General features: G+C 44.5%; 41 protein-coding genes and 1 pseudogene. 18 read left to right on the forward strand and 24 right to left on the reverse strand.

Annotated elements, in window-relative coordinates; translation table 11 throughout:
- The 3 genes from ACE1CD_RS03065 to hflX all read left to right on the forward strand — a co-directional run.
- The coding region (locus ACE1CD_RS03065) for a tetratricopeptide repeat protein (protein ID WP_374790495.1) at positions 1–331 on the forward strand (331 nt) is incomplete at its 5' end.
- Between the two features lie 468 nt (positions 332–799).
- Positions 800–1,252 (forward strand): tetratricopeptide repeat protein, encoded by a 453-nt coding sequence (locus tag ACE1CD_RS03070; protein WP_374821516.1) that lies wholly within the window; start codon positions 800–802, stop codon positions 1,250–1,252.
- A gap of 125 nt (positions 1,253–1,377) precedes the next feature.
- Positions 1,378–3,045 carry a GTPase HflX gene (hflX, locus tag ACE1CD_RS03075; protein WP_374821519.1) on the forward strand — a complete coding sequence of 556 codons (1,668 nt, stop codon included), beginning with the start codon at positions 1,378–1,380 and terminating at the stop codon, positions 3,043–3,045.
- Positions 3,046–3,165: 120 nt separating this feature from the next.
- On the opposite strand, the gene ACE1CD_RS03080 is transcribed toward hflX, so the two are convergent.
- Positions 3,166–7,338, reverse strand: coding sequence for a multicopper oxidase domain-containing protein (locus ACE1CD_RS03080; protein WP_374821522.1), 4,173 nt, complete (start codon positions 7,336–7,338; stop codon positions 3,166–3,168).
- A gap of 2,024 nt (positions 7,339–9,362) precedes the next feature.
- Between ACE1CD_RS03080 and ACE1CD_RS03085 the strand changes: the two genes are divergently transcribed.
- Positions 9,363–10,154, forward strand: coding sequence for a cistern family PEP-CTERM protein (locus tag ACE1CD_RS03085; RefSeq protein WP_374790503.1), 792 nt, complete (start codon positions 9,363–9,365; stop codon positions 10,152–10,154).
- A gap of 284 nt (positions 10,155–10,438) precedes the next feature.
- Here ACE1CD_RS03085 and ACE1CD_RS03090 read toward each other — a convergent pair whose 3' ends face one another.
- The gene (locus ACE1CD_RS03090; protein ID WP_374821525.1) at positions 10,439–10,573 is read right to left on the reverse strand and encodes a hypothetical protein; all 135 of its coding nucleotides are present in this window, start codon (positions 10,571–10,573) and stop codon (positions 10,439–10,441) included.
- A gap of 559 nt (positions 10,574–11,132) precedes the next feature.
- Between ACE1CD_RS03090 and ACE1CD_RS03095 the strand changes: the two genes are divergently transcribed.
- Both ACE1CD_RS03095 and grxC read left to right on the forward strand, forming a co-directional pair.
- Positions 11,133–11,954 carry an XDD4 family exosortase-dependent surface protein gene (locus tag ACE1CD_RS03095; RefSeq protein ID WP_374790507.1) on the forward strand — a complete coding sequence of 274 codons (822 nt, stop codon included), beginning with the start codon at positions 11,133–11,135 and terminating at the stop codon, positions 11,952–11,954.
- Positions 11,955–12,153: 199 nt separating this feature from the next.
- On the forward strand, positions 12,154–12,411 hold the full coding sequence (grxC, locus tag ACE1CD_RS03100) for a glutaredoxin 3 (protein ID WP_374790509.1): 258 nt from the start codon (positions 12,154–12,156) through the stop codon (positions 12,409–12,411).
- A 10-nt stretch (positions 12,412–12,421) separates the two neighbouring features.
- Here grxC and ACE1CD_RS03105 read toward each other — a convergent pair whose 3' ends face one another.
- A complete protein-coding gene (locus ACE1CD_RS03105) occupies positions 12,422–12,556 on the reverse strand; it encodes a hypothetical protein (RefSeq protein WP_374821527.1) in 135 nt (44 codons plus the stop codon).
- On the opposite strand from ACE1CD_RS03105, the gene gshB reads away from it, so the two are divergent.
- From gshB to ACE1CD_RS03130, 5 genes and pseudogenes are all read left to right on the forward strand, one after another.
- Complete coding sequence (gene gshB, locus ACE1CD_RS03110; RefSeq protein WP_374790511.1) at positions 12,537–13,526, forward strand: glutathione synthase; 990 nt, start codon at positions 12,537–12,539, stop codon at positions 13,524–13,526. The two genes, ACE1CD_RS03105 and gshB, sit on opposite strands and share 20 nt — an antisense overlap.
- A gap of 79 nt (positions 13,527–13,605) precedes the next feature.
- Positions 13,606–13,698, forward strand: a pseudogene (locus ACE1CD_RS03115) (DUF4870 domain-containing protein); the annotation flags it as partial.
- 22 nt (positions 13,699–13,720) lie between these two features.
- Positions 13,721–14,023: a DUF4870 domain-containing protein gene (locus ACE1CD_RS03120; RefSeq protein ID WP_374821832.1), complete on the forward strand. Its 303-nt coding sequence runs from the start codon at positions 13,721–13,723 to the stop codon at positions 14,021–14,023.
- A 55-nt stretch (positions 14,024–14,078) separates the two neighbouring features.
- The gene (locus ACE1CD_RS03125; RefSeq protein WP_374821530.1) at positions 14,079–15,206 is read left to right on the forward strand and encodes a Gfo/Idh/MocA family protein; all 1,128 of its coding nucleotides are present in this window, start codon (positions 14,079–14,081) and stop codon (positions 15,204–15,206) included.
- 460 nt (positions 15,207–15,666) lie between these two features.
- Positions 15,667–17,652 (forward strand): methyl-accepting chemotaxis protein, encoded by a 1,986-nt coding sequence (locus ACE1CD_RS03130; protein WP_374821533.1) that lies wholly within the window; start codon positions 15,667–15,669, stop codon positions 17,650–17,652.
- 196 nt (positions 17,653–17,848) lie between these two features.
- On the opposite strand, the gene ACE1CD_RS03135 is transcribed toward ACE1CD_RS03130, so the two are convergent.
- Complete coding sequence (locus tag ACE1CD_RS03135; RefSeq protein ID WP_374790519.1) at positions 17,849–19,267, reverse strand: hypothetical protein; 1,419 nt, start codon at positions 19,265–19,267, stop codon at positions 17,849–17,851.
- A gap of 456 nt (positions 19,268–19,723) precedes the next feature.
- Between ACE1CD_RS03135 and ACE1CD_RS03140 the strand changes: the two genes are divergently transcribed.
- Positions 19,724–20,986 carry an OFA family MFS transporter gene (locus ACE1CD_RS03140; protein ID WP_374790521.1) on the forward strand — a complete coding sequence of 421 codons (1,263 nt, stop codon included), beginning with the start codon at positions 19,724–19,726 and terminating at the stop codon, positions 20,984–20,986.
- 306 nt (positions 20,987–21,292) lie between these two features.
- Here the strand turns inward: ACE1CD_RS03140 and ACE1CD_RS03145 are convergent, their stop codons facing one another.
- From ACE1CD_RS03145 to ACE1CD_RS03170, 6 genes are all read right to left on the reverse strand, one after another.
- Entirely contained in the window at positions 21,293–21,637 is a 345-nt protein-coding gene (locus tag ACE1CD_RS03145) for a hypothetical protein (protein WP_374821536.1), read from the reverse strand.
- A 40-nt stretch (positions 21,638–21,677) separates the two neighbouring features.
- On the reverse strand, positions 21,678–22,259 hold the full coding sequence (locus ACE1CD_RS03150) for a DUF6272 family protein (RefSeq protein ID WP_374821539.1): 582 nt from the start codon (positions 22,257–22,259) through the stop codon (positions 21,678–21,680).
- Positions 22,260–22,345: 86 nt separating this feature from the next.
- Entirely contained in the window at positions 22,346–27,745 is a 5,400-nt protein-coding gene (locus ACE1CD_RS03155) for an AAA family ATPase (RefSeq protein ID WP_374821542.1), read from the reverse strand.
- 132 nt (positions 27,746–27,877) lie between these two features.
- Positions 27,878–29,917, reverse strand: coding sequence for an adenylate/guanylate cyclase domain-containing protein (locus ACE1CD_RS03160; RefSeq protein WP_374790529.1), 2,040 nt, complete (start codon positions 29,915–29,917; stop codon positions 27,878–27,880).
- Between the two features lie 34 nt (positions 29,918–29,951).
- Positions 29,952–31,094: a DNA-processing protein DprA gene (gene dprA, locus ACE1CD_RS03165; protein ID WP_374821545.1), complete on the reverse strand. Its 1,143-nt coding sequence runs from the start codon at positions 31,092–31,094 to the stop codon at positions 29,952–29,954.
- A gap of 82 nt (positions 31,095–31,176) precedes the next feature.
- On the reverse strand, positions 31,177–31,836 hold the full coding sequence (locus ACE1CD_RS03170; RefSeq protein ID WP_374821835.1) for a DUF2301 domain-containing membrane protein: 660 nt from the start codon (positions 31,834–31,836) through the stop codon (positions 31,177–31,179).
- A gap of 246 nt (positions 31,837–32,082) precedes the next feature.
- Between ACE1CD_RS03170 and ACE1CD_RS03175 the strand changes: the two genes are divergently transcribed.
- Positions 32,083–33,453 carry a sensor histidine kinase gene (locus ACE1CD_RS03175; RefSeq protein WP_374790533.1) on the forward strand — a complete coding sequence of 457 codons (1,371 nt, stop codon included), beginning with the start codon at positions 32,083–32,085 and terminating at the stop codon, positions 33,451–33,453.
- Positions 33,454–33,760: 307 nt separating this feature from the next.
- Positions 33,761–34,615: a DUF2267 domain-containing protein gene (locus ACE1CD_RS03180; protein ID WP_374821548.1), complete on the forward strand. Its 855-nt coding sequence runs from the start codon at positions 33,761–33,763 to the stop codon at positions 34,613–34,615.
- Here the strand turns inward: ACE1CD_RS03180 and ACE1CD_RS03185 are convergent.
- On the reverse strand, positions 34,612–34,746 hold the full coding sequence (locus tag ACE1CD_RS03185; RefSeq protein ID WP_374821551.1) for a hypothetical protein: 135 nt from the start codon (positions 34,744–34,746) through the stop codon (positions 34,612–34,614). The two genes, ACE1CD_RS03180 and ACE1CD_RS03185, sit on opposite strands and share 4 nt — an antisense overlap.
- A gap of 33 nt (positions 34,747–34,779) precedes the next feature.
- On the opposite strand from ACE1CD_RS03185, the gene ACE1CD_RS03190 reads away from it, so the two are divergent.
- On the forward strand, positions 34,780–35,772 hold the full coding sequence (locus tag ACE1CD_RS03190; RefSeq protein ID WP_374821554.1) for a hypothetical protein: 993 nt from the start codon (positions 34,780–34,782) through the stop codon (positions 35,770–35,772).
- Positions 35,773–35,998: 226 nt separating this feature from the next.
- Here the strand turns inward: ACE1CD_RS03190 and ACE1CD_RS03195 are convergent, their stop codons facing one another.
- Both ACE1CD_RS03195 and ACE1CD_RS03200 read right to left on the reverse strand, forming a co-directional pair.
- Positions 35,999–37,039, reverse strand: coding sequence for a tetratricopeptide repeat protein (locus tag ACE1CD_RS03195; protein ID WP_374790546.1), 1,041 nt, complete (start codon positions 37,037–37,039; stop codon positions 35,999–36,001).
- Between the two features lie 103 nt (positions 37,040–37,142).
- Entirely contained in the window at positions 37,143–37,808 is a 666-nt protein-coding gene (locus tag ACE1CD_RS03200) for an RNA polymerase sigma factor (RefSeq protein ID WP_374790548.1), read from the reverse strand.
- A 203-nt stretch (positions 37,809–38,011) separates the two neighbouring features.
- On the opposite strand from ACE1CD_RS03200, the gene ACE1CD_RS03205 reads away from it, so the two are divergent.
- The gene (locus tag ACE1CD_RS03205; RefSeq protein ID WP_374790550.1) at positions 38,012–38,608 is read left to right on the forward strand and encodes a glyoxalase-like domain protein; all 597 of its coding nucleotides are present in this window, start codon (positions 38,012–38,014) and stop codon (positions 38,606–38,608) included.
- 137 nt (positions 38,609–38,745) lie between these two features.
- On the opposite strand, the gene lysS is transcribed toward ACE1CD_RS03205, so the two are convergent.
- The 10 genes from lysS to ACE1CD_RS03255 form a co-directional block, all read right to left on the reverse strand.
- The gene (gene lysS / locus ACE1CD_RS03210; protein ID WP_374821557.1) at positions 38,746–40,248 is read right to left on the reverse strand and encodes a lysine--tRNA ligase; all 1,503 of its coding nucleotides are present in this window, start codon (positions 40,246–40,248) and stop codon (positions 38,746–38,748) included.
- A gap of 199 nt (positions 40,249–40,447) precedes the next feature.
- The gene (locus ACE1CD_RS03215) at positions 40,448–41,752 is read right to left on the reverse strand and encodes a glycoside hydrolase family 3 N-terminal domain-containing protein (RefSeq protein WP_374821560.1); all 1,305 of its coding nucleotides are present in this window, start codon (positions 41,750–41,752) and stop codon (positions 40,448–40,450) included.
- A gap of 108 nt (positions 41,753–41,860) precedes the next feature.
- Positions 41,861–43,450 carry a mucoidy inhibitor MuiA family protein gene (locus ACE1CD_RS03220; protein WP_374821563.1) on the reverse strand — a complete coding sequence of 530 codons (1,590 nt, stop codon included), beginning with the start codon at positions 43,448–43,450 and terminating at the stop codon, positions 41,861–41,863.
- 90 nt (positions 43,451–43,540) lie between these two features.
- Complete coding sequence (locus ACE1CD_RS03225; RefSeq protein WP_374821565.1) at positions 43,541–44,509, reverse strand: M48 family metallopeptidase; 969 nt, start codon at positions 44,507–44,509, stop codon at positions 43,541–43,543.
- A 134-nt stretch (positions 44,510–44,643) separates the two neighbouring features.
- Positions 44,644–45,585: a hypothetical protein gene (locus ACE1CD_RS03230; protein WP_374821567.1), complete on the reverse strand. Its 942-nt coding sequence runs from the start codon at positions 45,583–45,585 to the stop codon at positions 44,644–44,646.
- Positions 45,586–45,588: 3 nt separating this feature from the next.
- Complete coding sequence (locus ACE1CD_RS03235; protein ID WP_374821570.1) at positions 45,589–46,698, reverse strand: DUF3696 domain-containing protein; 1,110 nt, start codon at positions 46,696–46,698, stop codon at positions 45,589–45,591.
- 297 nt (positions 46,699–46,995) lie between these two features.
- Positions 46,996–49,671 carry a tyrosinase family protein gene (locus ACE1CD_RS03240; protein ID WP_374821573.1) on the reverse strand — a complete coding sequence of 892 codons (2,676 nt, stop codon included), beginning with the start codon at positions 49,669–49,671 and terminating at the stop codon, positions 46,996–46,998.
- 543 nt (positions 49,672–50,214) lie between these two features.
- Positions 50,215–50,844, reverse strand: a complete 630-nt coding sequence (locus tag ACE1CD_RS03245) for a heme-copper oxidase subunit III (RefSeq protein ID WP_374821576.1) — start codon at positions 50,842–50,844, stop codon at positions 50,215–50,217.
- Positions 50,845–51,033: 189 nt separating this feature from the next.
- Complete coding sequence (gene ctaD, locus ACE1CD_RS03250) at positions 51,034–52,920, reverse strand: cytochrome c oxidase subunit I (RefSeq protein WP_374790571.1); 1,887 nt, start codon at positions 52,918–52,920, stop codon at positions 51,034–51,036.
- A gap of 66 nt (positions 52,921–52,986) precedes the next feature.
- Positions 52,987–53,967: a cytochrome c oxidase subunit II gene (locus ACE1CD_RS03255; protein ID WP_374790573.1), complete on the reverse strand. Its 981-nt coding sequence runs from the start codon at positions 53,965–53,967 to the stop codon at positions 52,987–52,989.
- Between the two features lie 612 nt (positions 53,968–54,579).
- Here ACE1CD_RS03255 and ACE1CD_RS03260 point away from each other — a divergent pair.
- On the forward strand, positions 54,580–55,509 hold the full coding sequence (locus tag ACE1CD_RS03260; protein WP_374821579.1) for a heme A synthase: 930 nt from the start codon (positions 54,580–54,582) through the stop codon (positions 55,507–55,509).
- An 82-nt stretch (positions 55,510–55,591) separates the two neighbouring features.
- Positions 55,592–56,554, forward strand: a complete 963-nt coding sequence (locus ACE1CD_RS03265; RefSeq protein ID WP_374821581.1) for a heme o synthase — start codon at positions 55,592–55,594, stop codon at positions 56,552–56,554.
- 363 nt (positions 56,555–56,917) lie between these two features.
- Here the strand turns inward: ACE1CD_RS03265 and ACE1CD_RS03270 are convergent, their stop codons facing one another.
- The gene (locus ACE1CD_RS03270) at positions 56,918–57,526 is read right to left on the reverse strand and encodes a CHRD domain-containing protein (protein WP_374821583.1); all 609 of its coding nucleotides are present in this window, start codon (positions 57,524–57,526) and stop codon (positions 56,918–56,920) included.
- Positions 57,527–57,671 lie beyond the last annotated feature (145 nt).

Genomic DNA, 57,671 nt, shown 5'->3' on the forward strand with positions numbered 1-57,671 from the left:
GGCGATCGCTTCTTACGCTCGCGCTTTAGCTATTAAACCAGATTTTGATTTAGCCTGGAACAATCGGGGAGTTGCGCTAGCTAATTTAGGACGCTATGAAGAGGCGATCGCTTCTTACGCTCGCGCTTTAGCTATTAAACCGGAACCATACCAAGCCTGGTACAATAAAGCTATCTGTTATGCTTTGCAAGGTGATGTTAATAAGTCAATTGAAAATTTGCAAAAAGCGATCGATCTAAATCCAGAATGGCGAGAAGATGCAAAAACCGATTCCAACTTCGATCGCATTCGTGACGATAAGCGTTTTCATCAATTAATTCAAAACCTTTAGCATCAGGTTTATCCTAGATTATTTGGCCGAAAGAAGTCGGTTAAAGCATACTATTTCAATGGTAATCATCAAGAAATTTCTCCGAATATCGAGCTTTGTCCGAGTATTCCCCAGCCAATCCAAAATCCTCTCATCCAAAATCCAAAATCTTTAGGGGTGTTAGGTGCGATCGTCCTGTCCAGACTTAGGTAAAATTGGATTGGAGCATCTATCTATTAAGGTCGCAGACAACCCGATGAATCTTGCCATTCCTCAAACTGGAAAAGTTTTACCTCAAACGCCATTAGGCAGAAAATTAGCCAAATAACACTCACCCACGCCAAGCAACAGCAATAGCTGCTACTGTCAGGTAATATCTACCGCAGTCAGGTGCTGACGAAACCGGGTGCGATCGCGCTAGATGCGATCGCCTCTCTAGTAAAATCAATTCAATAGATTCTTAAGCCACCTTTGCAGTGGAAAACTCTTATGACTAGCTTAGACCGCTACGAGAAGGCTAATGCTAATAGCGATAAAAACCAGGGCGCTCGGTCCGAAAACCATAATCTTTGGTACAAACAAGGCGAAACGCTGGCTAACTTAGGTCGCTATGAAGAAGCACTCGCCAGCTTCGATAAAGCAATAGAAATGCAACCCGATTACCGTGCGGCTTGGGTTTTCCGAGGCGTTGTGCTAATTCATCTAAAACGTTATGAAGAAGCTCTATATAGCTGTAACAAAGCTATAGAAATTCTACCAGAAGACAAAGAAGCTTGGACTTTTCGAGGTGCTGCATTATCTCACTTGGGACGCCACGACGAAGCATATCATAGCTACAACAAGGCATTGGGAAAAGAAGAGTCTCGGTGCAGGAAAATACTGCGTCAGCTCGTCAGACCTTTAAGGAAAAAGAGATCGATCCAGATCTCTCCCACAGAGTAGAAGCACTTCCGTACTATTAGTTAAAATGGACGAGTAAACAATCTCTAGACAATTTAAGGAACTAAACTATTATCGAAACGATTTACGGCAACCTTCAAGGTTTAAAATCCAGTGAGATAAAGCAGTTGCAGAAGCTGTACCATCAGCGCTTACCGGGCGATCGCATCACTACGCCTGAATTTGCCGAGCGCTTGGGTGACATCAGCACCGACATCAACCAACCGGTGTGCGCTTACCTCAACCGTCGGGGACAGGTGATTCGTGTAGGTGTGGGGACTCCCCGACAAACACAAATTCCACCCTTGGAACTACCCCGTTACGGTGCAGAACGATTGAGCGGTATTCGCTGCATTGCGACCCAACTCAAATCGGAAATCCCGAACGAAGTCGCTTTAACTGCAATGGCAATTCAACGTTTAGACGCTTTGGTTATTTTAACAGTAAGCGGATCGGGTTTTGAACGGCGCGGCGGGGGAGCTTTTGGCTACGTCAAAGAAAGCTATCTCGCACATCTTATCCCCAATACTGTCCCGACGGAAGATGGTTCTGGGGAAGTTTTGCATCCCCAAAATGCTTGGACTGTATCGTCGCCGATGAGTTTGGAAGTGCTGTGCAAGCAAGATTTTCTGGAACTGGTGAACAGTCTGGAAGCTGAGTTCGAGCGGGAATTTGTCGCACAGCAAGTAGAATTGGATCGCGATCGCGTCCTGCTAGTAGGCGTGATGACCGATCGGATGACCCAGGAAGAATTCCAAAACACGCTCAACGAGTTGGCGCGTTTGGTGGATACCGCCGGGGGAGAAGTATTGCAAAGCTTATACCAAAAGCGACCGCGTTTGCATCCTCAAACAGTCGTCGGTGAAGGAAAAGTGCAAGAAATAGCTCTCACCGCCCAAACATTGGGAGCAAATTTAATCGTATTCGATCGCGACCTTTCACCCGCGCAAGTTCGCAACTTGGAAACTCAAATCGGTATTCGAGTAGTCGATCGCACCGAAGTAATTCTAGATATCTTTGCCCAACGCGCTCAATCCGGTGCTGGGAAACTGCAAGTCGAACTAGCCCAGTTAGAATATATGCTACCGCGACTGACTGGGAGAGGTCAAGCCATGTCTCGGTTAGGCGGCGGTATCGGTACTAGAGGGCCGGGTGAAACTAAACTGGAAACAGAACGTCGCGCTATTGGGCGGCGTATCGCCAGATTGCAGCAAGAAGTGAACCAACTGCAAGCACATCGATCGCGTTTGCGACAAAACCGTCAGCACAAAGAAGTACCATCGATCGCTTTAGTTGGATATACCAACGCAGGCAAATCTACATTATTAAATGTATTGACAAATGCCGAAGTTTATACAGCCGACCAACTATTCGCTACCCTTGACCCCACCACACGACGCTTGATCGTTCCTAGCAGTAGCGGGGAACCCCTACCAATAGTCGTCACCGACACAGTAGGGTTCATTCACGAATTACCTCCCGCATTGATGGATGCCTTCCGCGCCACCTTAGAAGAAGTCACGGAAGCTGACGCCTTGCTTCATGTGGTGGATCTTTCTCATCCCGCATGGCAAAGTCAGATTCGATCGGTTATGGCAATTTTATCGGATATGCCAGTAACTCCTGGCCCCGCTTTGATTGCATTTAACAAGATCGATCGCGTGGATAGCGATACATTGGCGCTGGCGCAAGAAGAGTATCCCCAAGCGGTGTTTATTTCCGCGTGCGATCGTTTAGGTTTGGAAACCTTGCGACAAAGAATGGCTCAACTCGTTGAATACGCAATTTCCCGTTGATAAAGGGTAAAAGAAAAAAGGAAAAGGGAAAGGAAATCAAAAATTCCTCTCCCTTTTTTTGATAATTAGGCTGTTAGGGAAAGGCTTTCGATCGAAAACCTTTCACCTTTACCATTGCGGCTAACCTAAAACGAAATCTGTAGATGCGATCGCACTAGCTTGAATACCAGTCAGAGAAGCCAAGACCTCATTGCTGCCTGTAATGCCAATTAAAGCCGCGCCTGTGCCTTGGGTAATGCTGAGCTGCTCAAAAGTCAGACCCTTAGTTAAAACCATCAAATCTTCACCTTTTTTGAAGTCTTGGATGGTGTCAGTGCCGGTGCCCACAGCTAAAACAAAGCGATCCTTCCCATTTTCACCGATCAGAAGGTCGTTGCCGAGATCGCCGCTGAGCAAATCATCGCCAGCCCCCCCAATTACAGTATCGTTTTGTTTCCCTCCATAAAGACTATCGTCGCCCAGATCCCCGTAAAGAACATCCTGACCGTCATTCCCGTAAACCCAGTCATTACCCTTACCGCCGCGCACGGTATCGTCGCCTAGATCCCCGTAAAGGACATCCTGACCGTCATTCCCGTAAACCCAGTCATTACCCTTACCGCCGCGCACGGTATCGTTGCCTAGATCCCCGTAGCACGTATCTTGGCCTTCATTACCAAAAATCAGGTCATTACCCTTACCGCCGCGTACTAAATCGTCGCCCACATCGCCGTAAAGGACATCCTGGCCTTCATTGCCAAAAACCTGGTCGTTATCCTTACCTCCGTGTACCATATCGTCGCCCAGGTCACCGTAACATACATCCTTCTCCTGGTTGCCGTTGATCTCGTCGTTATCCTTACCGCCGCGCACTAAATCGTCGCCCCTACCACCAAAGAGCATATCTTTACCCTGGTTGCCGTTGATCTCGTCATCCGAGGAGAGACCGTATACGGAGTCGTTACCCCGATCGCCCATTAAGTTGTTAAAACCGGTATCCCCATAAATCACGTCATCGCCAGTAGTTTCCAGACGGAAATTGGATGAGCTATTCAGGGATTGAGCGATATTCTTTTCCTGGAGGCGAATTAATTCAGGTTGACCGGAAGCGCCCAGAGCAAATATGACCGGTTCACCCCTAGATAACCCAGCAATATCAGCAAAGGTGCCAGAGATTTCTTGAATATTGCCATCAGGGGTAAACTCTTTGTCCATACGCAGGACTGCGGGTATACCCATTTCCTCACCTTCTGCGGCTTGAGTTTCACCTCCCTCGGCACTCTGATGGCCTTGTGCAGCTTGCATTCCGCCACTCTCTTCGCCGTGACCTTCTCCTCCAACCAGAGTAAATATTTTGATTGCCTCGTGACCTTGAGGGACATTACCTACCGCCATTGTCGTGATATTGGCGTGATAGGTTTGCACGTTCTCTTCATTGGGAACATCTGGTCGCTGGAGTACGTAGCCGGATGTCACCTTAATCTCGCCATTGTAATCGCCGTAAGGCTGGAAAGTTTCGGATAAGAGTTTTGTTTCTGCTGCGGTCTGTTGGCCATCCAGGTTACCCATTTGATTGATGGCCAGACCGCTGTAAATTTCTACTAACCCTCGTCCGCCCTGACCTTGACCGACAATAATGTCGTCAAAGTTATTTCCATCGATATCGCCAACAGCGAGGTTGATTGTGCCACCGAAGTTTGTTTCGGAGCTAAATGGGTTAATCCGAGTCATCAGATGGTAATCCAGACCGCTGTAAACTTCAATTACAGGATTGCCATCCCCAGCAGCGCCTACGATGATATCGGCGTGACCGTCGCCATCGACATCGCCTATTGCCAAGGATGTCTTTGTATTAGCGCCAATAGCCACGTTTTGGAAAGGAGTTAACTTACCGAGAAGCAGTTGTGAGTCGTCACCGTTAAATTTCTGAATGCCTTTCTCTTGCTGTTCGATCAGCTTTTTGCCATCAAATACTTTAACGGTAAACTTAGTCTCACCGCCAACCAAACTAGATTGTACGGTGATGACATCTGTGATGTTATCTGTGACGTACTCGTTGCCAGTTTCTTGTTTGAAATTGACATCGCCAATCGCGAGTTCAACCCCTCCTTTGAAAGTGTCCCCGTAGGGCATCAAATCGATACTTTGAAGCGGATCGTTTGCCCGATGTAGCTTTACTTGTCCAGTAGAGTTACCGTCAGCGGCTAAACCTAACCAGGTGTCTTTCGTATTCAGAACTACCCGTACAGGTGCCATCATTCCGGCATCTTCATGGAAGAGGATGTGACAGTGATTTACGTAAGTACCGGGGAAGTCCTCGAACTTCATCAGGACTTTGACTTCTGATGGCTCGCCATTAAATGCTGGTGTACCGTAGGGGTTTTCTGGAGTGGGTGGAGTGTTCGGATCGTAGGTGGGAGGTATGAGAACCGTATCGCTCAATACGCCATCGAGGTAAGCATTTTTGATTTCACTGACAGGGATACCGTTGATTTCCAGAACTGTAAAGTCATTTTGGTGAATGTGGAAGGGGTGCCATTCTCGTAATGGAAGGTCTAAACCCTTCTCTTTAAGATACGAATCGCTTAAGCCAGATATATTTTCGATCGTCCATACTTCCGTCGCTCCGACCATTGGCATCGCGAGCGGAACTTGGCTATTAGCGAATGTGGTGGCAAAAAACTCCCCGTTAATGCCATAAGTTCCCTCGAATGTATCTACTTCCGTATCCTTGAGAACAGGTGGTATCTTACCTTGTGAGATTAAATAGTCGAGCGCCCCGCCGGCATTAGCTGACCAAGTAAATGTACGGGGGCGATCGAACTCACCATTTCGCGCTGCTGCAACCCGTTCGTCTATTTCCTGGGCTTGCTCTTCTAAGGTGTCATATATTTCCGGAAAAGCACCCCTGGGCGTCGGATTCCCCCCCACTTCAACGGTTGCCAATACTTGCGATCCCCAAATTAAGTGACCGTCTTGGAAACCCTTATCTTTAGTAAGTGATGGGGCATTATCCCCCATTATTTCTTCTGTGGCGTTCGACAAGAAGTAATATTTTCCCGGTTGCTCGAACCAGGTTTGTATAGATAATCTTTGGCCAGAACTTAAGATTGGCAGTTCTGTTAGTTCTCTTCTGTTATCAGCTACTACTCCAGAAGAATCCCCATCAATCGCCACCAAGATCATTGGCTGAGTAATCAGATTTTGCCCGTCATCTCTGACTAATTGAATAACGTGGAAAGCATTGCTGTCCATGTTGGCAAAAGTAAACAGATTCCATGCACCAGTCTGAATATCGAGGGTGGGATTGTATTGACCGTTAACTGTGTGAATTATATTCTCGACAGGTTCTCCTAACGGCCCGCCGCCATATGGAAATAAGGGAGGTGCTCCGCCTGTCGGCTGTTTGGGATCGTAATTCCCTTCCGCAGGTTTGGCATTGTAACCCATGAAAGAGGCGTCCGATCGTTCGTAAATATTTTCGCCGTTTTCGTTTCCTAAAACTTCTAGTGGCGTACCCGCAGGAACTACCTTTGTGGGGTCTTGGTTTAAAGGATCGTTGGCGCTACCTACGCGATCGACTTGCTGGATTCCAAAAGTCTGAAGCGCCATAAAGTACATGGGTCTTTCTTTTGGGTTCCATTTCGCTAGGTCTGGCAGGTCGGCAGGAGGTGCAATTAGCAAATTACCGCCTAATCCGGAGGCAACTTTTTCGTTTGTGTTGCCATGCAGGTGCGGGTGATACCAGTCCAATCCGATAAAATGGTTGTCGGGAATCTTAATACTGACAGGCCAGCTTTCTCCTGGTTTCACCGATATCAGAACGTTATCTCCATCCCCTACAGGCGAAACGTGCAGCCCGTGGGTATGCAAGTTCGTTGTTATTTCCTTTCCTAGTGCTGAATCCTCTAAGTAATTTTCCAGCCTGATGTTAAGTGTGTCACCTGGCTCCGTAATGATCATCGGGCCGGGTATTGTCCCGTTATAGCCTCTAAAACGATCGTAGGGTGTTTTCTCGTTGTTGAGCCAGGGAATTATCCCATCTCCCGATTTAACAGTTCCAAATCCATCGATTTTAACCTGGGCCAGATCTTCCAGTCGCAGGGTGATATTTAATTCTTTTTGTGGCCCCCAACTGGAATAATAGTTGCCCGCACGACCTTCCTGCCAATCTTTAAAAGGATCTTTATAGACAACTTTTTGATCTGGATGCGGTAAAACCTTTAAATAACCTGATGTATCGTACCCAGGACTCCAATTCTGAAAGTTCTGCGAGCCAATAATATAAGCGTCTTTCAGTGCTTGTGAAGTCATGATTTACCTACCTCCTAACCACAGTTAGAAATTAAGATTGTTGTCTTTTTGTTGCTATCTGTAATATTTTCTTTACATCAAGCCCGATCTTAGCAGTCCGATCGATTTGCCATCAGTAGCACCAAGATAAGCAGAAAAATCACTCCTTGTCGAGGCATAAGGGATAGCAATTCCGATCCGGTTGTCTATTTTGCTACTATTTATTCCTTGTGCCTAATCCCAAGAAAATCCTCTTAACTTAGTGCCATTCGATTGTGGCACAACAGAAGCTTTTCGTAAAGGGGATTATGACTGTTGTAACGAATTAAACCACCGTTTGAATATAACCGAGCGGTAACATCTAGGTAGCGATCGGTTGAATGTTTTAACAGATGTAATCTATTGTTAATTTAGTTATAAATTTTGCCCTCTATTGTTAATTTAGTTGTAAATTTTCCCTTATTCAACTTTTTTCTACCCCTTTTGCTCTTTTTGTACTGGCTTTTATCAAAATCAGGAATCTTTGAGAGCAATCTCTTTGTAAAGTTAAGAAAAAGTTAAAAATTATCGCTTTTTCCACAAAGTACAATACAGTTTGCTTAAAAAGCAAACTCAGCCGTAGAAATAGACATAGATTAAGCCTCTCTCCGATTGACTGACCGCAGACAAAGATTTTCTGATTTGAATAAAAGAGCGGCTAGCATCTTGCGATCGATCTGAGAATTTGGTTCTAATCCGCGTTAAATACCCTTATTTTAATGTTTCTTGATTTTTCTAGCTTCTAGGCCATACTTTTTCGTTTTTCTTAAAGCTATAGCGTACTATATATGGATGAGCCTGAAGAAATTAAACTTAACAGTGTTTCCCAACATACTAGATTTGATTTCTTCAACTTGAAGACTCCCTCTATACAAAAGCTTAAACTGAGTAAAGTCGAGCTTGCTAATAAAAAAAACTCTCGCCTAAATTCAAGATAAACAGCAATATTTATGACTAATTTATCATTTAAATCACAAATAATACATCAAATAACTGATAATGCTAGCGATCCTATGGAAACTTAAAATTAATCACAAATACTTTCAGCTTTAGAAAGCCTTTAAGGTAGACGGCGTTCAAAATAAAGCACAAGTCACCCGATGCAAGAATTTTGGATGTTGGATTGGCTCCACAATGAGCGGGCGGAGCTTGAAATTCGGAAAATTTTTTGATGATTCCCATTGAAATAGGAGGCTTGACACCCCTTTTTTTCGGTCAAAGTTTTCTTCATATAAAGCAGTCTTCTCCAAATATATACCATAAAAATAACTCTATAGATAGATCCAGATTTGTATAGTTTTGTGTTAATGACAGCAGGCAGGGAGAGTGAAAAGTTAGATTGAGGAGTAATAGCGATCGCTTTCGTGGGTTAGCAGGTTTTTAATTCCGCCAAACCTTTGATTTGATACCTTTCTACCTCAAAGAATATGTATGAGGTTATAGATGGGCCACAGATGGGCCACAGATGGGCAGACGCGAAAAAGAATCATAGATAATCTTCTGGCGGCAAAATATAAACTTTAAGTATTTATACTTAGATTTATTTAATAACAAATCTAAAAATTATAGCTCAACCCATAAATAGCTTAACATAGTTCAACTTTTAGATAGCAATAATACGTAGTAAATCGTTTGGGATTACACTTTGGCTACGTATAAAAGCCTATCCCTGAGTTAGAGTCACTTTTTTAAAAAAGGTTGTGCAAAAAGGTCAGGCGCACACAGAAGCTTAATCAAGCAGACAGATTATATGAAGATATGAAGAAGCTGGAGCCTTTGACTGGACATAGCCTTGAAACTTTGTATAGAGTAAAACTTATAAAGGTTCGGTCAGAACTGCGCTTGCGAACAAGAAGCGCAAAGCATCAGTTCCAAGCAGTTGAGCGAAGGGTTAATCCCCCTGTGACTAAGAACACAAATCTATCGTGACAAGTCACATCTCCGAAAAACTAAATCCATTACATCCTAAAGCTATCCCCAAGTTCAAACTATTTCGGTACAATAAGATGTTTAAGCACCTTCCCAAACTAGCAATCGCGCTCTCTGCCGTGGCAGCAGCAGAAATCGCTTCCCTGGCTATAGCCCCTTCCGCTTCAGCTTTTAGTGTCAACAGCGATTGGGTTGAATTTGGCTTGAATGATATCAATCAGTCTTTTATAGTTGACTTTGACGGTAACGTTGCTACGAAAAACGTCACCGGGCTCAGCTCGCAAGCAACCTTTACATTTAAAGGGTTTACCGCTGTCGGTAGCAAAACAGAAGCTAAATTTGACATCAGCTTAACCAATAACTCCAGCAACGGTATCACCTCCAGAACTTCTGCTTTGGGTTTTAATGTTTACGAGGCTATGTACTCGGATAAACTGGCCTTGGTTGGAGTCGGAAGTCCTAGCGGTAGCGGCAACACGCGCTCTACAGGGCTGTTCGATAAGGACAACAGCGGCTCATTCCCGAATCAGTTTGGTGCTATTGACGTATGCTTTACCGATGGGAACAGCTGTCAGGGAGGCAGCAACGGCGGTGTTGACAATAACCCTGCAACTTCTCAACTCCAGACTGGTACGTTTACTGCTACCTTAGCTGTCAACGGTAATATCGACAAGATTGCGCTGGCTAACTTTGGTGTACGCTACCAAAGCATTAGCGGTACCCCTCTAGGCAATAGCGGCACGGGTCGTGGCGATATCAATTATGGCCCCAGAAAGATCCCGGAGCCTACGACAACAGCAGCTTTAGGTTTAGTTGCCCTCAGCGGTCTTGCACTACGCAAACGTAACAAAGCTGTACCTCAGACATAAAGGCGATCGCTGTCCAACAAAGTTAATTGGGGTTAGGGGTTAGGGATTAGGGCGTAGGGAAGAGAGAGAGGGAAGAGGGAAAGAAAAGAGAGAAAAATACTTGCTCCCCCGCTCCCCCGCTCCCCCGCTCAAGTAAAAGGGTGCTTTTGTTGCCCATCTTATTGGGGAGATAGGCAACATTTCTCTGGTTCGCCACACTTGACACCAGCATTTAACAATTTATGATTTCCGATGCTGTTATCCAGGAGATCCGATCGAGTCGTTAAAGGGTTCGATCGGTTTTTTTATCCGGCAAGTGCATCCGCCTTCGCTCCCGCAGCGCGGATGAGCTTAGCTTGTGTGAGGGAGAGCGAAGCATCCCCTACAGCAAGGCGATCGCCTACTGGGACTTTAACACCGTGTCTAATAAAATCGTCCAACTCATTCTCCACGGTGTTTTTTTACGGTAAATACTCAAACAAAGCTTTTTAAACTATTTTCATCCCTAGTATGCCGTACTAATACTGAATTTATTTTCGGGTTAATTTGATAATAATACTTACTAATAAGGCTGATAATTAATCGAGACTAATTTACTTCAGTAGAATACCGCAAAATTCAAATGTTGCGAAATAATCTAATTCGCAAATATACCCTCTTGGCCTCTAACTAACCTATAAATGATGAGTTTGATTACACATAAGCTTTATCAACCTGTCCGTTAGATAAAGAGATCGATAAGCTTGGCATTTCGATCTGGACAGCTACTAAAACCGAGGTATAGACTAAAACTGGTGGTAGATAAAGCACTAAGAAACTTCTAAAAAAGCCAGCCTTTATAGTTCCATACACTTAAGCGAGGGGTTCCTCCCTCTGTGAAAAATAAGACAAGCTCATAGTCATAAACAGCTTAAGGCTCTGGCTTAGGCACAATTTTGTTGAATCCTTACTCCAGGCTTGTCATCGTCCAACAATACCAAAATAAAAGGGAGAAGTAAGATGTTCCGATATACAAACTCAACACTAAAGTGTTTCACATTTGGTGTATCTACATTAGCTCTAATTGCAGCAGGACAAATCTCTAGAGCAGATGCAGCATCGCTTACATTTACAGGTACAGGAACCAATACATACGCAACACGCGGATCGTTTGATGCTCTGGGAGCATCAGCTGTTTTTGATGACGCTCTAAATCCAGGAAAACTGACAATTACCCTGACTAACACGGGGCCAGGTGCCTCAGTACCTTCTGATGTGCTGACCGCACTTTTCTGGGACTACAATGGCACTCCGTTGTCTGGCTTATCCTTGTTCTCCGCTACAGCTCCAGTCCTAAGCGACGGTAGGACTAATGTCAATCTTGCAGGGTCTCTTGATGAATGGAAATTGCCCAATGGTAGCATCACTGCCATAAGCCAAGACTACGGTATAGGTACTGCTGGCTTGAATATTTTCCAAGGTGGTGGCGGATCGCAAATGGATTACGGTATCGTCAGCAATGCTGCTTACGACAATGCGAATCCAGCTATCGAAGGTGGGACTTTTGTGAAAGGTGCTGCTACTTTCGTTTTAGCAGGTCTGCCCTCTGACTTTGATGTAACCAAGATTGGCAACGTTCGCTTCCAGTACGGCACAGCTCTGAACGAGCCTAGCTTGGTGGGAAATGCACCGCCAGTTGAACCGCCAGTTGAACCGCCAGTTAAACCGCCAGTTGAGCAACCAGGTGTTAAGAGCGTACCCGAACCTGGTACAGTGGGCGCACTCTTGCTAACCGGTCTTGCAGCTCTGGGTCTTGGCAAAAAACGGAACGAAAATCAATAGTACTAGCCAACGCCAGTTGAACAAGTGTTCTCTCCTGTAGAGAGAAAGGTACTTTAAAAAAAGCTTCTCACATCTTATAAAGTGAGAAGCTTTTTATTTGCAATGCCATTCCCTCATGCTGGCCTTGGGTGATGTCAGTCGCCGATCGAAAGTAGACTAGATTAAGTTAAAGTAATACTGCTTAACATTTGAGGATGTTATGGCTGCTAACGTAGAAATCTATACCTGGAGAAGTTGCCCCTTCTGCATCCGTGCTAAGGCTTTGCTGAACAAGAAGGGGGTTGAGTTTACCGAATACGTTATTGATGGGGATGAGCAAGCGCGGGCTAAAATGGCTCAACGGGCCAACGGTCGCCGTTCTGTACCCCAGATTTTTATTAATAACGAGCATATCGGCGGCTGCGATGATATCCACGCACTGGATGCAGCAGGCAAACTCGATCCTCTGCTGCAATAGTCATTAGTTATTAGTCATCAGTTTCGTCAATAGGCAATTTCTCTTGACAACTGACGACTAACGACTGACGACTGACAACTGACAACTGACAACTGACAACTGACAACTGACAACTAAACAACAGCATGAAATTTGCATTTATCATTGACCCCATCTCCAGGCTCGACCCGGGTCACGATACTAGCGTGGCACTGATGGAAGCTGCCCAGCAGATGGGTCATGAGGTTTGGATAACGGAAGCCAGTCATCTGAGTGTGGTGAGTGGTAAGGCTTGGGCGATTTTAGAACGGGTGCATCTCATCCCAGTGGAACTGGTGGAGGGGCGGTGGGTAGTGCAGCAGCCTTGGTACGAAGTGGGCGATCGCACTTTCCAACCCTTAGAATCGATGGATGCGGTGTTTATGCGAACCGATCCGCCGGTAACTATACCTTATCTTTACGCTACGTACATTCTCGATTACATCGACCCAGCCAAAACTCTGGTAATTAATGCGCCGAGAGGACTGCGAGCTGCTAATGAAAAAATGTATGCTTTGCAGTTTGCGGGGGCAATTCCAGAAACTATTGTCAGTCCGGATAAAGAGACGATCCGCAAATTTGTGGAAGAGAAAGGATCGGCAATTCTGAAGCCTTTGGGCAATAAAGCTGGGGAAGGAATTTTGTTTTTGGAACCGAGCGATCGCAATTTTAACTCGCTCGTCGAACTCAGTACCCTCCAAGGTAGAATTCCGGTGATGGTGCAAACTTATTTGCCAGCCGCCAAAGAGGGAGACAAACGCATTATCCTGCTTAACGGCATTCCCATCGGTGCAGTCAATCGGGTTCCCACCGGTAAGGAATTTCGCGGTAACATGGCAGTTGGCGGTAGAGTAGAGGTAACAGAAATTACCGATCGCGAACGAGAAATCTGCACCCAACTGGCACCCACGCTGCAACGAGATGGCTTAATTTTTGTTGGTATTGATGTGATTGGTGGCTACCTGACCGAAGTTAACGTCACCAGTCCTACAGGTGTAAGGGAGATCGATCGACTCTCCGGTACTCGTTTAGGTTATCAGACGATCGAATGGGTAGCAGAAGAAAGTCGTCGCAACTCAAAAGTCATCTCAAATTGAGACAAATTAACGTTAACTTCCGACAGGAGAAACCGCCATGACCGGAAATAGTGACGATCGACAAGCTCAAATGTGGGCAATGTGGTGTCATCTTGCTTCCCTGGCGTGGATACCGTTAGCAATTATCGGCTTACCTATACCTTTTGCCAATATTGTGGGGCCACTCATATTTTGGGTGACCAAAAAAGAAGCAGATCCTTTTATTAATGACCAGGGAAAAGAATACTCTCAACTTCCAAATTTCCATGACTATCTACGGCTTTATCGCAACTATTGTGTTGGTATTTATAGCCGTGATTTACTTTATCGTTGCGGGAGTTGCAGCAAGTAACGATGGGGGATTGCTGCTCCTAGCAGGAGGTGTAATTGGAATAGGGCTAATTGGTTTACTGGCAATCATAGGCATATTTCAGCTAATTGTAGTCATTCTTGCCGCAGTAAAAGCGAAGGGTGGATATGCTTATCGTTATCCATTTACAATTCGATTAATCAAATAAAAAATATTGGATTTGCCTAATCTTCATCTCTGAAAACTGACGACAATAACCTGGAATGACATTGATGACAAAATACTTAGAAAAAAACACTGTTGGAGTAGCCGTAGTAGGAACTGGTTTCGGTCAAAAAGTCCATATTCCAGGATTGCAAGAACATCCAAGGACTGAAATTGTGGCAGTTTATCATCGAGATTTGCAGAAGGCAAAAGAAATTGCATCAGGTCAAAATATTCCACACGCTTGCTGCACAGTTGAAGATATTGTGGCACTGCCAGAAGTGCAAGCTGTCAGTATTTCTACCCCGCCATTTCTGCATTATGAAATGGCAAAGACTGTGTTGCAAGCTGGGAAGCATTTGTTATTAGAAAAACCGACAACATTATCGGCATATGAAGCGAGAGAATTATATGATTTGGCGAATAAAACAGGTGCGATCGCAGTTATGGATTTTGAATTTCGCTTCGTACCCGCGTGGATGCGCTTTGCCGAAATGCTCTCAGAAAATTATGTCGGACAGAAACGTTTAATTAAAATAGATTGGTTAGTTTCCAGTCGCGCCGATGCTACCCGTCCTTGGAATTGGTACGCTCGTAAAGACCGAGGCGGCGGCGCACTAGGAGCAGTAGCTTCCCACGCTTTTGATTACATCAGTTGGTTATTTGGCCCTGTGCGACGGTTGTCTGCTAAGTTGAGTACATCTATTCCCGCTCGACCCGATCTGGCTACGGGTGAAATGAAGCAGGTAGATGCAGACGATACCTGTATGCTGATGCTGGAATTAGCAGATGGTACGCCGTGTCAGATTTGCATTAGTTCCGTGACTTATCAAGGTAGGGGACATTGGGTGGAAGTGTATGGCGATCGCGGTACATTAATCTTGGGTAGCGATAACCAAAAAGATTACGTGCATGGCTTTCGCCTTTGGGCTTCTCCAGCAGGAAAGAATTTAACAGAAATAGAAATCCCCCATAGGTTAGATTTTCCTAAAAATTACACAGATGGAAGAATAGCTCCTTTTATGAGAGTAGTCGATCGTTGGCTGCAAGGTATTGATGCTGGTGCAGCGGTAACGCCTTCTTTGCGCGAAGGAGTTTATTCCCAGTTATTGATGGATTTAAGCCACCAATCCAATGAGTTGGGCAAATGGGTAGAAATACCTGAGTTAGAAAATTTTCTCATCTAAAATTAAGTGGTTCTGCCGTACTTTTCGTGTGGAAAACGGGTTTTTTTGGGCATTGGGCAAGAGGCATCGGGAATGGAAATGCTTAGGCAGCAAGGATTTGGATAAAGGATTAGCTTTACCGATCGCATCACATTATGTACGGAAGAGCCATTGTGACCTGATAGTTAGGAAGTATAAAAAAACTCCTGTTGTGTCCGCATCGACTGTAAACTGTCTGTTGAGAGTCTCTCCAACAATGCTTTCCTCAAAATATGCTACCCCTACCTTGCTCAGATTTCGCCTTTGTACGACCTTCGTGCTTTCGCTATATAAAAGCGAAATCTACTCACATAGTCGAGAATAGGTGTTCGTACTGGAAATTGTCGCCACAGTTTGGCTAGTTGGCTATCTTTCATTCCGCAAAGGACAGCACCACATAGTTACTGTCTATATCTTGAACTGGTAAAGGAGTTGACTGAGCATGGGACTTCGCAGACAAATTGTGCTGACTGTAATTTCTGCGATCGCAGCGACATTGCTTCCGACTGTTACAATTATGACCTGGACAGCTCGTGAGGCATTGCTAGAAAAAACAAACGCAGATGGCATTCGGATTGCCAAGTTGTTTGCACTCAGCGCTCAGTTTACCAAAGATATTCCCGATCGGGTGGAAGAATCGATCGCAGATCAGATGGTTGGTCAAGCTGTAATTGCGGCTCACCTAGTTAGCATTGCGGAAAGGGCTGGGCTATCTCCACAAGCTATCAATGCCCACCTGAAAGCGATTACAGATGCCAGCATTGTGGATGAGTTTTGGATTACAGATGAAAAAGGGCATTCCTATCTCAGAAATTTAGACGTTGATTTCACCTTTAGTCCAGACCCGAAAAAACAACCCCAGGCATCTTTATTCTGGCCTTTGCTGACAGGCGAAAAAACATTGGTGATTCAGGAAGCACGTCGGCGGGAAATCGATCGCAATATTTTCAAATATGTGGGAGTGGTAGGGATTGACAAACCGCGAATTGTGCAGGTTGGCAGTAATGGGGCACTGTTCGATCGTCTCCGCCAAGAGTTAGGCTTCCAGAACTTGATCGATCGAGTGCTGGACAAAAATAGCGTACATGGAATTTGGGTGGTTGACGATCGGCTCAACGTTGTAGCTGCTGGCACAGTTACAGGATTGGAGAATAGCCAGAGTCTCAATGAAGCCGATCGCGCACTGATCGAACGAGCCATGAGGCAAAAGCTTTCTCAGAGCGAACGGCAAGGAAAATATCTCAGAGTTGCAACACCGCTAAGCGATTCCGATCGACAGTCTCTTGGTGCCACACTGATCTACTTGCCCCTTGAGTCTGTCCAAAAAACAATTCAACAACAGCTAGCGCGGGCAGTTGCGATCGCAACCGTAACTTTAATCTTCGGATTGCTTGTCTCTTACATCTTGTCTCGGTGGCTGATGCAGCCCATTCAGGAGTTGAACGAAGCAGCAAAGGCAATCACGCAAGGAAATCTTGACACGATGATTAAAGTACATCGAACTGATGAATTGGGACAGTTGGCGCAAGTCTTTACTCAGATGGCTCAAACTGTTAAGGTTCGCGAACAACAGCTCGCTTCGGTAATTGACCAGGCCAAGCAAGTGGCGATCGAAAATACCTTATCCACCACGCAAATTGCTGCGGCTGGCAAGCAGTTAGAAGCAACCGTTGTGCAGCAAGCTGCATTTGTCAATCAAGTGAATACCACCGCCCGTGCTATTGCCAAAACTTCCGGGCAATTAGTCAAGACAATGGAAAATGTTACCCAAAAAGCAACGACGACTGCACAAGTAACCAGTAGTTCTCAAAAAAGCCTCCGAGAAATGGCCGACGCGATGGGCGATTTAGCTTCAGCGACCAACGTGATTTCCGCTCGACTGCGGGTGATGAATGAAAAAGCCAATAACATCAATAGCGCCGTCAACCGCATTTCGGAAGTAGCATATAAAACTAATTTAATCTCCCTCAACGCCGCCATTGAAGCGGAAAAAGCTGGAGAGTCCGGAGCGGGTTTTGCGGTGGTAGCCAGAGAAGTGCGACGATTGGCAGATAACTCTGCTACCGCTTCTCAAGAAATTGAAGAAGTAGTCAAAGAGATCCAATCTTCTGTTTACAAAGGGGTGATGGAAATGGATAAGTTCAGCCATCAGGTCGGATATCACGTCGAACTGGTGGGTCGCATCAGCCAGCAAATTACGCAGGCGATCGAGCAAGTGCAGAGTCTGACACCCGAATTTGAACAAGTCAGTCAAACTGTGGAAGCACAATTTGAGGGGGCGCAGCAAATTAGTGTGGCGATATCGAAGTTAAGTCAAGCGTCTCAGCAAACTGTGGCATCCTTACAACAAACTAATCAAGTGCTTGACAAATTGGATGATACCGCTCAAGTATTGCGGGGAATTATCTCTAGTTCAGTGGCGTCCTAATCCCAAATGCGCTGCGATTATTCTCATTATTTCAAGGTGGAGGGAGTGGGAGAAAAACATTACGGCTGAAAAAGAAAGTAGCAGACCCGGATTTGGTATCGTCGGTTGCTATATACCGTACAAAACTAATGACAAAACAACACAAAATTGCAGATTCAGGATGCGTTACACTGCGCTAACGCACCCTCCAAAACCATTAGGGCTGGCTGCTTAAATTAGTAGAGCGTTGCTGTTGGTATAAACCCAGAATTCTCTGACTGTAGTCGGCGGCTCTTTCGCTGTTGTAAAGATTGGCGTCGCCAGTCAACCACCAAGCAGCGACACGTTGCACAACTAATGACTCATCGTTACCGATGGCGCGAAACTGCCTGTTGAGTTCGCGTCGCATAATACAGGCTACCGTATTGCGTGCCGCAGTTGCATCGGCGTCAAATTGTGCAGGTGTCAGTTCCCGTCCGACACATTGTTTTGTCCAGCTGGGAATAATACCGGGCGTTACTTGCCATGCGCTGTAAAGTCCATCGTTAGGTTTGACTTTGCCAGCTACAGCGACGCGCAGCGCTTCCACCATTGCTGCTACTTGGGTATCCGAAACTTCTACATTTGATGATGAACTAGCTGGAGATAAATTAGATGGTGCAGCGATCGACGATCGCTGTTCGGAAGCGCTAGAACCGCGTGCCTGCTGCTGGTAGAAACCGACAACTTTCTCAACATACGCACCAATTGCGCCACTGTCGCATCCTGTAGGTTTGCCACTCATCCACCAACAAGCAGTACGGCGGACGGCGGTGGTTTCATTTTGGTTAGCAGCGCTAAATTGGCTGTTTAACTCTCTTTGTATGATACAGGATACGATCGTTCGCGCCGCCGTTGAGTCAGAGTCGAATTGTTGCGGAGTGAGTTCCTGTCCGATACATTGTTTAGACCAACTGGGGATAATTTCTGGTTTGATTTGCCATTGGCTGTAAAGTCCATCATTGGCGGTAGAAGTGCGGGGTGCAGCTAACCGCAAAGCTTCCACCATTGCCGCTACTTGGTTATCGGAAAGTAAGGCAATGGATGAAGATGACTGCCTAGCGTTTTGAGTTTGAGTGTTTGCCGACGAACGCCGATGAGAAGATGGGCGTTGCGCTGGCGGGTTAGTTCCTGGTGCTGATTGTTGATAAAAACCGACAACTCTTTGCGCGTAAGTAGCAGTTGCACCGCTACCACAACCTCCGGCGTTGCCAGTCATCCACCAGCACGCCACGTTGCGTACAGATGCGGTTTCGTTGTTGTTGGTAGCGCGAAACTGCTTGTCTAGTTCCCGTCGCACGATGCAGGCAACGGTGTTGCGTGCGGCGCTTACATCAGAATCAAATTGAGCGGGGGTGAGTTCCCGTCCGACACATTGTTTTGTCCAGCTGGGAATGATGCCCGGTAAAACTTGCCACTGGCTGTACATCCCATCATTGGGACGGTTGGGTGGTGCGGCTTGGCGCAAAGCTTCCAGCACTGCATTCACTTTGGCATCGGAAACTTGTGCTTGCGCCGGTACTGTCCACAGTCCGAGGCTGGCAATCAGTCCGCTGAGCAGTAGATGTTTGGCTTGCCTGATAACTTGGAAACTCATAACCGATACTCAGTTTTAATCCGACTGTTCTTACCGAAGATTTACTATACACAATATCGGATGCCTCTGTCGAAAGTATGATTTGCTGTGAGATGGCCAAAGCGTTAATCGCTTTCCGTGGCGATCGCAAAATACGGACTCAGGCTTTGATAACTTTCAAGTTTACTTAAAAATCATTCAAGTTTTTATGCCGCTAAAACCTACAAGATTAAAGTAAAAAAATATTTTTGGTGGCTTTTTGCGGCAAATTTATATATTTTTTCGGTTCATCTAAACTTGACTTTAATTGTGATGAACTGCTGATATTGTTAATTTTGGTAAAATAAAACACTAAAATAGGTAAAGTTGAATTTTCAATTATTGCTAAAATTAAATTGTTAAATATTTATAACTATTTAAGATGTATACCATTAGGAAGAGGTAAAAGTAAGGAAGAAGAATTAAGAAGGCAGTCTTATGGATAGTGTTCAATCGCTGCGAGTGTTTGGGCTGCCAGCAGAAAAAGGTAGATGGATTTTTGTTCTGTTGGGATTGCTGCTTCTGTTGTGCCTTGGTGCCGTTTATTCCTGGAGTATATTTCGCCAACCGTTAGAGGAATTATTTAGTATCAGCGCCACCCAGAGTTTGTTACCTTTTATGGTTTTGTTAGTGCTGTACTCGTTATTAATGCCAGTAGCGGGATTTTACATCGATAAAGTTGAGGTAAGTAAAATTGCGGCGTTCGGCGGAATCGTAATGGGAATTGGTTACATTCTGTCTGGTTTTGCTTCTTCGCTGACGGCATTAACTATTACTTATGGAGGGATAGCGGGAGCGGGTGTTGGGATCGCTTATGGAGTGCCGATCGCAGTTGCAGCGAAATGGTTTCCTGACAAGAAAGGATTAGCGGTAGGATTGACAGTGATTGGATTTGGACTTTCTCCTGTAGTCACTGCACCATTGGCAAAAAGCGCGATCGCAGCTTACGGAGTGCTGACTACTTTTATTATCCTGGGACTTACCTTTACAGTGATAATTTTAGCGATTTCAACCAATCTGAAGTTACCGCCAAAAGGCTGGACGCCAAAAGGCTGGACGCCGCCAGCAACAAGGAAAGACGGATGGGAATTAGAGCGAGAAAATCTGTGGCGATCGACCGCATTCTACACTCTTTGGATTTGCTATACGATCGGTACTTTTGTCGGTTTATCAGCCATTGGAATTTCCAGTTCTGTCGCTCAAGAAATTATCAAACTAGATGCTAATACTGCCGCGTTTGCTGTCTCTTTATTTGCGCTGTTTAATGGCGTAGGAAGACCTTTATTTGGTTGGCTAACCGATCGATTGCAACCAAAAGGAGCGGCGATAATTTCCTATGTCTTGATTTTAATTGCTTCCATTTTGATGCTCCATGCCAGAGAAGGCCAAGCCGTGACTTATATTATAGCATTTGCTTTGTTTTGGCTATGTCTGGGCGGCTGGTTGGCGATTGCACCTACTACTACTCTGAGTCTATTCAACCCAGAAAATTACGCTAAAAATTATGGCCTAGTCTTTACAGCTTATGGCGTAGGAGCTTTATTAGGCAACTTGGCAGCAGGACAAATCAGAGACTTGTTTGGCAGCTACACTTACGCTTTCTATCCAACTGCCATATTAGCTGTAGTTGGGATTGCGATCGCACAATTTAATCTCCATTACAGGAGTTACAAAATCGAACCAGCCAAAGCTAACAATTGATTAGTTACTGGAATTTAGACTAACCGCGTTCTATAGGACGGTTAGTCTAGATTCCTGCTAAGAAGCAATCGAAAATAAATGCGATTTTACTGATATAGCAACCGAATCGGCGGTTAAGGCATTCTGAATTCCTGAAACCATTGATTCTAAAGACTTCTTCCCCTAGTCCCTAGCTATATATGTAAAGATAAATTTATAGGACTTGACCAAAAAAGCGAGTGCGATCGCACTTTTTTCCTAGTGACACTTCGCGCCCGACAGAAGAAAACGCGATCCGATTTAGCCAACCAATATACACTTTATTTACTATTCCCATTGCGGGGTCAAATTAGGTAGCAATTTTTTCCAGTTATCCAAAAATTTTTCCTGCCAGGGGATTAGCTTCGAGGCTTTAACTACTAAGCCAATTGATTTTTTCTTGCGAATTCCAATCACAAATCTCGACAATACACTCGTTGCCGAACTGTCTATAAATTCTAGAGCTAGTAGGTTTATTGTCATCGTCGGCAGTTCTAGCGCCAGCGCCTCATTGAGTAACTGCTCTATCGCTTTGTAGTCAGCGATTGTCCCTTCCCGCAACAAACCCTGAAAATTCACTGTTGCCGTTTCTGGCTCGTACCATACCTTGTAGTCATCAGTTGTAACTTCCATTCTCTTCCAGCCTGCTATTTATCGTTTAAATAATCTACCATCAGTTGGTTGCTAACTGCACCATTGTAGTAACGCTAGTAATTTCAGGTTCTTTACTAACTGTTTCAAATTTCCAGCCCAATTTAGCCTCATAATCATTAAGGATGCTCAAGAAACCTAACTGGGATTCCTCACTATTCTCCTCAGCCCCTTTTTCCAATTGACGAAAATATAACTCACTAACATCAGAATCGATCAGTTCATTAATAAAATTATTCAACTTATCTAAAGTTTTTTTATTGACGCAATTTTTGGTGACAAATACCAAATTGCGTTCGAGCAAATAAATCGCAAATCTAAGGGGATATTTGCCTAATTCGTAATTATATTTTAGGGAGTTTTCCAATAATTCATTAGCAATGTAATTAGCAGCACTTTTAATTTGTATTTCCTGCTTAAAAAGAAATTCATTTTCTTCTTTAAATGTAAAAAAATTTGCTAAATATTCAGCCATAAAAGCCATAGATAAATATCTTGTTTGCTTGCGCTTTGTCATGGGTATAGCGTGCATAAAAAATTCCATCATAAATATTTTACTATCATCCAATACCTCTTCTATGAAATTTCCAATTATCTGAGACATAGGCATTTGGGATAATGTTAGTTTTGGCTGTTGTAAAAATTAACAAATGGAAGTAAACGCGAATGCTTGAAGCCAAAGGCAAATATTTACTTCTGTTTTAGCACGACTAATGTAATATCGTCAAAAATCTTTTGGGAACCGATATGCCGCCGCAGGTCATCAACGATCGCTTGTCTAATTTCTGCTGCGGAAAAGGAGTGGTTGCATTTGACTATTTCGCATAAGCGTTCTAGTCCGTATTGGTGGCGATCGATATCGAACGCTTCTGTAACTCCATCCGTATATAATACCACCACATCCCCTGCATTGAGTTGCACTTCTTCGGAGGAGATAAAATCGGCAATATCCTCCTCTAAAGCAATGGGAAAGCCAAGATTTCGCGTATCGATTCGCTCTAATTCACCGCTAGCACGCACGATGATTATCTCTTCATGTTGACCGCTAATTCTCAAAATGCCATTAGCGTAATCCAGTAAAGTTAGAGTTAAATTTCGATAGGGATTGATTCGTTGAGCGTTGCCATAAATTGTGCGGTTGAGAATGTCTAGAAATTGCACTGGGTCAGTGCGATCGCTTTCCTGTAATGTTCTGACTGCGGTTTGCGTCATCAACATCAATACCCCACTTTCCAATCCATGTCCAGTGACATCGCCAATGCCTATTTTGACTTTGCCATCTCGTTGCAGTATATCATAATAATCCCCGCCCACTTCATCGGCTGGTTCCATAAATCCAGCAATTTCTAATCCTTCAATTGATTCTAATTCCGATTGTTTGGGTAAAATCATTTGTTGGAGTTGTTTGGTCACTTCTAGCTCAGATCTCATCCGGAAGTTTTCTGCTTTGAGGAGTTCATTGAGAGCGGTGATTTCCTGATTTGCTTTAGCGAGTTGGGCGGTGCGTTCTTTAACTTTGTCGTCTAGAGTTTGATAGAGTCGGGCATTTTCAATCGAGATGGCAGCTTGTCCCGATAACAGTTGTAAAACTGACAATCTATTTGGTGTAAAAGCACCTGTCGTCAGATTATTCTCTAAATAAACAATACCGCTAAGTTGAGAGCGATCGATCAATGGCGCACATAAAAGAGATTTAGTTTGGTGCTGCTTTATGTAAGGGTCATTAGTAAAGTTCCCCTCACCAGTAGCATCATTCAAAACCACTGTTTCCTTCGTGCGGACAACATAATTGATAATTGCTATTGGCAGACGATTCTCTACAGGAATTGATTGCAATACTGTGATGTTATCCGAATCTACTTCTCCCCAAGCTTCAATCTGCAACTTGCCCTCAGTTTCCAAAATTAAATATCCAATTTGCGCCCCTGCATTTTCCATCAAAATTTTCATTAAGTTGGCAAGTAATTTATCCAGCAAAATTTCGCCGGAAATCGCTTGCGAAGCTTTCATTACAGTGGCTAAATCCAAAGCTGACGCTGACTGACTACCAGTTGTAGTAATGTTAGGGTTATTTATCGTATGGGTAAAAGTAAGGTTGTTCGCTGGAGATGATTTAGGCAATAAATACGGGTATTTTGCTTCCAAATCCTCTACCTTTGCCTTCGCTCCCCAGCGCACATAGCCGTAGTGCGCCTCTTTCATATAAGTTTGGGCAAACTTCTCCATACCACGCGCTTGATAAAACTTTGCCGCTAACTCATAAGCTAAAGCTTCTTCTTGGATAAATCCGTTATCTCTTGCTCCTTTAATAGCTCGCTCGTAAAAATCCATTGCTGCGACAACTTGCCCCAATACTCGTGCTTTTTCTGCCTCTACCAAATCGAATTTATGCAAAAAATTCATCGGGGCATGATGCGCCCATTTCTGCATCTTTTCTTGGTTAAGATAAATCCGATTCAGCCAAGCCTCTTGCTCGGAATTTGAACCATCAGCAAATACAGCTAAATGCACCAGAGAATCATAGAAATGAAAGACAGGTACAACGACCATTGCGATTACGCCATCTAAATACTCTTCTGCTTGCACAGCATTTTGTATTGCTAGAATATATTCACCGAACAGATAACTTAAAATAAGTTTATTTAAATAAAACAAGTGCAGTCCTAATCGGTCATTTGCTTGGATAGCAAGGGGTAGCCATTCCTCCTCGTTGTAGGCATCGCCTATTAAATAATGAGGATTTTTAGACCGACCCAGAAGGTTAAGGACTGCCTGCCGAAAAATAGCGACCCAATTAAAAGGGCTTTCCCGTCTAATTTGACGAATGGCATTACTGTAGCTCGCCATCTTCTGTTCTAAACTCGTAAGTTCCTGACCGATAAAATATGAATGATCGCAACAAAAAAATGCACAATAACCAGCAAATTCAAATTCTCCAGTTTCCACTCCGTTTTGATAGCCTTCACTCACAATTGGTAGCGTTTCTTTGAAATGTTCTTTCCAGTGCATTACGTGAGCGCCTAATACTTCTAATGCCCTAGCTTTACCCCTCTTGGGATTTAACTGTTCTACCAAAGTTAAGCTCAATTTACCAAATTTATAACCCAATTCAATATCTTGAATCACTCCACATAGAATTAATCCATAAGCCGCGTAACTAAATGCAGACCAAGTGCAATGACCGAATTTAATCGATAAATTAACCATTGATAACACAATTAGTAACATAAGTTCGGGAGCCGCTATGTAGGCGGCAGCACTTATACTTGATAGGATATAGATAGCTGCCTGCGGTTCGGGTTCGGTTATTTCCGGTAGGTTAATTAATGCTTCGATTTCTTGCCCGACATAGAGTAAAGCAGTTTCCTGAAATGCTTTTTGAATCTCCAATTGGGTTGGCTGTTCTGGTAATGTCAATCCTAACAGTTTCAGCACTTGCAGACCGATCTTAATTGCTTCTTTAAAGTTGCCCTGCGCTCCTGCTGCTTGAATTTTTACATCATAAACTTTCACTTTTTCCAACACAGTTTTGGTACGGTTTAATAGTACCAAAGACAATTTTTCCATCTGCTCGAAATCACCACTCAAATACGCTGCTTCTGCTGCTTCCTCATACAGCGCTAAAGTTAGTTCGTAATCACTTTGCCAACTATCTGCACTCAGAAGTTTTAACCCGGCATTTAAATATACGATCGCACCTGTATAAGCCGCTGCTGCTTTCGCTTTTTGACCCGCCATCAAATTCAGTTTGACTATTTCATTTTGTTCGGCGCGATCGCTCACCAATTCAACACCCAGATTGAGATGATCGACGATCTCAAATACCTTATCTGACAAGTTCGCCGCTGCGGTATTCTGCAACAGTAACCGACCAATTTGTAAGTGAACGACTTTCTTATGAGACTCATCGATGAGAGCGTAAGCTGCTTGTTGTACGCGATCGTGCAGGAACTTGTAATCTTGGATTAACAGATTTGCATCTAACTCAGATATAGGCAAAATTAAACCGGACTCAACGGCTACGATCAAATCGGAAAAAACTACTTCTTTAGATTTTTCGCAGACAATAGAAATAGTGTTTAAGTCAAAAGAAGCACCAACACAAGAAGCTAAATATAAAATTTGCTGCGTAGAATAGGGCAGCTTTTTCAACTTACCTATCATCAATTCCACCACATTGTCGGTAATATTTTGAGAGTCAATGCGTGCGATATCCCACTTCCAAGCATAAGTCTGAAAATTAAACTCAATCAGGCGATCGGCGTGCAATGTTTTGAGAAACTGATTCACAAAAAAGGGATTTCCTCCCGTTTTTTTCATCACCAATTCTGCTAAAGGTTTTACCCGCTCGATATTATCGTGTAACGTATCGGCAATTAAGCGAGTAGTATGTTCGAGTTTTAAAGGAGATAAGCTAATAAAATTAATAGTGGCTCCCAAATTACGCAACTTATCCAAAGTCATCATTAAGGGATGTGTTGGGCTGACTTCGTTATCCCGGTACGCTCCAATCAAAAATAAATATTGCATATCCGTATCCGTCATCATCAGTTCGATTAACTTGAGCGTGGCAGAGTCTGCCCATTGCAAATCGTCAAGAAAGATAACGAGGGGATGTTCTTTAGCACAAAATGCCCTAATAAACTTTTGTAAGACCAGATTAAAACGATTTTTAGATTCAGATAGCCCTAAATCTGGCACAGGTGGTTGCTTGTCCACAATCAATTCCACTTCGGGAATTACATCAATAATAACTTGACCGTTGTCACCAAAAGCAACTAAAAGTTTTTCTCGCCATAAATTTAGTTGTGCTTCGCTTTCTGTTAAAAGTTGTCGCACCAATTCTTTAAAAGCGCTGACTATGGCAGAATAAGGAATATTGCGCTGAAATTGATCGAATTTACCTTCTGTAAAATAGCCGCGCAGTTGGCTATTAGGTTTGTGAATTTCGGCAATCAATGATGATTTACCGATGCCAGAGTAACCCGCCACCAACATCATCTCGATTTGAGATTTGGTATTTAGGATTTGGGATTGACGACCATTTTTTTGACTTTTTGCTTTTGATTTTTGGCTTTCCCCAGCTACTCGCTCAAATGCTGCTAATAAAGTTTCAACTTCTGCCTCTCGTCCGTAGAGTTTTTGGGAAATTTGAAATTTATCAGAAATATCTTTAGAAGCGAGGGGAAATGCAGAGATATTTCCTTTTGTTTGTAACTGAGTCAAACATTCTTCTAAATCCGCTTTGATTCCCCAAGCACTTTGGTATCTCTCTTCCGCCGTTTTCGCCATCAGTTTCATCACTATATCTGAAACGACTTTCGGAATCTTTTGGCTTTTATTAAATTCATCATTTTTTAATTTTGACTTTTGAATTTTGAATCGATCGGGTGGTACTGGCTGTTTGGCAATATGACAATGTACCAATTCCAGTGCATCATTGGTTTCAAAAGGCAGTTGTCCGGTTAGTAATTCGTAGAAGGTGACACCGAGAGAATAAAAATCTGTGCGGTAGTCCAAATAACGGTTCATCCGTCCGGTTTGTTCTGGGGAAATATAGGCGAGCGTACCTTCTAAGATGTGAGGATTTTTTAGGGTAGGATTTTCCCGCGTTAATTGGGTAGAAATACCAAAGTCGATGAGTTTTAAAACTCTGGTTTTGGGGTTATAAGCAATATTCGCCGGATTTATATCTTTGTGGATAACATTGCAACTGTGAATATGTCCCAACGTCTCAGTTATTTTAATAGCGATCGCAAGAAATTCTCTTAGCAGCATCTGTTGTCCCGCCGCTGTTGATTCGTTCATCAACTGTTTTAAAGAAGATGCGCCAAAATCCTCCAAGATCATGACCAAAGTTCTCTGTAATGGTTCTAAACTATAAACTTTAATTACCCCGTCTAGATTCAGATGTCTGGTAATTTCATATTCCTGCTTGTAGCGGGTGATCTCGGAAGCTGTTGGATAGTCTTCTTTGAGGACTTTGAGAATAACAGGTTGGTTGTCCTGTTGTCGGATAGCGCGATAAACTAGGGAGTTGGTACTTTCGTAAATTTGACTGAGAATAAGGTAGCCGTCAATCTTAAGCATATTTAGTCTTCTTTTGTGTAGTATACTATAGATGCACGCATTGTAATTATTGTCAGTTAATAAAAAAATGCAAAATATGGAGCATATATTAACAAATTCATCGTCTAATGTCTAGGGTATATTTATTCGCTTTTATTTAGCTAATGATTTTCCAACTAACCAGTAAGTCGTCATTTCTCCCCTACCTTTAACAGCAACTTTTCCCCGTTTCTCGAACTTATAGCGATTTTTTAACCGTTCGTAAGTTGCTGAGGTGACTTGAATCTTGCCCGGTATGCCGGATGATTCCATCCTAGAAGCAACATTTACCGCATCTCCCCAGAGGTCGTAAATAAATTTTTTCATGCCAATTACACCTGCTACCACCGCTCCAGTATTAATACCAATGCGGATTTGTAATTGTTCGCTACATTTAGTTTGTAAATGGTCGATCGCTGCTTGCATATCTAGCGCCATTTCCGCAATAGCTTCTACACTATTTTCTTTGGGAACAGGCAATCCACCTACTACCATATAAGCGTCGCCAATGGTTTTGATTTTTTCCAAACCGTGTTTTTCTGTGAGTTCGTCAAACTTGGAAAAAATCTCATTGAGCAAATTAACTAATTCAGTTGGTGAGATTCGCGCCGACAGGAGAGTAAAACCGACAATATCGGCAAATAAAATTGTGACTTCATGGAAATGTTCGGCGATCGCACCTTGATTTTCTTTCAGCCGCTCCGCGATCGGCTCAGGCAAAATATTGAGTAATAACTGTTCTGACTTTTCTTGCTCTTTTTGCAGCGCTGATTGGGCCAGCTTGCGCTCGGTGATGTCCCGCGCCACCAAAATCGCCGTTTCAGAAGAAAGCGGCGAAATCGTCTCGGCAAAGCAAATATCTTTACCTCCTATTGGCAAACTATATTCAATTTCAACGGTTTTTTGCGTGGAAACTGCTTCGAGGATTGCTTGGAGAATCAAATCTGCTTGGGGTGACGGCAAAGTTTCGTGGACTTTTCTGCCGATCGTTTCCGTTGCAGGTTTGTACAAATTTGCGGTACTGGTTGGGATAACATTAAGGCAACGTCCGGAAACATCCCGAACTACTAGCACATCGGTCATAGCAGCAAACAGAGCTTTCATTTCTGCTTGGATTTTTTTCTGTTGCAACACCGTTCCCGACTGAGCTGCTACCACACGAACTAACTCGCACAAGCGCTTGTCGTCCGAACTAATTGAGAGGCTGAATAACACTAACACCGCCAAAACAGGAGATTGAGAACTGAGCAAAGAACTACCCAGTTCCTCTGGCTGCTGCATATTGTTCCCTATAGGAACAATAGGTATGCCAACAGCAGCTTTTAAGCCGTATTGTGTCGCCAGTTCTAATCTCAGGAGAGCATCTTCTATGTCACTGAGATCGGTAATGCACACTGGTTGTCTCGTTGACCAAACTTTGCCGGGGATTTCTTCACCGGGATAGAAAGTGAGAACTTCACTGTATTCTCGGAAGCGCTCGATCGCATCTACCAGAGTTGGGTCAATCTTTTCTCGCTGACAGTACCAACAAGGACTGCATATTAAAGCTGATGTATCGGTGGTGGGAATCCAAGCTTCGCCGTAAATCCAATCAGTTGTTTGGCAAACTTGCTGCAAGATAACTTCTAAGGCGGTATCGAAATCTGTGGCAGTACTAATCGCTTGAGCCATTGTTAGCAAGAGTCGAATTTCTTCTTCAGCTTGTTGGCGTGCTTTGATTTCTTTTTCTAGCTGTGCTGTTCGCTCTTGTAGCGATAAACGCTGACGTGCGATCGTCAGTTGATTTTCCACGCGGGCGATCACCTCTTCAGCTTGAAAAGGTTTGGTGATGTAGTCTATGCCACCGACAGCAAAGGCTTTGATCTTATCCATTACCTCATTGAGAGCGCTGATAAAAATCACCGGCACATCGCGAGTTTGTTCCGAAGCTTTCAGTTTGCTGCAAACTTCATAACCGTCCATCTCCGGCATATTAATATCGAGCAAAATTAAATCGGGCAGCGCTGTCTTTACGGAAGTCAATGCAATCTGACCTGACCTAGCCTTGCGAACTGCGTACCCTCGCTCGGTCAGTATTGAAGATAAAAGGCGAAGGTTGTCCGGCGTATCGTCAACAAGTAAAATATTTCCTTTCTGCCTCTCTTGAGCCTTCATTAGACATTTATTGTGAGATTTACTATTCAAATTCCTAACATTTTTGATATCTCATTCCTGGCAACTGAGTTACCAACCCCATTAATTCCAACTGCAATAAGGCACTCGAAACCCCTCCTGGCGGTAAGCCAGCTTTTTGTACAATTAAATCGAAGGGCGTAGCTTCTGAAGAAATTGCCTGCCAAACTTGTTTTAATTCCGGTTCTAAATCCGGCATTGGCGGTGCATTTGACGCCTGGGTTTGAGCAAATAAAGGTAAAGAAGCAAAATTTTCCGTATCCGCAGGCGGCGTCGCGCCCAACATTTTTAATAGTTCCTCAAATTCAACAGGAATTGCTGTCGCTCCTTTGGTTAATAAATTCAAACAACCGTGGGATTGATAATCTTCCAAACGGGCAGTCAGCACGTAAACATCTCGACCGAAATCTTTAGCAACGTCGGCAGTAATTAAAGCACCAGATTTTTTGGGTGCTTCCATCACTAAAACGGCGCGACTCAAAGCTGCAATAATGCGATTGCGGGCGGGAAAACGAGTGCGATCGGGTGGGGTACCAGCCGAATATTCGCTTAAAAGCAAACCATTTCCTGTTATTTGTGCGGATAAATTGCGATTGCGCGACGGATAAATAACATCTATCCCAGTACCAAAAACCGCTATCGTCCGTCCACCCGCCTCTAAACAGGCACTATGCGCTTCCGTGTCAATTCCCTCCGCCATCCCCGAAACAATTGTAAATCCTTGTTTAGCTAAAGCGGCGCTAATTCTGCGCGTCCAACGGATACCGTATTCGGAAGGTTGACGAGTCCCTACAATTCCCACTGTTGCTGTTAAACCTTGATTTTCTTGGGTTTGCACTTTTCCCCGGTAATGTAGCACTGGTGGAGGATTGGGAATATCTCGCAACAAACGGGGATAATCGGCATCTGCTGGTGTCCAAAAATAAGGGTTTTTCTGCTGGTATTGTAGAAGAAATTGAGCGGGGTCGAGTTGAGATCGCTTTCCCTCCACCGTCACCAATGTTTTAGCCCCGAACCCCTCGACTTGTCGCAATTGCGCTGCACTTGCTTCCCACGCCGCCGCCAGATTACCAAAGTGCTGTTGCAGCCGCTTCAACAAAATCGGCCCAATTCCCGGAATTTGCGACCAAGCTAACCAATATGCCCGTTCTTCAACCAATTGCGTAAATTACTCCATTTCTTGCTAACACAGATAAACACATTATCTGCGTTTATCTGCGGTTAAAAAATCTTAGCCAGCACTAAGCTTGAACAGAACGCTTTTGTTTGAGATATTCAAAAACCGACTTATCCCCAATATCAGCTGGAATTGCTTGCATAGTTTTCCGCACCGCAAAGACGAGGAAAAAGATCGCCCAAATTAGCAGTAATATCGGCTTCATCTCCATCGGCAAAAAACCAAACAAATGTCCCAACAGCAACAAAGGAACCAGCGGTGTCAGCACTTTTGTTTCCAGTCGATTGAAGCAAAAAGCTTCTTTGAAATAAATCCCAGTCAAAGCTGCAAAGGTAAAACCAATTCCCAAAATAGTGAGTGGATGGTGGTAAACAGTCAGCGCTAAAGGTTCGCCACTTTGCACCGCTAGTACAACAGACGCCAAAACGCCAACCGCCCAAAAGATTTGCAGCCCTCGGTGCAACTGTACCATATATATATGGATGGTGGCTAAGCTGACGCCCAACGCCACGCAGAAACAGGCATATAGCAAGGTCAGCGCGTTCAAAATAGTTGGAGTAGCGCTCTGAGATAGTAGCAGCCAAATCCCCAAGGCAAAGCTTAATGCTGCTACCATTAAGCCAGCGCGGTAGATGATGACACCAGTGCGATCGCTCTGGGTAATGGTAAACTCTCCAAACTGTCCTTGGTAAACTATCGGTTCGGATTGCTGTATTTGAGTCATTATTTTCTCCCTTTTCCTTGTGAAATAATAACGCAAGTTGCTAGTTATTAATTTTGAGTCGGTAAGTTGCTCTGCTAGGGCATCATTTTCGCAAGCCTGATTAATTTTATGGCTCTGACGCAGTAATGCCCACTCAAATCTACCTAAATTTTGAGATAAATGAGCATAATTGGCTAAGTTAATTTTACGATCGCATGACATAATTGAAATTTGAAATTTGAAATTTGAAATTGAAAATTTATTATTATGTTTCAAGCAACTCGCCGCCGCCTCGCGATTTGGTATACCGCCGTCACAGCAGTTTTACTGCTACTGTTTGCGACTGGTGTTTATCTATACGTCCGGAATACGTTGATCGAGCGGGTGGATGATACGCTCAATCATGTGGTGGAAGTGGTTGTGCGATCGCTCGCGATCGAACCAGTTTCCCCCAACGATCGCATTAACAAATATCGCGTTAACGTGGAAGCCAGTTTTCGCGATAACGCCGATACCGTAGAAGACGATCGCATCGACCTGGAATGGTTCACTCCTACAGGTGAATTGCTGTGGTCAACCTTTGATGAACCGCTAAATGTTCCTATTCGGGCTAACCGCACAGTCGAAACCGTTCGGTTAGCTAAGAGTCAACGAACTCCCTTCCTCACGCCTTCACCCCCTCCTCTACTGCGCCAAGTCACACAAAGAGTGCAAATGGGACGGCAAGTACTGGGATATCTGCGCGTCAGCCATCCTTGGTTTGAAGTAACAAAACCCAGCCATCAATTGATACTAGACTTGAGTTTGGGTATTAGCGCAATGGTGATTTGCGTTGGTGCGATCGGCTGGTTGCTTTCTGGCTTGGCGATGGCACCGGTGCGCGAATCTTACCAACATCTCAAACAATTTACATCTGATGCTTCTCACGAACTCAGAAGTCCGATCGCCATGATTCAAACTAACGTACAGGTAGCCTTGGCAGACCCGGATCGCTCGTCAGAACAACATCAACAACAATTGAAAGTGATCGAACGACTAACTCAACGGCTAGGGCGTTTGGTAGATGACTTATTGTTTCTTGCCAGAGAAGATAGCGGCATCGTACAACCTCGCTTTTCAGCCTGTCCCCTCGATGCTTTGTTAATGGAAGTTGTGGAAGAACAGCAACTGCTTGCTGCCGAAAAAGTTATTAAACTCACCTTAAATTTAGTGACTGCACAAATGAGTTTTCCTGACGAAACAGAAGAAGACTTTTTTACATTCCAAGGAGATTGGGATCGGCTGGCGCGTCTGTTTACAAATTTAATTGGTAATGCGCTGCAATACACGCCGATGGGGGGTAAAGTTGATGTGGAATTGCAAAGAATTATACGCCGAGGTAACCATCCTCAACTGCAAGTTAAAGTTATCGATACTGGTATCGGTATTCCAGAAGACGCACTGCCTCATTTATTCGATCGCTTTTTTCGAGTCGATCCCGCCCGCACTCGCGGTAAGTCAACCGGTTCGGGATTGGGGTTAGCGATCGCAGCTGCTATTGTCGAAAATCACCACGGTCATATTCGCGTTGAAAGTGTTGTCGATCGAGGCACAACCGTTACCGTTACTTTGCCGCAATACCGACTGGAAACACATTAAACATCTCCAAAAATTCTTGTGGGGTAGGCATCCTGCCTGCCCTTTGAGATTCTTTTAGAGGAGATGTCTATTAGTTATGGACGGATAGGGCATTGGGCATCGTCGCCGGGAGTGCATTCTTTATTTTGAGCTTTGACTTTGAAATTTTAATTTTCTAATTTCATCTATCAAAAGTTAGTTTTTTATTCAAAAATATGAGCAAGGAAATCTTAGCATTTTGGAATGCCTCCTGTGACAGAGGCAAGCTGGTAACCTTTCAGATTAGGCTCAAGATCGAAGTAGGAAATGGGAGCCTTTTAATAGTTCTATGCCAATTGGATTGCGAGAAGATATTGCCTACATTCTGCTGAAAAAAATCGACGAAACCGATAGCAGTCAAGGAATGCACTCGGTTAATTTTACCGAGACAGACTTTGCTGGTCGAGAAATAACCCCCGTAGATTTTTTGGGCCACCTAGATTATTTAAATCAAAAGGGATACATCAACGCTGAATTTAGCGGTAATGCCTATGCAAATCAGGAAGATGTTCCCGATGCGGTTAATCCCAAAGAATTCGATTTCAGAATTGCCAACTCTTATGGCGCAGCAGATGGCCCCTTGCCCCACTTAATTAGCTTTAAAAGGGCAGAAATAACGCAAAAAGGCCGCAAAATGCTGGAGAAAATGGAAGCAAATCCTCCTCAAGCTCTCAGGGAGGGGCCGACACTACCTATCGCTACCAAAGATATGCCGTTCCTTGAGAAAGTGATGCTCAAGGGCAATTTGTCAGATCCTTTTGATGCCAGGGATATTACGGAAGTCGTGTTCCGCACCATGCGCGACATGATGAGTACGGAAGCTGCCGATCGCGTAGCAAATGAACTGCACGAAGAAGCGCTACCGACAAAAGATAAAGCGCTGCAAAACGAAGTGGCAGAACTTTGGAAAGATACCAATCCGATCGTCAGCTTCTTGAGTCGAGTTCGTCCTCCTCTGATTATTAAATCCGATACGTTTCTATTCCGGGTAGCGCAAGAAGCCGGTTTACAACCGGACGTAGAACCGGAAACTGTTGTCAAAGCAGTGTTCTCTGCGACCAAGGAGGAATTGTCTCAAGAACGAATTCAAGAAATCGCGAACTTCTTGCCGGACAAGATTCGCCAACTGTGGGAACAGGCTTAGCTTTTCCAGGAGCCAAAAGTAATAGATAAAAAGGCAAAAGTAAAAATATCCGATGAATTTACTTTTTGCCTTTTACTTTGTTTCTTGCTGCCGCGATCGAATATTTGCCATTTGGCAAATAAAATATCCATTTAGTCAAAATTTACTCAAAACAAAGGTGAATTATGAGTCAACAAAAACGACAACTCAAACAGCAGATCGGGTTAGTGGGAGCTATTTTTGGCACCTTAATCCTGAGCTTACCGGCGATCGCGCAAACGAATCCAAGTCCTCGCGATCCGCGATCGGGTACAGGTAGCGATGCTGTGTGTTCTGCTGATACAAGCGACACCAATATAAATCGCCAAGGGCCATCTTCTGTCAACAGCAATAGAAATACGCCAACTAGCGATGTAGAGACGCGAGATTCGCGAACCGATACTACCACACCATCTTCTGCTAATAGCAATAGAAACACGCCAATTACGGGTACCGATAACTCATCCACCAGGATGGGCAATTCGTCATCGGGTACAGGAAGCTCAAGCACTTCTTCCAGTAACACAGATATAGAACGCCGGACTCGCGAAGGCACTTCTTCCGTCAATAGCAGTAGAAATACACCAACAGAAGATAGCGCTAGCTCATCTGTTGATGATACCAACTCTTCGTCTGCGTCTACCGATGCCATGTCCGATCGCGATCGTAACGCCATACGGACGGGTGACCAAGCTAATTGCAGTACTGATGGCAATAGCACCAACATCAACCGCGACAAGCAACTGCGTCGCAACGATTACCAAATGATGCAGCAACGGCGCAACACCAGAATTATTTCCCCTACCCCAGAACAGAGACAAGCTGCCAGTGCAATGGTCAGACCCTCCAACGGTGCGGTGAATGTTAAGCTGGTGAACGAAACCGGAGCTGACATCGTTTACGAAGTAATTGGCGAAACCAATCAAAGAAATCTACAAGGTGAATCCTACGTCAGTTTAGAAAGTTTGGGTACACCCACGACCATCACTTTTTACCGTGCTGATGGAGGTTTGTTGAGAGTTCGTCCCCAAGCTGTTGCCCCAGGATTACTGGAAGTAAGGTTGGCAGCTACAACAGATTTGGGCGCAGACAGGAATGCCTTAACCGTTCAACCGACTGGTGGCGTTTATGTGAACTAATTGGCTTTAGTTTAGACAGGAACCCCACCCCCAACCCCTCCCCGTCTACGGGGAGGGGAGTTTTTGTTGTGATATAAAAACATATCTAACCGTAGGCTGGGGGACGGCATCGGCAACAACTTCAGCATTTTCAACTAATAATTAATTTCCCGTGCCATCATCCACTGACGCTCAATGGTAACATAGAGAAACATTTTTCAGCATCAATCTCAAATAGACCTATTCTCTAAGGGATTTCCAGGACTTCACCCAGGAGAATTGCTTCTGCTTTAGTATCCCTCAAAGTACGAACCAAAGCGATCGCTCGTCGGTAAACGCTGCGGGCATCGCTGTATTTGCCTAGCTGCTGATAAAGTTGAGCCAGAGATCGCAGCGATCGCAGTTGTTGGTGAGAATCGTCTGCATCTTGGGCAGTGGCGATCCGTTGTTCCAACAATTCAATGGCACGGGTATACTGTCCTACAGAAGAGTAAGTTGATACCAAGCCGTCGATCGCCCGAAATTGATTGGGGCGATCGAGTGCTAACTTCGCAACACCCAACGCTGCACCGTAAGCGCCTATTGTTTCCTTGAAATTATGGATCGCTGCGTAAGCATCCCCTAAATTATTTAACGTATTCGCTTCGCCGATCGGATCGCCAGCGCGAGTCCGATAAATAGCAGCTTCTTCGTAAACTTTAATTGCTTGATTGTAATCGCCGTTATCGCTTGCCACCAAACCAAGATTATTCAGCGATAAACCGATACCTGCCGGACTATTCACGCTGCGGGCAATTGTCAGCGCCTCCTCAAACGTTGTCCTTGCAGCAGGCAAACTGCCACGTCGCAGCAGCACTGTACCGACATTATTTAGGCCAAAAATTTGACCTTGCAAATCGTTATTTTCGCGGGCAAAACCCAGCCGTCTTCGCAACGCATCTTCTGCTCTGTTGTAATCGCCCAGAGCAATATAAGCCAAACCCAAAAAATCGTACACTTGACCTTGGGATTGCACATCGCCAATGCGATGATAAATTTTTAACGCCTGCAACCAATAGGGAATAGCTTTATCGAAATTGCCTTGCCGTTGCGCTTGCCCTCCCAATCGTACCAGGCGATCGGCTTCATCCCGAAGTTCCCCTTGAGTGCCGTTGTTTCTGGGGATGTTCAGTTGTTCGTTAAGGTCAGCCGCACCCAAAACGAAAAAGTAAAAAGGCAAAAGTAGAAAAATGCAGAACTTACGCACTTTGAGAAAAGTAAGAGGGGGGAGTGGGCTAGGAAAAGTCAAAAGTCAAAAGTCAAAAGTCAAAAAGAAGAGGGAGGAGGGAGGAGGGAGAGGGAAAAATGGAAACAGGAAAAATATTAATTCTTTCGCTGCCCCACTCCCCCCATCATAAGAGACTGGGAATCTCAATTTCAGACTCTTCTTCTATAGTTTCGTCTTCACCTAAATAAATAGTACGAATATCGGCAGGCAAAGTTTTTTGTAATTCTTTTAACCCTATCTGTAGCAACTCTCTCACTTCGGTGGGAGAAAGCGTTTCTCCCTCTGCTTGCAGATAAGCGGCGATTCGAGTTTCACTCCAGTGGAAACTCTGAGACATCACCACAATTAACCGCTGAAGAGGAGGTATCATATCTAACGCCTGCTGGGTATAACACCACAAAGGCGGTGAAGCAGCATCCAACGAGTAGTGAATGGACTCTACTGGCGGCACTTCTGCTTGATTGATACACAAAGCGGTAATATTAATGAGCCAGTTTTGCAGATTAAAACTCTCCTTCTCGGATACCGCAGCGCCGCGCAAATCCAGTTCGCCTAAAGCATGGTAGATATGTCGCCAGGTGATGGCAAACAAGTAATCGGCTTGGACAGGCGATCGTCCGGAGTGTGCAATTAAGGTATAGACGATCGGACTGTAGCGACAGAAAATCGCCGTAAAGTATTTCCCCTCTTCGGGATGGCGCTGAAACAGGGTCAGCAGTTCCCCATCGCTGTGATGAGACAGCGACTTGACTAAGGGATGATTGCTTTCTAGAAAATGAGGAATTTGCACAATAGTTTAACCGCTAATTTGCTGAGTTACGCACGCGATTAATCACCATACTACACTAGGGACTGGGGGCTAGAAAAAGTCAAAAGTCTCCCAATCGGCAGTCCCAAGTCTGCAATCCTCTTGGTAGACTAGAAACACATAAGATGGTAAGTATCTGCTGACAAGTCTGGTAGGTACAACCGATCTTTCACCCCTTGAAGTTCATGGTTCTAGCAGTTAACGTTATTCCTTCTCTGCCCTTGCCCTCTTTATTAGGTTCATTTTTGCCCGCCCTGCCTCTAGATAGCCTTTTTTCCACCCAAGGCATCATGGTGATGCTGCTGGTAGCTTATGCAGGTGCTATGTGGATGTTCCTCACCAGTGCTCCGAAAGTCCATACAATCATGGTGTCGGATTTGGAAATCGCTCGGCACTTTTATGAAGGTCTGCTAGATCTGCCAGCGGCGGAAGTACCTTTGCACTATTATTACAACTACGAACAAACTCTGGGTGCTACTAGCATAGACCCGCTCTACCTCTCAGCCAATCCCAGCCTCTCCACCACCAAAGGGTTGAACGCACCAGAGGGTCTTTGGTATCAGTTAAAGAAAAATACCCAGTTACACGTTATCTCTGGCGCAAGTTTGGGCCAAAAAGATCGGCAACGTCATGTGTGTTTCGATCGCGACTGTTTGGAACAAGTGCTGCTGCGCGTGCAAGTCCGAGGTCTCAAGCACAAAATTCGCCGCGAAAAGCCGCTGAATTTTTTGGTCAAAGATGTCGAAGGTCGCGTTATTGAATTGGCGGAAGCTTCTAGTTAGGGGCTAGAAAAAGTCAAAAGTCAAAAGTCAAAACTAGGAATTCCTTGCTACTATCTGCTTCCTCCTCGCTCTAACTTTCCCTTTCTGCCTCTTTCTCTTGTTTTTGACTTTTGACTTTTAACTTTTGACTCTCCCGCTCAATCTTGTTCCGGTTTGAGGAGGGGGAAGGCGATCGCATCCCGAATACTGGCACAATCGGTTAATAGCATCACCAACCGATCGATCCCAATACCCAAACCACCAGTAGGTGGCATCCCGTACTCCAACGCGGTGAGGAAGTCTTCATCGACACCGTGCGCTTCTAAATCTCCAGCTGCTTTACGCGCCGCTTGTGCTTCCAGACGTTGGCGCTGATCGATCGGATCGGTAAGTTCCGAGAAACTATTTGCCGTTTCTCTTCCCACAATAAACAGCTCGAATCTTTCCACCAAACCGGCTTTCGATCGATGTGGTTTGGCAAGGGGAGAAATTTCTACAGGATAATCTATGACAAAAGTAGGTTGAATCAGGTTTTCTTCCACCGTTTGCTCAAACGCTTCATTGAGCATATGTCCGATTGATTCGCAATCTTCCAATCCCTCAATGCCAAATTCGTGTGCAGCTTTTCGTGCTTCCTCAACTGTTTGGAAATTGCTAAAATCTAAGCCGGTGCGTTCTTGCACCAACTCGTGCATTGTAGCGCGACGCCAAGGCGGAGTTAAATCGATATCTTCCCCTTGATAAGTAATTTTCAAAGTACCTAAAACTTCCTTTGCCGCACCCGCAATCAGCGCTTCCGTCAGCGCCATCATATCATTGTAGTCAGCGTAGGCTTGATAAATTTCAATTGTGGTAAATTCCGGATTGTGACGAGTAGAAACACCTTCATTCCGGAAAATTCTTCCCAGTTCGTACACCTTTTCCAACCCACCCACAATCAACCGCTTCAGATGTAACTCTGTAGCAATTCGCAGGTACAGTTCAATTTCCAACGTATTGTGATAGGTGATGAAAGGACGCGCCTCTGCACCTCCCGCTTCGGCCTGAAGCACAGGAGTTTCGATTTCCAAGAAACCCCGTTCGTCCAAATACCGACGAATTGCCGCCGTAATTTTAGCGCGACGGCGAAAAGTTTCCCGCACTTGGGGGTTGACAATTAAGTCAACATAGCGTTGGCGATAGCGTTTTGCAATATCGGTGAGTCCGTGCCACTTATCCGGTAAAGGCAGCAGCGATTTGGTGAGAATGGCGTACTGCTTTACATAAACGGATAGTTCGCCTTTTTCAGTCCGTTTTATAGTCCCTTTCACGCCGATGATATCCCCCACATCGGTCAGCTGCTTGAGGTGATTGAACGCATCGTTATCGATATCTGCCATATTTTCCTGGATTCTGTTCTTATCCAGGTACAGCTGAATCGTGCCGGTTTCATCTTGCAGGTTAAAAAAGGCGAGTTTCCCGAAAACGCGACGGATCAGAATGCGACCCGCAACGGCAACTTCGATATCGACTTCTTCGCCGTTGGTTAAGTCGGCATATTTTTCTTGCAGTTCTGCCGCGTGGTGGGTCGATTCCCAGCGGTAGGCGTAGGGGTTTAACCCCAGTTGGTTGAGTTGTTCGACTTTTTCAAGTCGCGTGGCGCGGATATCTTCTTCGGACATGATTGGGGACTTTTAGCAGCAGCCTCCAATTATAGAACACTTGTCTGAAATCTGTGCAAGGCGATCGGCTGTTATCTGCGTCCATCTGCGTTTATCTGCTTTCCATCTGCGGTAAAAATTTAACCCCCGATCCCACAGATAATCTTTCACATCAGTCTTACACTACCGATGCAACCAAACTGAATGTTTATCCCAAAACTTAAAAACGGCCTATATACTCGGATTGAGTACGAAGTCTTTTACTACTATTATCCAACATTTGTCTATCCAACTTACCTTTTTCCTCAGCTTTTAGTAAAGCATCTATGGCTTCGTAATATAAATCTTTATCAAAAGCGATCAGTATCAAATCCACTCCAGCATTAATCGCTTTAACTGTAGCCAGTGCCAACCCATCTTTACTGCCATAAACTGCCTGCATACTAAAATCATCTGTAATCAATACACCATCGTGTCCCCAATCCTTTCTAATAATACCCTCGATAACCTGCTGGGAAAACGATACCGGGTGTTCTCCATCTACCGCCGTTAACCTAGCGTGTCCTAACATCGTAAAAGCTGGAGATTTGCTCATCACTTCCCGAAACGGTAGCCAATCGTCTTGAGCTAATTCTGCTACTGATGTATGCAATTGTGCATCAGCAATATGAGTATCTGCGCTTACTCTTCCCAGTCCGGGAAAATGTTTAATCGTGCAGCGAACGCCGTATTTTTCTAATGTTTGACAATACCACAAAGCTACCTTGGTAACGACTTCCTTATCTGCTGATATAGATCGCAGGTAAATTTTAGAAAATTTATCGTCTGGACTGATAATTCCCTTGTTTAAATCTACCACAGGAGCGAAGTTTAGGTTAATTCCTATGGCAGATAAGTCTTTACCCTGAGTGGCGGCATATTGAATTACTTTATCTTTTTTTCGCTCTATATTTTTATCGCCATCTAGCACAAATGATAATTGAGGCAATTTAGCCAAAGGTGGAGATAAACGAGATACGACGCCGCCTTCTTGATCTGTGGCTATCCACAAAGGTAGCAAACCCTGAGCGCGACGAATTGCTTGCAAAGCTTGAATTTCTTGTTGTATCTCTTGTTTGCTTTTATTTTTAATATTTCTAGCCGTGACAAAAACTCCGCCGATCGCTCTTTTTGAGACTAAAGTTTTGATTTCATCAAAGTTCCTGTAACCAACGATGAAATGCTGTCCCAAATTTTCCAGTTTGGCGATATCTGCATTCAAAACACTTTGTTTAGCCAAGTTGAATTTGATTTCCAAACCAGTGGCTATGCAGAGCGCTAAAGAAGCGATCGCTAATATCGAAACCGCGCTTAATCTTTTCTTGAACCCGATTACTTCCGTAACAATTAATCCAACCCCAACTATTATAATAGCTACAAACGCCAGTTCTCTCCCTCCAGCTAAGAAAGGCTGCCGATAACAAAAAGCAATACCCAAAATTGCCAACGCTAAAAACAATTTAACTATTTTTATAAAAAAAATCATATTCTAAATTCACTCAGCGTTTAACCAACATCCAAATTTATCTGCGTTCATCTGCGTTTATCTGTTTTCATCTGCGTTAAAAAAATCAACCTTACCTTTATAAATCAGCTAAATATCCATACTCACTACACTTATCTCAGCCGGATGTTCTATGCTAAACTGATAATATACTTCTATTTTTTGCTGGCGTTTAGATTGACGCGGTAGAGTCAGCAACCATTCCAATTGACCCATTGCACCGAGATGAATTTCCGGATTTGTACTGAGCAAACGTACTTTAATTTGTTCGTCGCGACTGACAGGCAATTGCTCAATTAAGCGCAGAGTTGTTTTGCGATCGCGCAAATTGGTAATTACCAATTTGTAACCGTAAGTCGTGCGTCGGTAGTTACCTATTAATTCTACCTCGCGTTCCAGCAAATCGCGCTCAATTTGCAAATCTTCGTCAACGCCTAAGTTAAGCTTAAAATCATGACCGGGTGCAACATTCTCGATCTGAGTAGTGCCAATTAAAGTGCGATCGCGAAAAATATTAGCCTTACCCGGTAACAAATTTACACCATTTGATTTATTCCTAACCGTAGCTTGCAAATAAGCAAAAGTTAGCGACCTTGGTAGCGCGACATATTCAATTTTACAAGGATAATTTTCACTTAATACTATCACTTTATGAGCAATACCATCACTAGAAATATCGTTGTTTCCAGCTAACCGGAAAGTTACTGCACCTTCAGGCTTAGTTCCTTTTGTCAGCACTTTTTGCAGTTCCGGTAAATCTTGTTTTTTGGAACCATTCTTATCCTCTGCTAATAAAGCTTCTAATTCAGCAAAATCATCGTTACAACTGTGCTTACCTTGTCGGAAAAATTGGTTATTTTTCTGACCGCTAATATACCACGGTTCGAGTTTGGGAGGTAGAGTATTCGCAGTCGGTTTAGCTGTGGAAAGGGTGAGTTTGACACCTTGCCAATTTTCACCAGTTTTCTGCTTAATTTCTGCCAGGTAAGTGAGATTGATGCGATCGCCACTACTGCTAGTTCGCAAGTCGTAAAGCGGAGTCCAGCCAGCGCGAGTTACCAGATAAGACAATTCTAGCTGAAATTCTCCCGGACTTGTAGGAGCGATCGCAACGATAACGTTATAACTGGTATAACTTTCTTTGCAAGTAGATAGCTGTAATTGTTTGAATTGTTGGCGAAATATTTCCAATTGTCTATCTAACTCGCGTACCTGCCTTTCTCGGAGTGCGATCGCATTGGCATACTCCCCGTATTGTTCTCCCAAAAAATTGACTAACTCCTTCACTTCATGCAAGTTCATTTGTGCGGGAGCAAGCAATCCCGAAAAACCTTCCAAAGACTTTTCGCTTAAGGATTGTACGAAATTGCGTTGTAATTGTGCAGCATCTAATTGATCTTGAATAGTGCGTCTTTGCTGCTCCAAACTCCGAATTTGTCTACTCAGTTGTCCTACTTTTTCGCCAAATGCTTCGTTGGCAAATACAGTTTCTGTACGCACTCCTAATATACCATCACCTCTAACCCGAACTGAATCAGTCTGAATAGTTAAAGGCAAATCAGCGATGATTAATTCTTGCTCATCACCAGTCAAACTTACTGTACCGCGCCGCGTCACTAGAGCTTGGTTAGTGTATACCGTGACTTCTGAAATGTGGGTATTGACTATTTGATGTGTCATTTGTCAGTTGCCAGTTAATTTATAGTTCATAGTTCATCGCATCGATATTGCAACGACGAACAATGAACAATGAGCAATCAACAATCAGCCTCACTCAGACTTTCTTTTCAAACTGTCAATTTCTCGTTGCAACTCTTCAATTTGACGCCGCAATTCATCTGCTTGGCTGCGTCCAGTTTGAGATGGAACATCAACGGCTCCCTCTGCTGCTGATTGTTGATAATTGCCATGACGAATTTGACGATATTCATCAGAATTTGACCATTGGCGCAAGTGGATAATGCGTTCTACCAAAAAAGGATGGCTGAGAAATACACCTTGAGCTAAGTTATTGTAAAGCAGAAACTTATAAACTTGATTCAATCCATCATCATCGAGTTCTTGATATCTTTCCGATTGCCGAATAAATTCATCCAAACTAGCTTCGTTATTGTACTTGCCACTGCCGCCAGCAAGTTTCATCATCGCTCGCATGACGGAATTGATATCATCTGAAAGTAACAAAGCGGCGCGATCGGCTGATAATTCCGAGCGGCGTTTCCATTCATAAAACGCATAAACCAAACCGCTACCGATGATATTACCTAACCCAAGCGTTAATTCCCCAATAAAAGAGGCAGTGCTAATCACCCAAAGTGCCATTTGAGTTAGAATAGTGTGACCGCATTTAATATGTCCTAATTCATGAGCGATAACCGATCGCAGTTCCGCTTCGGTCATCAAGTCCAACAATCCAGAATTTAGTACGATCGAGGGTCGCTCTTGTCCCAAAGCATAGGCATTAGATATGGGAAACTGACTGATAAATAAAGTTGGTTCCGGATAAATGTCTAAATCTCGCACACATTCGCGAAACATCTGATAAACTGTAGAATACTGGCGCGGGCCAACTTGAATGCTGTTACCCATGTGGTAGACAAACTGCGGACGCTCGTAGAAAAATTCGACAAATTTGCGAGCCGCGATATCGAAACCCGGTAAGCTGCGTAAGGTTTGTTCCGCCTCGCGATCGAGCGGATGGCGAAAGGCTTCGCTGGACATTCCTTTGTAGGTTGGCATAGAGAGACTTTTTTAGTGGTATTGTACTTATTCTAATGAAGCTCAGATAGATGAGCGATCGCACGTCGATGTTCTCATAGTAGCTGCGAGGTGGATTGAGGATGCGATCGCAATTTTCTACTCAAATATTGAAATTATTGAATTTTAGGGCCGATATATCCAATAATTATCTTACCAGGCCCTAACTCTACAGAAAAATGAAGCCGCCACGCTCCTGGCGTCATGCGGACGTGCAAACTGAAGACTCGCTTTACGCCGTCAGGACACTTAATAGTTAGTTCTTGTTCAAACTGCTGCAACCTTGTTTCACTTTCTGGAGATACTTTGCAAGGAAGATTGTCATAATTAAAAGACCCGCTTTTCCAATTTTTACAGTAATCCTCAAATTCAGATAACCGCTTAATAATCTGTTGCAAATTTGGGTTTCCACTAGCAAGGCTTGGCATTTCTTTCCCCACATCTTCGCAAAATTCTAAGCTGGGAAATAACTCTTCTTTCCGATTCCACAGATCTAATCCGTCAATAATTTTGGTACGAATACGGTTTTTTATCCAAACATGATTTTCATGAATGTGATTGCTACTACTGGCGTGAATGACTTCCACAACTTCATCGACGATATGTTCATTGTCATCAAGTCGCGTCACTTCCAATTCTAAGCGACTGCAATCCCATCGAGGCTCAGATTTCACACTCATGGCAAGTGCATCAAGCAAGAAAGCATGGCCAAGTCCACTTGCTTGCTCTCCCTGATGCTTAAAATCAGATAAATTAATACTGTTTTCAATATTTCGATCGGTAATATCAATCAAGAACGGAGCTTTACTTGTAAGAGTTCTGAAAAAACTACGTTCTTCTCGCTCGACTTCATTGTCGTTCCGCCAGCGAATCAGAGGATAGTTAGGTGCAAGTAGGATATTATTAATATCGTCCTGAGTGCGAATAACTTTCTTTACACCCTGCTTTGTTGCTGTAAGTACAGTTTTAATGAAATCCGACATCAATTTTCGGGCTGTGGGAATATCAGGAGCAGGAGTTCGCAGAGAGAGTTTATTAAATACCATTTCCAAATCCATTTTTTACTCTCCAACTGGCTCTAATAAAGCCTCCAAACTCTTATCCCACTCATCGAAAAATCCTTCTGGCCATTGGTCAAGGCGTCCGTTGCGATCGATCCGTGGCGATACTACCTCAGTGAAACTTTGTCCTTCTTTTTCTTGTCGCTGGAAGAAGTGTAACTGGACATCTTTCGGATCGATTTTTCCACCATGAACAGCAAGACGAATCCCATTTAGAACGTGATCGCTATGAGTCTCTATTACAATTTGAACACCACAACTTGCAGCAAGTGCCAACAAGCTACCCATTTGTGATTGCCCTTTTGGATGTAAATGAGCTTCTGGATTTTCAATTAGAATTAGCGTGCCTGGTTCTGATGCAAGGACAGCTACAATAATTGGTAGGGTGTAGCTAATTCCAAACCCAACATTGGTAGCACGGTAAGGATTGCTGTCTCCATAATAATATTGAAAACTCATCCGCTCTATATCTGGTTTTGGAGCAATTTTGAGGCGTGTACCTGGACTGACTTCTCCTATCCATGCTTCTACCTGATTAACCAATTCCGGCGACTTTGCTTTTGGATGGCTCAGATTAACATTGGGGATATCTTTATCTCCATAAATTGAAAGGAAGTGTGCAGTATACTCACCTTTGGTTCCAATTTGCCTAAGTCGTCGGACTTGGGAATATGACATTTCATTAAAAGAGCGTGTCCCCATACGTTCTGCCTGAAGGTAGTGGAAGTTATTAGTGAAAATACTTGATTGATAAACTTCTGGGGGAATTGATGATGAGGCAAGATTCAATACATCTACTTCTCGATCGTAGTTAAAACGCCATATTCCCTCTGTGTCATTTTCCCAAATAATATCAAAACCAATTTCTTCTTTACTCGCTCGCTCGAAAAGAGCATCTTGTGCCGTACCAATACAAATCAATTCACCATTCAACGCTAAGCCTATATTTGGCAATAAACCCTGTTGGTAAGATTGACGCAGCAACAGCAACGATTGAAGAACAGAAGATTTCCCACTACTATTGAGACCACAAAGAAGAGTTAGCGGTCTAAATTTAAGAAATTGATTTTCAAAAGGTTTAAAGTTGAGTAATCGTAAAGAATTTATCATTGTACTACTTCCTGAAGTATTCTTTCAATTGTACCAAATCGATACTCTACCTTGTTAGCTACCTGAAAAATATAGCAAAAGTCAAAAGTCAAAAGTCAAATGCTTGCTGTGAATTGGTTCTGGCGTTTTAGGATGCCCTAACCGCCCTGGCGGTTGCTATAAATACAGGACAGACGAGGCTAAAAGATCTGGGATACGATCGCACTCCTCCCTCCCCCAACAACTACCAAAGCAAAGCGCCCCAAACTCATCATTGAATTTGGAGCGCTTTCAATTCCTAAAACACCAAAAAATCAATTAGGCGAAAGTGAAATAACCACCAGAAAGACTCAAATTATTCGAGCCTTGTACGATCGCAATCAACTCATTTTGACCGAGAGTTTTCTGATAGATTGCCGTTCCAGTTGGTAAACCGCTTGGGGAACTACCCAGAACATAACCACCAGCGGAACCGCGCAACTCGATTCTATCTTGACTGGAGTTGAAATCAAGAATGAGGGCGTAATCGCTTGTGCCAGATTTAGAATCATCGCCGTCATTGTAGTAAAACTTAACGGCATCTCCTAACACAAAGGTATCGCTATCAAAACCGCCAACTAGGGTATCTATCTCGCTAAATCCAGGATTGGAAGCTTTGCGATCGACACCCACTAAGCGATCCTTTCCTTTGTCTCCAAACAGTAAATCCGATCCAATTCCGCCGAAGAGAACATCATTATCTGCACCGCCAAACAAGCTGCTGTTACCTTCCCCGCCATCAATAGTATCGTTGCCTTTGTTGCCGGCGAGAAAGTCCTTGCCCTTACCAAAAATCAGATCGTTACCGTCATCGCCAACGATAAAATCTTCACCGCTACCGCCGTAAATTACATCATTTTCTTTGCCACCAGAAAGAGTATTATTTCCTTCCCCGCCATAGATGGTGTCTTCACCTTCGTTACCGAAAATCAAGTCATTACCGGCGTCTCCATAGAAAATATCTTTGCCTTTATTGCCAACAAGATAATCATCGCCCTTACCGCCAAACACCAAGTCATCCCCACTGTCAGCAAAGATAGAATCATTGCCATTACCGCCGGAGATGGTATCGTTAGCGGTACTGCCAAACACCGGCACACCCGCCTTAACAGGGGGCGGCGGAACCGTGACAGCCTTTGTATCGTTATCTCTAATAGTGGCAACACCTTGGGAATCGGCTATGTCAGCACCAATGGGATTGCTCAAATTAACGAAGAAATTTTCGTCAAACTCCTGTCGCGTATCATCGACAACATTGACAGTGATAGTTTGTTTGGTTTGACCGGGATTGAATACCACCTGACCGCTGAAAGCAGGGGGGGCGATGTCAGGGCGTTCGCCTAAGATTTGGCCGCGAATTGCACCGTTGGGAGACCCTTTGGTCTGGACGTTCAGGTACAGTCCGGTATCTTTTCCCGGTGTCGCTGTACGGAGGGGAGACACAAAACTGCTTAAAGATTGACCGGCAGCATCTGTTGTTTCCCAAACACCGGTGATAATTGTAGAGCCATCCGAGTCTATGGTAGCGTTCCAGTCATCGGCATCTTGAGAAGCTTTGGAAATATCTAAAGCGATCGGCCCATTTGCACCTTGGCCCCCAACATGAAAACGAACGCCAGTTACATCATCGCTGGTGGTGGAAGTTTGAGATGCTTTACCCAGCAAAGAACCAAAGTCCAAACCGGCCACTTTTATCCTGTAGCTGAGTCCGTCACCTGCCCGATTCAGTTCTAACAAGCTGATACCGTTAGCTGTGGAACTGGTGGGTGGCACTTCTTCCGCACCGCTTAAAACAGCATCGAAACTTTTGGTGCCGTCGAAAGTATCGCTGGCGATCGTATAATTTACCCTCACCACCTGGTCGCTTGCTTTTGATAAGCTGACAACAAAGTTGGCAGGAACGTTACCTTCCGTTACCGACACATTCGCGATCGAAACTGTTGGCAGAATCGGTTCTTCTGGCGGCGGCGGTATATCGGTCGTATCGTAAACGTAACCGATTTGCTGAATCGACAGCATCTGTTCCGGAGTCACATTGCCAAACTGATACATCGGGTCGTTGATATCAACCCCTGAGTTACCACTATCTAAAGGCAGATAAGGACGGAAACCGGGAGTGTTTTGGTGGCGTTCCATCCACTCCGTCCAGAGGCGATCGATGTTAGCGTGATGCAGAAAGAACACCGGATCGTTGGGAGAAGTCGCCAAACCCATATTCCCACCCACCCATACGTGGGGATTGCCGTGGGGACGACCTTCCAGTGCCGGCCAAAAAGTATTGAATGTCGGTTGATTGAGAACTGCCTCTATTTCAGAAGGTAACGGTAAGTTGGCAGTACCCGGAAACTGCGACGGGTCTTGCCTGGAACCGATACTGCGTTGGAGAAATCGCGCCTGTCCGTTGGGATTTAGAGCTGATGGAGAATTAAAGTTAAATGTCCAGATACCCTGCTGGTTGAGTGTCTGACTCGGCTGATTCCGCAGGGAAAAAGATGGCGCACGAAATGGCCCGGTACTCACGAGATTGCTGTCTTGCGCGTTGCCAAAACCTCCCATGAAGTTGTCGGTGAAGACGGCGCGGCTACTATCCGAGTTGGTGAAGTCCCAGTACGGCAGGGTAACAGTGGGGTCAATCGATCGCAAATCGTTCTCGAAGCGACGCAGCATTTCCCGGTGCCACGGCAAAAATGGTGGTGTGAAGTGAACGGGCGGCATTTCTCCGGGTATCATTTGTCCGCTAGAATTCAGTTCGCCAAACGCTAATTGGTGTATCCTCACGTAGTAATCGTAAGCGTTTGGTGGCGTTACGTTTGTACCAGTTGCCGGGTCGAAAATTGTGTACGGGGATGGCCTGTTTTTTAATGCTTTAACTGCATTGACAAATCGTTGTTTTTCTGTATCCGTAAGGTCTTTGGCGTCTTTGCGAACTAAGAGATTCTCATCGGTGTGATTCATGTGTTTTTTGCATCCTATTTGGTAATCGCAATACCCCGGAAGTTGATGCGACCCTTTCCGACTCGTCGGTTAGCTGAAAAATATTGCCTTCTGGGCTGACTTCTCAAGCGGGTTTAAATATTGTCGCCTCAGAAGTTACTTTAAACGAGCCGACTCTTCTATGCGATCGGCTGAGATAAATTCCTCCTAAATGACTTTACCTGGCTTTAAAAAGTTCTCAGTTGTTATCAATTTTTGCAAACTAAGCAATTACCTGCCAGTAAGTAAATATTCACTAGCGCCTTTTTTTAAGTAGTTACCCTGAATTTTTACAGTAACTTTAAATTATCCAATATTAGCAACAGTATGTTTACTTAATACCAAATCTATTGCGATGACGCCTTTTATGCCGATCGGCTGTAGAGGCGTTTCATGAAACGTCTCTATAATGTTTATGCCAAAAATTAAAGAGTGAACAAAAGTGGATTTGCGATCGCAAGCGTAGCGCCAATAAAAAAATCCCCTTTAGGGGGGATGTTTTATCAGCAAAAAAGCTAATTGAAATCACAAAATATAAAGCAGCAGGAAGAGAATTATCCACACGATATCGACAAAGTGCCAGTAGATTTCAGCTGCTTCTACACCAAAGTGGCTTTCGCTGCTGTAGTGGTCTTTTTTGAGCGATCGCCACAACACGCCCAGAATTAGCAGCACCCCAAAACAAACGTGCAAACCGTGAAAGCCAGTCAAAACATAAAACGTGCTGGCATACAAGTTTGTTCTGAGACCGAATTCCAGATGGCTGTATTCATAAACCTGACCGACTAAGAAAATGATGCCCATAATGGCAGTGGCAATAAACCAATTTCGCAAACCCGCCACATTGTTTTTCTTAATCGCTGTATCGGCATTATGAATGACAAAACTGCTAGATATCAGAATCAGCGTGTTAATTCCGGGCAGCAATAACTCCCGTTCTGGGGTTCCTTCCGGTGGCCATGTCGGTGCCACAGCTCGAAAGGTAAGGTAGGCAGCAAACAAGCCTAAAAAGATCATTCCTTCTGCAACTAGGAACACAATCACCCCGAAAACGCGGTGATCGGGATGGCCTTCGTGGTGGTGTCCTGCGGCAGTCTCCGCACTATGGTGATAGTTGAGAGCAGTCTTAGCTGGATCGACAGTTGAACTTTGCATGACTTTCTATTTTGGTCAGTTGTCAGTGGAAGAAGGGGCTAGGGGTTAGGGGTTAGGGAAAAAGGAAGAGGGAAGAAGGAAGAAAATTTCAGATTTTAGATTTAAAAGGGAAGATTTTGATAAATCTGAAATCTGAAATTTGAAATCCCCCGCTCCCCCACTCCCCCACTCCCTAGCCCCTCTCTCTTTTTACTCCTGCTTGCGGTCTTCCGGATTCACAGCAACATCTGGATCGGGTTTAGCCCGCAACACCGAGTTTGGCCCTCCGGACAACATCGGGTCTTCATCCTGAAGAGTTTCGGTTGCAACATTTGACTCTGAGTTTGAAGGCATAACAGAAGTAGAAGAGGCAAAAAAGTCTGAAACTGTAGCTTTTTCTAGGGGTACACCCGATGGAGTTCTAGCTTCGGCAGCCTTACTCTTGTTAGCCATAAGTTTCCGAATTTGGAGAGGATTGACCATACCGTAGTCATACGGCCCGCTGGCCAAAACCGGGTCGGTAAAGAAATTCTCAACTGGTGGCGGTGAAGAAGTCATCCACTCTAAGGTCAGACCTTGCCAGGGGTTATCGGCAGCTTTGGGGCCGTAGAACCAACTCCAAATGGCATTGACGAGGAACGGAATTGTGGAAACTGCCAGAATAAAGGCACCTATGGTACAAACCATATTTAGTGCGGCAAATTTGGGATCGTACATAGCTACCCGGCGGGGCATACCTTCCAGACCCAGCTTGTGCATAGGAAGGAAGCAGATATTAAATCCGACGAACGTCAGGGCAAAATGGATTTTTCCCCAGGTTTCGTTCATCATCCGACCCGTCATTTTGGGGAACCAGTGATATAATGCACCATACAAACCGAAGACGCTACCGCCGAATAAGACGTAGTGCAGGTGGGCGACAATAAAATAAGTATCGTGAACGTGAATATCGAAAGGTGCGGAAGCTACCATGATGCCGCTGATACCGCCGATCACAAACATGGATATAAATCCGATCGCAAAGATCATGGCACTGTTGAGACGCAGTTTGCCGCCCCACATAGTAGCCAACCAACTAAACACCTTGATACCTGTGGGTACCGCGATGATCATTGTGGCGATCATAAAGAACATCCGCAACCAACCGGGGGTGCCGCTGGTGAACATATGGTGCGCCCAAACGATCAGCCCCAAAAAGCTAATGGCCAAACTGGAATAAGCGATCGCCCGATAGCCGAAAATGGGTTTGCGGGAATGAACTGGCAGAATTTCCGAAATCATCCCGAACACCGGCAGAATCATAATGTAAACCGCCGGGTGGGAATAAAACCAGAACATATGCTGGTAAACTATCGGATCGCCGCCGCCAGTTGGGTTAAAGAAAGCCGTACCCGCGATCAGGTCAAAACTCAGCAGAATCAAAGCACCTGCCAATACGGGAGTTCCAATTAAAATCAGTGCCGAAGCTGCTAGCATCGCCCAGCAAAACAACGGCATTTGATTCAAACTCATACCGGGAATTCGCATCGTCAATAGAGTGGTGAAGAAATTCACCGCACCCAAAATTGAAGAACTTCCCAATAAGAGAACGCTGAGTATCCAAATCAACTCACCCGCTTTGCTGCCGTTAATTAAGCTCAAAGGTGGATAAGATGTCCAACCCGAACCGGCTGCCCCCACGAAAAAGCTGGCCAGAAGCAGCAGACCGGCAGGTGGGATAATCCAAAAGGCAACCGCATTCAAACGCGGGAACGCCATATCCCGCGCCCCGATCATTAAAGGAATTAGATAATTGCCAAATCCACCGGTCGCCGCAGGCACAATCCACAAAAAAATCATGACGGTGGCGTGGATTGTAAAGAAACTGTTGTAGAGTTCGGGACTGACAAGATCTGAGTCTGGGGTAGCTAGTTCGGCGCGAACAGCTGATGCTAAAGCACCGCCGATTAAATAGAAGATAAACGATGTGACCAGGTATTGAATTCCGATCACTTTATGGTCGGTGCTAAAGCCAAAGTATTTTCCCCAATTATTGCCACTTTCTTCTGTTCCGTGGCCTACATTATCTGGTTCTTGAAGCTGTACTTGTGTAGTCATATCAATTTTCGATTTGGGATTTAGGATTTTAGATTCTAGATAAAATCTAGAATCTAAAACCTAAAATTAATGATGGGAATGTTGTAGCTGTGCGAGAGTATCGGAGTTAATTCCCATCTCTGCTGCGTAGGGAGCTAAAAATTCACCAGTTGACATTTCTTGCGGGTTTACCGCTACAACCCGATTCAAGTTATCGGAATTAGCAACTTCTTGCTGACTTTGAATCCAGGCATTAAATTCTTCTGGTGTTTCTACAATCACCTGGGTTTTCATGCTGCCATGATAGCTACCGCAGAGTTCGGCACAAATCACCGGGTAGGTGCCAACTACCTTGGGAGTGAATTGCAATTGCGTTGTTCTACCTGGTATTGCATCTTGCTTGATGCGGAATTCGGGTACCCAGAAGGCATGGATCACGTCGTTGGCTGAAATGTTGAGTTTGACATGGTTTCCGGCGGGGACGTGCAGTTCGCCAGATACGACGCCACTATCGGGATAGTTAAAAATCCAGGCAAACTGCAAACCGGTAACATCAATTTCCAAGTCTGAAGCTGGGCTTTCTGCTGGGGTCGCGCCAATACCTTCTGCAATTTGGGTTGCGGATTTATCTGTCTGGTTTAAGGTGGCGGCGATCGCAGATCCTGGCATTTTCATCGCTTGCTGCTGTGGCATACCGTGAGCGGCCATCGGGTCTAAGCCGCCCATAGCATTGTAAACTTCAAAGCTGTAGACTCCTATGACCAGGATAATTATCGCGGGAATTCCTGTCCAGAGTATTTCCAGGGGAACGTTGCCGTGCATCGGCGCTCCATCTGTGGTGTCACCCGGACGTCTGCGAAACTTAACGACGCAATAGATAATTACGCCTTCAACGATGAGAAACAAACCTGTGGAGATGGTCATCATCATGTTGAATAACCCATCTACCAAAGATGCTTCTTCTGAGGCTGCTTCTGGCAGTAGGCCATGATTCTGACCGAACCAGAGACTGACGAGGGTCAGTGCTATACCGGCTAGTAGAGTTGAAATGTTACTTGGGATTTTCACGGCGATTTTAGGATTTATTGCACAACTGCTTGACTTTCATCGCGGCTGATGCGAAGCAGCAGGTTGGCCCATCAAGTATTGAAAAGGCTGTCAGCCTTGATTTTAGACAAGCAAGCATTTGTTTTTTAGTATCGATTCTCTTACCAAGGTAAAACAGGGGTCGGTAAAGGAGGGTTTGATAGGCCACTTTTTCAATATTTCTTTGGGATCGCTGCAATTGACAACACAACAATCAAAACGGGGAATGGGAAGGGTAATGGGAATCGGGAAAGGATTTTAAATTAGCCTTTATTGCTTACGTCTTACCCTTTTCCCTTCTTTGGTAAGCCTATCTGTCAAATAGTGTTCGGCGCTCTCGATGCTAGCGAACTGGGGATTTTAACGTATGTCCTACATTTCTTACAGCATCTTTTGCCACAATTACGTCTATCAAAATATATAAAGATTTTATAAGTAAAAAATACCTAAAGGTTTTTTGCTTAACCGGATTATGTCGCTACAGTAATACCTAGAGCCATTCATTGCATTGAATGCGATGAATAGCTCTGAATGAGCAGATGCTCATAATTTGCTTAACACGCACAGAAAGTGATTAACCCGAAGGTAGAGCTCATGGCGGACACTGTGTTGCATCAGGATGAAAGCACTTTTGTTGCCACCCCTGTAGATTTTATCCGTCGCTTTGTGTGGAAAATCGCGATCGCCACACTGCTGTTGATGGCAGTAGGCAGCGCCACGCGGGTGATGAATGCCGGGTTGGCTTGCCCTGACTGGCCGCTGTGCTACGGTCAGTTAGTACCCAGTCAGCAGATGAACCTACAGGTGTTCCTGGAGTGGTTTCACCGATTGGATGCGGCTTTAATCGGCGTCAGCGCGATCGCTCTGGTTGGCATCTCGTGGTGGTATCGGCGTCAGTCACCGCCTTGGCTACTTTGGGCCTCCGCGTTCGCCCTCTTTTTGATAATTTTCCAAGGTATCCTTGGGGGACTCACCGTTACCGAACTGCTGCGGTTTGATATTGTCACCGCTCACCTGGGAGCAGCTTTGTTATTTTTCACTACGCTGATAGTGATTGGTGTGGCTCTCTTACCCTACGAAGCCACCGGCACCGTCGGTAACTTAGCGTGGGTAAGCTTAAGCGCCGCAATTTTAGTTTACGTACAATGCCTTTTGGGCGGATTGGTGGCATCTCGCTGGGCGCTGCACCAGTGCTTTGGCGCATCGCAGCTATGTGCTGTGATGAATAGCCACATTGCCGGTGTAGTTCCACCCACTTTGGCAACTTTGGCTGTAGTAATTCTGACATGGCGAACACCGGCAGTACACCCCACTGTCCGATTGCTGGCTAACAGTGCTGGTGTTTTGCTGCTATGTCAAATTGCTCTTGGTGTGGCAACTTTCCGCTTGCACCTCCAGGTAGAACCGCTGACAGTTACTCACCAAGCAGTCGGTGCGGCATTACTGGGATCTTTGGTGGCGCTGACAGTTTTGACGTGGCGCGATGTCTTGAGTACACGTCGTCTTCAGCGATCGCCAGCCTAATCGGGTCATTGGTTAGTAGTTAGTCGTCAGTCGCGTTACTAACTATTAACAACTGACAATTAGCAAAGGACTAACAGAATTCATGCAAGAAATTATTGCTACTGGGGTTTCCCGTCACCATCAAAACTTCAAAGAAGTAATACAAAGTTACTATCAGCTGACGAAACCTCGGATTATTCCTCTGCTGCTCATTACAACGGCAGCTAGTATGTGGATGGCATCAGCAGGACGGGTAGATCCGCTGTTATTGCTGGTAACGCTTACAGGTGGTACTCTGGCGGCAGCTGCGGCGCAAACGCTCAACTGCATTTACGATCGCGATATCGATTATGCAATGGAACGCACCCGCCATCGTCCGATTCCTTCCGGCAGGGTGCAATCTCGCGATGCGCTTTTATTTGCAATTATCCTCGCTTCTCTTTCGTTTACTTTATTGGCTGTTTTTGCCAATTTGCTGGCGGCGCTGTTGGCGATGTCTGGCATTGTTTTCTACATGGCAATTTACACCCATTTGCTGAAACGCCACACTACCCAAAATATTGTGATTGGCGGTGCTGCCGGTGCGATTCCCGCTTTGGTGGGATGGGCGGCTGTGACTGATAGTTTAAGCTGGTCGGCATGGATGTTATTTGCGATCGTCTTTTTGTGGACGCCTCCCCATTTCTGGGCGCTGGCTATGATGATTCGCGATGATTACGCGAAAGTAAACATCCCTATGTTGCCAGTTGTTGTGGGCGAAGTTGCCACTTCTCGTCAAATCTGGATTTATACGCTCATCATGGTGGCATCAACTTTTCTGCTGATTTATCCTCTGGGTACGGCAGGTGTTGTTTATGGCGCGTTTGCCGTAATCCTGGGTGGAAAGTTTATCCAGAAAGCTTGGGAATTATGGCTCAATCCTAGCGATAAGGATTTGGCGCGATCGCTCTTTAAATTCTCCATTATCTACATGATGTTGCTCTGCGGTGGCATTGTTGTTGATAGTTTGCCAGTGACTCATTACCTCACAGCTAGTTTGGCTGAGAAGTTGCACGCAATAATTTAGTGTGGATGGGAACTACCCCACCCCCCAGCCCCCTCCCCGCGACGGGGAGGGGGTTTGCTTTTAGGGTTTTCAGTATGGGGAGGGCGTGACTTTTTCAAACTGACGATCTAGTACTTTAACTAATTCTTCATCAAATAAATCTCTCGGCAGTTTCACGAAGCAATTATCTGGGGGCAGGAAAATATTAATAAACTTAAATTGCCAATTTTTTTATTTTCAAATTACTTTTTTAATATTTGTATATAACAGATTATTTCAGGCGATAGATGTATAGAAAAACCCGGTTTAATAAACCGGGTTTGTTTGAAAACTATTATCATAAATCTGCAACAGTGCTAACTGACTGACGTATTGAAGATATTGCTACTTTTCTACTGGATAGATTTGACCTCGCATTTCGCCATAGAATTCATGTCCCTTGGTGTGAAGGTTGAAATAAAGGACTCCCTTTCTAGCCAAAGCTTCCATACCTGCAATGGTATTAACTTGAACAGGAATATTGAGATCGCTAGGGCAACCTTCAGGTAGAGGAAGTGTAGGTCTAGTAGAGAGAGAAGGCGGTGGAAGAGGTTGTTTCACAAAAGTTAGCTTTTCGTTAGTAATAGAAGCAGAGAAGCGGCCATTCACAACAGTGTTGTTAAATTCACCAAACTGTGCAAAATTAACAATAATCGGGCCAAGGACATCTGGCGTGCCACAATGGATGTGAAACGCAGTAATGTTCGCCGGAGCGATGCCAACTATTTGGACATTAACATTACCAGAACTGAGATTGCGAGGGAAACGGATTCGACCGTAACCTTTGGCTTTAGACCCCGATGCTGGGCCTAGTTCTTGGGCAGGATGCAGATAGGCTTCGTACTCGGTAAATGAGTCGTCTCCAAATCGTTGGTTTTGAGCATTAGTGGGCAAACTGAATAGGATGGTAAGCGCAAACAATGCACTTATCAATAAGCCAATAATAATTTTCATTGCGTCTTCGATTTTTTTCCATTATTCATGCTTATCAGATAGATATCCGGAAGATTTGATGGTAAACCAGGCAAGCGATATGCTAACAAATTGTTGAGAAAGTGAAGGCTGTTTTCTGGGCTACGCTGGGAATCCTAGCGCCTAA

Origin of the sequence: Aerosakkonema sp. BLCC-F183, assembly GCF_041929145.1 — a bacterium.
In the GTDB taxonomy this organism is placed as follows: Bacteria; Cyanobacteriota; Cyanobacteriia; order Cyanobacteriales; family Aerosakkonemataceae; genus Aerosakkonema.

Excerpts from the sequence above, each read along its gene's own strand:
- ACE1CD_RS03070 (WP_374821516.1), top strand. The coding sequence starts at position 800 with ATGACTAGCTTAGACCGCTACGAGAAGGCTAATGCTAATAGCGATAAA.
- ACE1CD_RS03080 (WP_374821522.1), bottom strand. The coding sequence starts at position 7,338 with ATGACTTCACAAGCACTGAAAGACGCTTATATTATTGGCTCGCAGAAC.
- ACE1CD_RS03085 (WP_374790503.1), top strand. The coding sequence starts at position 9,363 with ATGTTTAAGCACCTTCCCAAACTAGCAATCGCGCTCTCTGCCGTGGCA.
- ACE1CD_RS03095 (WP_374790507.1), top strand. The coding sequence starts at position 11,133 with ATGTTCCGATATACAAACTCAACACTAAAGTGTTTCACATTTGGTGTA.
- grxC (WP_374790509.1), top strand. The coding sequence starts at position 12,154 with ATGGCTGCTAACGTAGAAATCTATACCTGGAGAAGTTGCCCCTTCTGC.
- gshB (WP_374790511.1), top strand. The coding sequence starts at position 12,537 with ATGAAATTTGCATTTATCATTGACCCCATCTCCAGGCTCGACCCGGGT.
- ACE1CD_RS03105 (WP_374821527.1), bottom strand. The coding sequence starts at position 12,556 with ATGATAAATGCAAATTTCATGCTGTTGTTTAGTTGTCAGTTGTCAGTT.
- ACE1CD_RS03125 (WP_374821530.1), top strand. The coding sequence starts at position 14,079 with ATGACATTGATGACAAAATACTTAGAAAAAAACACTGTTGGAGTAGCC.
- ACE1CD_RS03130 (WP_374821533.1), top strand. The coding sequence starts at position 15,667 with ATGGGACTTCGCAGACAAATTGTGCTGACTGTAATTTCTGCGATCGCA.
- ACE1CD_RS03135 (WP_374790519.1), bottom strand. The coding sequence starts at position 19,267 with ATGAGTTTCCAAGTTATCAGGCAAGCCAAACATCTACTGCTCAGCGGA.
- ACE1CD_RS03140 (WP_374790521.1), top strand. The coding sequence starts at position 19,724 with ATGGATAGTGTTCAATCGCTGCGAGTGTTTGGGCTGCCAGCAGAAAAA.
- ACE1CD_RS03145 (WP_374821536.1), bottom strand. The coding sequence starts at position 21,637 with ATGGAAGTTACAACTGATGACTACAAGGTATGGTACGAGCCAGAAACG.
- ACE1CD_RS03150 (WP_374821539.1), bottom strand. The coding sequence starts at position 22,259 with ATGTCTCAGATAATTGGAAATTTCATAGAAGAGGTATTGGATGATAGT.
- ACE1CD_RS03155 (WP_374821542.1), bottom strand. The coding sequence starts at position 27,745 with ATGCTTAAGATTGACGGCTACCTTATTCTCAGTCAAATTTACGAAAGT.
- ACE1CD_RS03160 (WP_374790529.1), bottom strand. The coding sequence starts at position 29,917 with ATGAAGGCTCAAGAGAGGCAGAAAGGAAATATTTTACTTGTTGACGAT.
- ACE1CD_RS03170 (WP_374821835.1), bottom strand. The coding sequence starts at position 31,836 with ATGACTCAAATACAGCAATCCGAACCGATAGTTTACCAAGGACAGTTT.
- ACE1CD_RS03175 (WP_374790533.1), top strand. The coding sequence starts at position 32,083 with ATGTTTCAAGCAACTCGCCGCCGCCTCGCGATTTGGTATACCGCCGTC.
- ACE1CD_RS03180 (WP_374821548.1), top strand. The coding sequence starts at position 33,761 with ATGCCAATTGGATTGCGAGAAGATATTGCCTACATTCTGCTGAAAAAA.
- ACE1CD_RS03185 (WP_374821551.1), bottom strand. The coding sequence starts at position 34,746 with ATGGATATTTTATTTGCCAAATGGCAAATATTCGATCGCGGCAGCAAG.
- ACE1CD_RS03190 (WP_374821554.1), top strand. The coding sequence starts at position 34,780 with ATGAGTCAACAAAAACGACAACTCAAACAGCAGATCGGGTTAGTGGGA.
- ACE1CD_RS03205 (WP_374790550.1), top strand. The coding sequence starts at position 38,012 with ATGGTTCTAGCAGTTAACGTTATTCCTTCTCTGCCCTTGCCCTCTTTA.
- lysS (WP_374821557.1), bottom strand. The coding sequence starts at position 40,248 with ATGTCCGAAGAAGATATCCGCGCCACGCGACTTGAAAAAGTCGAACAA.
- ACE1CD_RS03215 (WP_374821560.1), bottom strand. The coding sequence starts at position 41,752 with ATGATTTTTTTTATAAAAATAGTTAAATTGTTTTTAGCGTTGGCAATT.
- ACE1CD_RS03220 (WP_374821563.1), bottom strand. The coding sequence starts at position 43,450 with ATGACACATCAAATAGTCAATACCCACATTTCAGAAGTCACGGTATAC.
- ACE1CD_RS03225 (WP_374821565.1), bottom strand. The coding sequence starts at position 44,509 with ATGCCAACCTACAAAGGAATGTCCAGCGAAGCCTTTCGCCATCCGCTC.
- ACE1CD_RS03230 (WP_374821567.1), bottom strand. The coding sequence starts at position 45,585 with ATGGATTTGGAAATGGTATTTAATAAACTCTCTCTGCGAACTCCTGCT.
- ACE1CD_RS03235 (WP_374821570.1), bottom strand. The coding sequence starts at position 46,698 with ATGATAAATTCTTTACGATTACTCAACTTTAAACCTTTTGAAAATCAA.
- ACE1CD_RS03240 (WP_374821573.1), bottom strand. The coding sequence starts at position 49,671 with ATGAATCACACCGATGAGAATCTCTTAGTTCGCAAAGACGCCAAAGAC.
- ACE1CD_RS03245 (WP_374821576.1), bottom strand. The coding sequence starts at position 50,844 with ATGCAAAGTTCAACTGTCGATCCAGCTAAGACTGCTCTCAACTATCAC.
- ctaD (WP_374790571.1), bottom strand. The coding sequence starts at position 52,920 with ATGACTACACAAGTACAGCTTCAAGAACCAGATAATGTAGGCCACGGA.
- ACE1CD_RS03260 (WP_374821579.1), top strand. The coding sequence starts at position 54,580 with ATGGCGGACACTGTGTTGCATCAGGATGAAAGCACTTTTGTTGCCACC.
- ACE1CD_RS03265 (WP_374821581.1), top strand. The coding sequence starts at position 55,592 with ATGCAAGAAATTATTGCTACTGGGGTTTCCCGTCACCATCAAAACTTC.
- ACE1CD_RS03270 (WP_374821583.1), bottom strand. The coding sequence starts at position 57,526 with ATGAAAATTATTATTGGCTTATTGATAAGTGCATTGTTTGCGCTTACC.